Genomic DNA, 43,204 nt, shown 5'->3' with positions numbered 1-43,204 from the left:
AAGCTAATTCACAGATTGCGAAAATAATTGATTTACTTTGTTTATTATTTACTTAATTTCTACAATTATTTATGTCATTTTGAAATCTTTCTTAGTTTTTATTAGTAAATAAGATGCGTTTGCCCTGAGTAAGGGATACCTCAGATCGTGCAACATTCTCAGGAAATCTCAAGCTGAGATTATCGCCATCTACACCTAGCGCTACACTACCAGGTTGGGTCAATCCTCCTAACTCAACTCGTCCACCGAAAGCATTTAACCGCCCACCATTCATGCTGAGATTACCACCCACCAGCAGCAAACTTTTACCATCTGGTACTTGTAAACCTAATGCATTAAAACCTGCTGGATGTTTTCCTGCGGCTGCAATTGAATTATTTTGAATCGCTGCGTTTTGATTTATCTGATTAAACAGCAAAGCTGAAGGATTAATAGTCAACAACGGTGAAGGGATATTTTTCTCAGTAGCGCTAAAAAATCCTCGATTTCCAAATTGCAGAGCATTCGCTGTAGTCCCAACAAAAGAACCACCAATGTTCAATTGGGCACCCTGACCAAAAATAATGCCGTTAGCATTTATTAAAAACAGGTTAGCTGTGCCGTTAGCGCGAATTATCCCATCAATACTAGAAGCTGACCCACCTGTTACTCTACCGATGATATTCTGAATATCCAGAGCATTATTAAAAGAAGCAGTGCCACCAGTATTCACAGAAAACTCACCAAAACTGTGAAACAAATTACCACCAGCTTGAGTTCCTCCACTAATGTTAAACGTGTTACCTTCTCTTGTGACGGTAGTGTTATTAGGTAAAGTGCCATCTGAAGTAATTTGAGCGCTTGCATGATCAATGGTACAAAAGCTGACACCGAAAGCGATAGTAATTGAAGCACCCCAATGAGTAAAACCCAAACCTGACATTACTTGCCTCCACTAATAGTAGCAGCCAACTTTAGTTAAGCATAAATCAAGTTACTAGCTGTTAATTAGCGCAACTTTCACGTCACGCGTCTCGGCTTAATACCAAATATGAGTATCGATAGTGGCTAGACCCCCATCATTGAAGACGTTGACTAAATTATCTTTCCCATCTGCGTTAAAATCACCGACTAGCCATTTTTGAGTATCCCCAAACCCGCCTTGACCAGTTGCCCATCGCTGAATAGCAAAACTCTCACCATTAGATAAGTGAGTATCGATAGTGGCTAGACCCCCATCATTGAAGACGTTGACTAAATCATCTTTCCCATCTGCGTTAAAATCACCGACTAGCCATTTTTGAGTATCCCCAAACCCGCCTTGACCAGTTGCCCATCGCTGAATAGCAAAACTCTCACCATTAGATAAGTGAGTATCGATAGTGGCTAGACCCCCATCATTGAAGACGTTGACTAAATCATCTTTCCCATCTGCGTTAAAATCGCCAACTAGCCATTTTTGAGTATCTCCAAACCCGCCTTGACCAGTTGCCCATCGCTGAATAGCAAAACTCTCACCATTAGATAAGTGAGTATCGATAGTGGCTAGACCCCCATCATTGAAGACGTTGACTAAATCATCTTTCCCATCTGCGTTAAAATCGCCAACTAGCCATTTTTGAGTATCCCAAAAGCCACCTTGCCCAGTTGCCCATCGCTGGATAGCAAAACTCTCACCATTAGATAAGTGAGTATCGATACTAGCTAGACCCCCATCATTGAAGACGTTGACTAAATCATCTTTCCCATCTGCGTTAAAATCGCCAACTAGCCATTTTTGAGTATCCCAAAAGCCACCTTGTCCAGTTGCCCATCGCTGGATAGCAAAACTCTCACCATTAGATAAGTGAGTATCGATACTAGCTAGACCCCCATCATTGAAGACGTTGACTAAATCATCTTTCCCATCTGCGTTAAAATCGCCGACTAACCATTTTTGAGTATCCCAAAACCCGCCTTGACCAGTTGCCCATCGCTGGATATTAGGAAAGGTTACAGTACCATCGATAAAGTACTGCCCCAAACTGCCGTAATCCGTGTAGCCATTTGAAAGAGGATTTTCTTTTCCTATACCATTAATTTTGAGGTAATAATTTCCAGCAACGACATTTGTTGTAATACTTGCAGATAGTAAATCTGTTGGATTGGACGATGCAATTAAGGTACCAGTAGAATTGTATAGCTCTGCCAAAATGTCTAAGTTTGGCCCTCGATTAAAAGGATTCACTATCAAGCTAATCAGACCAGTACCTGTGACAAAACTATAAAAATCTAGATCTGTATTGCGCTCAATGATGCCACTACCACTGATAGATGTACTAGAAATAGTTAGTGGTTTTGCTGTCGCAATTGTATCACCAGAATCATCATCTCGGTAGGTGAACCCATTTTGGGTCGTAATAATTTGCAAATCATCCTCAGTATTGTTAGCAGAAGCATACTCGCCTTTACTCCACTGGGCTAGGCTCTGGTAATACGCTGTTCCCACAATCGATGCCCAGCCAGTCTCTCCACTGCCATGTCCTTGGTAGTATTCTTCAGCGGGGGTTATTCGTCCATCATGCTCGAGTCCCAGCGTATGACCTACTTCATGAGAGATAAGATCAGCCGTATACTTCTCATTACCTATCGTATCTTTAGCAAAAACAAAGGCAGGAGTATCACTATTCCAGTTGAAAGAACCAAATAAGGCGGTTCCTCCGGCTTCTTTACCATACCAATCGTCATAGCTACCGCCGATCACAACACGCACTCCCCAGCGAGTATCATCACTGGCGCTTTTAATCAGATCGTTAATATCTGCTGGAGCCTGCGTTGTGACGTTAACATTAAATGGGCTAAAATCCTCAACGACGCGCTGCCAGATATACTGAATTGTTTCGAGTTCAGCCGAGCTAAAGGATGCTGTATCGCCATCGATGTCGAAGGCAGGGGTAATAATGTTAGCCGGACGTTCACTTGTGTTCCAGGAAGTACCAGAGGTGATATTGCCGTCGAAATCTAAATAAATTGTCTGATTAGCTCCTAGTAAGCTGTTGAGGAAAAAAGTTTTAGACAGGTCTAAAGAAGCCAATATTGACATATAATTTTATCCTTAGGGACTTCCAAATAAAAAATTATTCGTATCTCTCCAATACTTCGGGGTAGTCAATGATCGTGGTTCCCACGACTAACCGAAGGGATTAAGAGAAGATTTATCGCCAATAATAGTTGCAAGAGAGAGAATGATGAATGATTCCAGTCTCAGAAATCGGTCACGCACATATTCAAAAAAGCTGATTACCAACTTACGGGTAGTTGTAACTAGAGACATAAAAGTATCCCAAGCTTTAATGCCCTCAGTAGTCTGAGTGGCATAGCATAACTGATATTACGTCGTTGTACCCATAGTCCTGGCTGCTAACTCAACAGGATTATTATGAAATGGTAATTCAGGATGTTCTAAAACCTTGAGTAACTCCGATATTTTGCAGCAGTTAGTTGCCATCAAGCTGCTAAGGCATCATGTAAGAATAAGTTGTACGAATTTAATCTGGAATAGTCTGTTAGCTTTACTTCCCAGTAAAAAGTGTTCAAGTTATTTTTGCAAGACTCCTAATCGCATTAACCAAACCGTTTTTCTCTCCAGCAATATCAACAGCACCAGTAACATTAACATTGACATTCCCTGCATTCCCCCGTCCTACCGTCTGAGTGTTGACAAATTGCTGTTATCAATTGGCGTAGGCGCTCATCGGGGTCATCCATAAAAGCTTTTACCAAAGAGTAATACAGTAGACACAACATAGCAGTACAGTTATAAGCTCTGCTTTATAAGACCTTACTCTTATATCAGGTAAGAATTAAAAAACTATGAAAACATTAGAATGGTACTGAGTATTCCTTTATATCTGGATAGGAGTAGATAAGAGAAATTATTTAAGACAAGTTGGTTAAAATATTGCAATTTTCATAGTTCTTCAATTTTTTACTGATATAGGATTAGAGGCTTGAACTTAAAAGAGATTTTGAAAACTTGCTACCAAATAGGCTTGAGCGACAGTTTTCATAACTTTTTAATTTTGTCCTGATTTAGAAGTAAGAGGTTGATTAAAGCGATAGTACAAATTAGGTTGAGCCATGTGCGGGTATTCTTACACTGTTAAAGCTAGTTGTTGAAGCAAAACATCTATTTCCTCAAATGAGGTTTGATTCATTTAGCACTCCAAAAGTTTGCTTTCCCTCTCTATTTATTTCTGGCAACAGAGGGCGAATTTTATGCAAAAGAGCTTTTACTGTTACAAAAGTTTACGTTTGGCTAGCTTGAAGTTTTGCCACAAAATCCAAATTTTGCATAAAAACCCACTTAAAAAAGCTGATAGATAAGTAGAAGTACTTTAATACTTGTCTAGTACTTCACGATACTCAAAACGGCTTGGATGTGGACTTCTCAATAATTGCTAAAACCTTTATCAGGTAACGTTCACAGATGTTAATACAAAAGTCCAGCTATTATCCGTTCGGAGTAGAACTACTTTGCTGCTGCCTTTCCTTCCCTATGGGACGCTCCGCTCCCGGGTAAGCTTTACTTCCCCTAGCAATCTAACCCGTGCCCAATATAAATCTCTCAGTAACATGATTCCAGAACCAAAACCCGGTGGTCGGAAGCTTGAAGTCGATATGTGGCAAGTTCTCAACGCGATCTTCTTTTATGTTCTTGTAGAGGGAGTGCGATGGCGAGCTTTACCCGGTGACTTTCCCGTATAGCAGACGGTATACACCTATTTTCTACTGCAAACGGCTAATAGCTAGACTTTTATTAAAGCGGCTGGAAGCTTTGCTTAATAATACTTTTAACGATTCTTGAAAAGTCAAGTTTCAAGCCATTTTTAGTATCGTAACTGGCGCAAAGACGGAACATGGGTGAAAATTATTGATGCCTTTTGAAATCAATTCCTAAAAGTTGAAAGGAAAAAACACATGGATATTATTGGTACAAATGAGGACGATTTTCTTGCTGGCACTATTGGCAATGATCGCATAGATGCTTTTGATGATAACGATACGATTGTAGCCTTAACCGGTGACGACGTAATTTTTGGTAACGATGATGAAGACTTGATCGTTGCTGGAGCAGGAAACGACACAATTGATGGTGGGGATGGCGACGATTTAGTATTTGGAGATGCTGGGAACGACTCTATTGATGGCGACAATGGGGTTGACGTGCTCAATGGAGGGGACGGCAATGACCGCATCATTGGTAACAATGACAATGACCGCATCTTCGGTGATGCAGGGAATGACACCATTAATGGGAATGATGGAGATGACATTCTCAATGGCTCTGATGGTGCCGACGTAATTTCTGGCGACGCTGGAAATGATCGAGTTTTTGCGGGTACTGGCAATGACACGGTATCAGGTGGCGGGAGTTTTGACCAACTCAATGGTGATGCAGGCAATGATCTTGTTCAGGGTGAGGCTGGTAACGACACCGTATTTGGTGGGACTGGAGTTGGAAATGACACCCTTACTGGTGAAACTGGCACAGACTTATTGATTGGTGGAGCTGGAAACGACTCTTTATCGGGTGGTGATGGGAGCGATCGCCTGATCGGCGTTGAACCTTTTGCCCCAGGATTTGCATCAATTGTTAACGAGATTGATATTTTAACTGGCGGGGCTAATGGCGATACCTTTGTTTTGGGAGCAGGTAATGAAATTTTCTATGATAATGGCAATAATAGTGACTACGCCTTGATTACTGACTTCAATATCAGCCAGGACTCTATTGAACTACCTGAATCTATTTTTAGCTTGGGTATTATCTCTATTAATAATGCCGTAGGGACAGGAATATCTTTTAACAACGACTTAATTGCAGTTGTTGAAGGAGTTTCAATTTCAGATTTTAGCAGTGGCTTTGATTTCGTCTAAACACATTATCACTATAGGACTAGTATTTGATTTCTGAAAAAACTCTTTACATCTAAAGAGACAAAAAATCAAACGTGATGTCCTACTGAGAGTAAAGTCTTCTTGTTGACATTATGCGTTTGCCCTGGACTTCAGCGTAGTCAAGAAAATACCACTATTGACTTGCTTTATCACGCAAAGAACATAAAAAGTGGGCGGCTTTTGCTCCTGGAAGATTAAGCCATTGAGCAACACTTGATATTCCCGCATTTCTCACAAGCTTCCCTGCTTTGATGGAGCAGAGGGGCGAAGGGTCAGAGGGGAAAGAACCTAGTATTTGAACTCTCCCCTGCTCCCTTACTCAAGAGCACAAGCACAGGCACAGGCTTTGAGAGGTGGGTGAGAAATCCGGGATATTGCATCCATTGATTTAAAAATAGAAATAAGCCATGTTAACAAACTTTTGGTATGCCTGTGAATTCAGTTCAACTATTACAAACAAGCCTAAGCAGTTAACTATGCTTAACCTTGAGTTTGTCCTATACCGCAACTCTCAAGGAAAAGTGTTTGCTTTGTTAGATAGATGTCCTCATCGTGGGGCATCTCTATCTAATGGCTGGGTGGAAGGTGACTGTATTCGTTGTCCGTATCATGGGTGGAAATATCAAGCAGACGGTACTTGTATTGAAATTCCTGCTAATCAACCAAGTGTGCCTATTCCTAAGAAAGCACGTTTAAATACTTATCCAGTTCAAGAGAAATACGGTTTTATCTGGTTGTTCTGGGGAGACCTTCCTGAAAAAGAACGTCCCCCAATTCCATCACTTCCTGAATTTGATACTCTTGGTTGGCGTAGTGTTTATGGCGAATTGCAATGGAACGCTCACTATACTCGTGTATTAGAAAACGCGATTGATATCTCTCATGTGCCTTTTATTCATCATAATTCTATCGGCAGTGGTATCACTCAGCAGCCGAGTATTGAAGAGTATGATGTGCGCCTAGGAGAGTGGAGTGCAAGTGCTACTATCACAGCAAATCAGCCCAAAAAAATTAGAGGTTTTTGGAAAACTATACTCAACAAACAAAACTCACGCCCTCTGAAAGTAACGCTCTCCTTGTTTATGCCTAGTATTAGCCGATTGGAATTTGACTTTCCTATTGGTGATTTCAGAATAATTCTCTTTATTGCTCATATCCCGATTGACGATAACACAACGCTCACTAAGTGGATCGTTCTTCGTAATTTTATAACATTACCGTTTGCGGATCAGGATGCGCGAAAGCGGGCTTTGAAAACCATGTTAGAAGATAAGCCAATTATTGAGTCTCAAATTCCCAAAGTTGTGCCTAATCATTTAGCTGATGAACTCCATGTTCCCTCAGATAACTTATCCATAGCCTATCGCAAGCTTCGGAAGAAATGTCTAGATATGGGCTGGGGTAAGGAATCTGATGTTCCTACACAAGATTATGCAGATGGTCAAACATCAACAGATTTTCTATATCAGCAAATTCATGAGATTGCTACGTTAGGGAACAGCTAATGTTTTTTAGCAAAAAATACTATTAGCTAAATTCACAAAGAAGGCTAAAAATATTTGCTGCCATACCTGATTTTCAAGATATATAGACATTGTGATAATAATATGAAAAATGCAGAGATGGCGGCTTTTTTGCATCCAGCTTATACATTTGCTAATTTTGGGTTAGCAATTTGGAGCTTTAGCTTATTTAGACACCCGTACAACATTAATACAACATTGTTAGCTCTGGTGTTAACTGGAATGACTTATGACAATTTTATAATTTCTATCGGTCGTTTCATTGAGCAAGGTGCTTTGTTGGAATCGCTTAATCGCTTGCGCTTTCTGTTACATAATTTATTTGTACCGCTATTAGTGGTAGTCGCTGTCAAGCTAGCAAGCAATGCTGGTGTTGTATGGGTAAATAACCCAACTGTGTACTATGGATGCTGGGTGATCGCTCTGGGACTGATTACGTTTGGGTTGGTAAACGACTTTGTTAGTTTAGAACTAGTACCGATAACTTTTGCAGGTAGCTTGCGTTATAAACCTAAAAGCTGTGGCTTACCGATGCTACCAATCTTGACTGCCTTATTGGTAGCTGTGATGGGATTCTTTATCTGGCGTGAAATTAATTGGCCGTGGATGTTAGTGGGAACACTTGTTATGTTTTCTGGAAATGCTTTGCCTACACGCATTTTTGGTACCCTAGTTAGTTCAGCAGTTGATTTCGTATTTATTTCGGCTCTGTTAGCAACACAGCTAATAATATACTGATTTCAATTTCATCAACCATTTGCTAATAATATCAATACTTTATCCGGTGCTGACCTTTATTCCAGTAGTAGTCTGCCAACCTAAAATTGTTGGCACAGGGTTGGGTAAATTGATAATGCGTGAATTTTAAATTGTTTTGACGTACTAGTAGTAGCTAACACCAATATTAATGGGTAATTTTCTAAATGAGCTGTTATTAAGAAAGAATGATTCTAATAAACAGTCAAGCGATGCCGTAGTGTGGGCATATCGGCATTTAGTTATGTTGATGTTTATGTAACTTATTGAAATGGAAACCACCTTGTCAGTGGTTGGTGACGATATGTCAGATAAACAATTTTCATTGTGATTTGATTGCGTTCTCTGAATGCAGAAGCGGGAGGTAAATGTGTTAAAAAACTTTTGGTATGCATGTGAGTTCAGTTCAGTTATTACCGACAAGCCTAAGCGAGTTCCTCTTTTAAGCCAGCAGTTTGTTCTGTACCGTAACTCACAAAAACAGGTAGTGGCTTTCTTAGATCAGTGTCCCCATCGTGGTGCTGCTTTATCCAATGGCTGGTTAGAAAATGATTGTATTCGTTGTCCCTATCATGGGTGGAAATATCAAGCAGACGGTACTTGTATTGAAATTCCTGCTAATCAACCAGGGGTGCCTATATCTAAGAAAGCGCGTTTAATTACTTACCCAGTTCAAGAAAAATATGGTTTTGTCTGGCTATTCTGGGGAGACCTGCCTCAAAGAGAATGTCCCCCGCTGCCATCTTTTCCTGAAGTAAAAGACCCAACTTTACGATCTGTGCAATTCGAGTTTAAGTGGAATGCTCACTATACCCGCTTAGTTGAAAACTCTATTGATCCGGCTCACTCAGCTTTTGTTCATGCTAATTCTTTTGGTAGTGGCATGACCCAACAACCCCAGCTTCCAGAATATGAAGCTAATCTAGAAGATTGGGGTGGGAGTAGCTTGATTCATCTCAAACAGCACATCCCTAAAGGTATTTTTTGGAAATACACTCATCGTAAAAATCACTCAGAAATTAAGACAATACGTTCTTTCTATATGCCCAACATCATTTACAGTAATTTTGAAAGGTTTATAACTTTTGTTGTTCATGTTCCCATTGATGAACACACTACTATTTCTAAGTTCATTCAATTTCGTAGTTTTTTAACTCAGCCTTCAGGGCGAACGCACGGCATTTCTGAAACCCCTGCTGGATAAGGATCTTGACGAAAAAATAGGCTAAATTTAAAAACGTTGAAACCCTTGCTATTAAAGGATTCTTATACTTTAGATGCGTTTGCCCTGACTCAGCCTTGGGCAGATGCCATTTTTAAAAAGTATAGTTTAAAAATTAACCAGGAAGATAAACTAGTGGTTGAGTCTCAACGCCCTAAAATAATTCCTTACAATTTAACAGATGAAATTCATACTTCCTCTGATGCCTTATCACTTGCCTATCGCAAACTACGCAAAAAATGCCTAGACATGGGCTGGGCGACTGCGCCATGTTGAGCCTTTTAATTCATGAAGGACGCATCCTTTTCTTTAACCAAGTGGCGGTTGCTTTACTCAACCATTTTCCAGACTCTGACATGGGTGCAGTAAAACCTTTATCTCAATACTTGTCGGTTAAGGGGAAAAGGGGAAGGGGAAAGAAAAAACCTTTAACCTTTTCCCCAAACCCAATGCCGAGTTAAAAATGGTTAACCGAGCAGTATTGACCTTTATCGCAGCTTTGAGCGCCTGGGTCTGTTCATAGTGCTGGCGTGATTCTTCAGTGTCACGCTCATAAATCGCAGGCATTCTTGGGCATTTTCTTTGGGAGAAGAGCTAGTGATGGCTACGCCCGCCGCAGGCATCGCAGGTCAATTGCTGTTTCCAGTCAAAACTTACGCATTGACAAAAAAGATAATAAATGCAGTATGGGAAATCGGAAAAGAATAGGCGATAAGCCTGACGGCATGGCTTCGCTTACCGCTAGTCAGCAGGGGACTGGAAAGACGGATAATTTACACTGTCTCTATTAAGGATATGGGCAATCAGAGCGACAACCAAGACATCGACCGCCAAGTGTGATCTGAAAACTCCGATTCTCTCGTAGCAGTTTTTCGGTGGACAGGGTAGTGAAACACACGTTGGAGGACTTTTCAAACACCCTCTTAAACTCTACATTGTTTATTGTTAAATAATTACAACCAATTACCTAGAAGAACATAAGGTGCCCAAAAATATGGACGATTTTCTTTCGCTAGAATTGCAAGTTGAGCGCGTTGTAATGCTTGGGACTTAGTTACCCCGGCATCTAACTGTCGATATAATTCACCCATAAAGTCGCTAGTAGACTCATCATCTACTGTCCACAAAGTAGCTAATGTACTACGTGCGCCTGCTCGTACAGCCACTCCAGCTAATCCTAAAGCAGCTCGTTTATCTCCTGTGGCAGTTTTACAGGCACTAAGAACGAGTAATTCAATTGTTTCTGGTCGGCTTTCACCTCTGGCTCGAAGTAAACTATCTAATTCCCTAACCTTTAGTAGGCTATCCCAGGTAAGAATATAGGTTTGTTCAATATCTGAGCTAAATTGCCCATGAGTAGCCAAGTGTACTACTGAAAAAGGAGTAGATTGAACTTTGTTTTGCAGATTAGTTTTAGTGAACTCTTGATTTAAGAGTTGTTTGCTTGATTTAACTGAAGATTGAATTTGTTTTAATTCCTGTGTAACATTTGAAAGTTCCGAAAAAGATTTACCTTCAATCAAGCGTTCTTGCTCAACCCCAGCAATTAAAACGTTTAGCTGCACGTTATTTAAAGATTTAGGAGCAAGGAGTTGTAGTCCAGGCATCAAAGAGATAGCATACTTTTCTATCAGATATTTCTGCTGTTGTTGATCATAAAGAATCGTCATTGGGATATTCCGCAAAGAACCATCCAGCACAAACACTAGGGAAGTTATACCTTTGTTTGCAAAATCTGATTCAATAGGTTTAATTAACCAGTCATATAACTGTTTTGATATCTGCTTAACATCAGGCTCTCGGCTAGCAACGGGTAAATCTTTCTGTAGTTGTTCTACAGCTTTTTCTAATACATCTTTAGGGACTTTAGTTGTTTTACGGTAGATTGTATCTTGCCCTGGTAAGCGAGTAATAATTTCTAGTCGGTTATCTAAAATAATTGGATAGATAACAGCTGTGGATATTTCTTTTTCCACTAATTGATCAAGGTCAATTCTTGGTACCAAACAGGGTGAACGAAAAAAGTTATCTAATTCTGCTAATTGGAGAGATTCAATTACCTGACGAGCTTGAACGAGATTATCTGGCTTTTGAATTGGATTTTCTTGAAGTTGCAACAGTAAATCAACGTACTGTCGATATACAGGTTCTATACTTTCGCGGAAAGAAAATTGTACGTCAGGATTAATTGCAACTAAATCGTTACGAAGGGATTTGAGAGCGTTGTAAGCTCGACTATAAGCATCTGTTGCTGCCGGGATATTGGATTGCTTTTGCAGTATCCGTCCCATCTGCCAATGCCATTGATAAGCAATGTCTTGGGCATCAATGGACTCAGCTTCTACCAAGGCTTGCTGTGTAAGACTTTTGGCATCAGATAACTGTCCAGTTTGTTCGTACAGTTCGCCAAGAATACCAAGAGCATAAGATTCGGTTCGTTGATCTTTTAAGCTCTTAGCCATTTGTACAGCTTGCGCTAGCATTTTAGCAACATTTTTTGGCTCAACTGAGTTTTGTCTCATTTTGCTCAAACTTTGGGCAAAATTTATCCGGTAGTTAACAGCCGTGCGACTTGGAGGCAAATTGTCTATCTGAGACTGAATTTGCGGCAATAAAGCTTTTGCTGTACTAACTTCCTCTTGCTCTACCAATAGTCTTAATAAATTCAGTTGAGCCTGGAGCCGCACAGTGGGTATTGCAACTCCAATCTGCACTGCTTGTTGATAGTATTGGATTGCCGTTTGAGCATAATCCTTCGCACTGCCTGAGTTCCCTAAACTCAGTTGAGCGTAGATTTGAGCACGGGCTGTATTACCTAAACTAAGTAAAGTATTACTTTGATCGATCGCACTTCCCACTTGGACAGCCATAGAATAACTTTCTTCTAGGATTTTGTGCGAATCACTTAAATAGCCCAAACTTCGCAATACATTCCCCAAACTATACAATCCTCTAGCTTTAACAGGAGAATCTGCTTGTTTTTGCAGATTCTCTCGTAGTGAGGTTAAAGTGTGATCTGCTTGGAGATAATTCCCAAAAGCTTGCATTGCTTGAGCTTGATTAATGTGATTGCGAATTAACGCTGATATATCATCTAAATCCTGATAAATTTTAGCTGCTGATTGCCAAGTACTTAGGGCTACTTCAGTTTGTCCTTGTGCTAACTCCAGCCCACCTCGAACATCTAAAGCTTGGGCAAAGACTTGCGATCGCTCTTGTGAAGAATCTGAATCTTCTAGACTTTGTAATAATTTAATAGTTTGTGAAATGACTTCATTCGCTTGCTGCCATTGTCCTAACTGCTGATACGCTAAGGAAAGGTTAGTCAAAGCTATAGCTTCATTCAATACATTATTAGTAGCTTTAAATTCGTCTGCTGCTTTTTTTAGAACTTGTACTGCTTCTGTAAACACTCCCCTTTCATAAAGTGCTTGACTTTGCTGCATCAAACTAAAAATTTGGGTTTGGTTGAAAGCAGGTTTTGTTCCTACAGCAGGAAAGTATAAAACTTTAGATTTGGCAAAGGCTGCTGTTAAAAAAATAGAAGAATCGAAAATAACAGATGAAAATACACAGAAAAATATAGTCAACAATGATAATAGCAAGTATTTAAAAAACTTCATATAACTTACAAAATTTATTTTGTATTTGTTCATGAGAATTAATTATAAACATCATGTAGTACTAAAGCCCATTGCGAATTGCAAATTAGTATTAGCTCCTTTGTGTAAGTTTAAAACGGATTATATTGTACAAAAAAATACAGCCCATTCTCTTGCAATGTATTACCTTGAGTATCAACAGAAACTAAAGGAATACCCCACTCAATACCAGCAGTAAAGTTATTGCCCTGTAACCAACGCAAACCCAAACCAACAGAAGCTAGAGTGTTAGTGTTAGTATTATTTTCATCTATACTCGACGAATTATTCCAAGCAGTGCCAACGTCAACAAACGGGGTAACTTGCATAACTCCATCCCATTGTGGTATACGCACAATTGGTAGTCGTAACTCAACAGAAGCAAGAGCGCCATTATTTGCTAGCAGTAAATCTTGACGATAGCCCCGTACACTACTTATACCACCTAGACCAAATTGTTCTGAAGCTAAAAGTGTTGTAGAAGCTAGTTGTACATCGCCACGAATTAACAACAAAGTATCAGGAGCTAACAGACGTACCCATTGTGCTTGTCCTCGCCAAGCGAAAAAGCGGCTGTCAGGTTCGGTATTGTTGATTGTGGCATTAAATACACCAATTCCCAGACTAAATTGAGAACGAGCCGCAATTACTTCTTGGCTATTACGAAGAGTCCATTCTTGAAAAAATCGCAACGCAGAAACACGAGTGTTTCCTTCTGCATCAGCCCCCGGTGAAAGTAGAGAAAGGGGAGCATCCTCCTGTTCAAACACAGAGGAGGAAATATCAGTCTCTCTGCGAGAAGCCGTGACTCCTAGAGCGAATTCTTGATTGGGAGTTTGCACTAGCGGCTGGCGCAATGTGAGTTCGTAATATTGGGAAGCTGATTCAATATCTAGTGCATTAAAAGGACGTTCAATAATATCGGCTGATGTATTGCCATAGCTGAAGGTGAGAGTGCCATTGCGGGGATTGAGAGGCAAACTGTAGCTGGCATCTATGGTATTACTACCGTCAGTATTACTGTATGCTAACGAGATACTATCTCCAAATCCTAGTAAGTTGGCTTCGTTAACTTGCAGTTGCCGTCGGAAGCTACCAACACTAGGGGAACGACCATTGTCAAATACTGTTTCTACATTAAATGTATCTGCCTCTGTTACTTTGATAGCCAACAAATTAGAGCCAGGACGTGAGCCAGCAGATAATTCAGCAGATAAGTTTTGAATTAAAGGATTGAGTTGCAATAGTTGCAGGGATTCTAATAGGCGTTTTTGATTTAAAGGAGTGGATGCCGCTAAAGCTATACGGCTGCGGATATAATTTGGGTTGAGTCGCCTAGTTCCAGTTATCTGGATATCCTCTAATTTACCTTCAATTACTTGGATTTGAACAACGCCATCAGTAAGAGTTTGTTCAGTAATATAAGCTCCAGAAGTAACGTACCCCTCTTGAATATAAAGTTCAGTAATTTTAGAGCGAATTTCTAATAAGTCTGTAAATGTAATTGGTCGATTTGTAAAACACTCGGTTTTCTGCCTCAACCTGTATGTCAGATTTTTTTGACTGCATTCTAGTATTTGATTAAATTTTTTTTGGCTGAATACTGTACTGCCAATAACTTCAAATTGTTTAACGGTAAAGGTTTGTGATGTTTCAGGGAGTGGTTCATCTGGTATGGGAACTAGTTGATCAGGTTGAAATAGTTCGAATGGAGGGGGTAGTTGCGGTGGTGGAGAGGGTGTTGTTGGTGTTCTGGGCGAAAGTGGTTGGACATCCTGCGGTGGTGGGAGTTGTGGGAGCGAGGGAGAATTGTTTTGAAGTAGTTGTACGCGATTGACTGTCTGCGCCTTACCAGGTGTAGTTGCCAGGCTACTAAGTAATATAAGCAAGCAGGATGCTGCAAAAGTTGGAGTAATTTTAGCTACCATAACCATTTAATGAAATTCAAAATTCAAAATTCAAAATTCAAAATTAAGAATAAATAAAAAGCCCCCACTGATTTAAAAAATAGTGCTCTACAATCACCTGTAAGGGTTTAGAGCAAACTAGAAGTGCAATTTTGAATTAATAATTTTGAATTTTGAATTGCTTTGACATTGAATTGGGTTCTGTCTGGGAGTATGAGGAGTAGCGGTGGATGAATTAGCACTGAGGACTATTTGTCCTTTGGCGTTTAGCACTGCACCTGTGGCTTCAACAATGCGTTTGGGAGTGGAGGTTGTTGGTTTATTAGTAATAGGTGGTAGGGAACGGTTGTTGTTGCTGAGTTTAAAAGGCACCCAATCTATCTGGGTTGCATCTGGCGTGAGAATGTCTTTGGGACTGGGTGGTAAACCGCCGCGTCCGGTAATCACAAATCGGTTTTGGGCGTAACCTGGACTATAGCAGCCTTGAGCTAGTTGGGTGTCAACTGGTACTGTTGGCAATTCAATTAAGCCACTGTTGGGGTCGATACCAGGTGTACTCAGTTCGACAGAACCACTTAGATCAGAACTGGCTCCCGTGGCAGTAATATCACTTGTGCTATCAGATTCGATATCTCGGAATTGTATACCAAAAATACCACCTTGGGCATTGATTTGCACATTTCCGCCACGGAAGTTAGCAGAATCGGCCCTGATGTCGCTGTTTCCAGAAGCAATAAGGAAATCGGTGTTAATGTTGATGTTGCCGCCAATAACGTCTTTGCCCGTAGCGTTAGTTATGATGTTGCTATTGCGACTCATGATTAAATTTTCTGAGCTAATGTTAATTGTTGCTTGCTCCCTATTCGGGTCAACTTTAGCGCTGCGTGTATTAGCGCTGAGTAAGGCGTTGTTATCTAAACGGATGGAGGGAGAATTTAATGTCATGATACCTGCGATTCCTGTTCCCAAACTCTGCACAGTTATTGCAGCTCCATCTCGTACTAACAAGGTGTTAGTTTTAATAGTCAAATCACCTGCATCCCCTGTTGAGTCTGCTTCCGCAGAACCAGACAAGCCACTGCCAAAGCTACCATCAGCACTTATGCCAATAATTTGCACATCTTGGGCATCAACACTTAAATTTCCTCCCTTGCCTCCACCCCTTGTACCAGCACTTACCTGCGCCCCATCTTTTAGTAGCAGAGTATTAGTTTTAATAGTCAAATCACCCGCATCCCCTGTTGAGTTGAAATCTGTGGAAGCAAACAAGGCAGTGGGAAAGCTACCATCAGCACTTATGCCAATAATTTGCACATCTTGAGCATCAACACTTAAATTTCCTCCCTTGCCTTCACCAAATGTACCAGCACTTACCTGCGCCCCATCTTTGAGTAACAGAGTATTAGTTTTAATGGTTAAATTTCCTCCCTTACCCGCACCATTCGTACCAGCACTTACCTGCGCTTCATCTTTGAGTAACAGAGTATTAGTTTTAATAGTCAAATCACCCGCATCCCCTGTTGAGTTGAAATCTGTGGAAGCAAACAAGCCAGTGGGAAAGCTACCATCAGCACTTATGCCAATAATTTGCACATCTTGGGCATCAACGGTTAAATTTCCTCCCTTGCCTCCACCCCTTGTACCAGTACTTACCAGTGCCCCATCTCGCACTAGCAAGGTATTAGTTTTAATAGTCAAATCACCAGCATCCCCTATTGAATTTGGATCTGTGGAAGCAAACAAGCCACTGGAAAACCGACGATCGGCACTACCAATGAGTTGTATATCTTGGGCATCAACAGTTAAATTTCCACCCTTACCCGCACCATTCGTACCAGTAACCACTTGTGCCCCATCTCGCACTAGTAAGGTGTTAGTTTTAATAGTCAAATTACCCGCATTCCCTGTTGAGTTTGGTTCTGCGGAAGTAAACAAGGCACTGACAGTCTGACCATTTCTACCAATGAGTTGTATATCTTGGGCATCAACGGTTAAATTTCCTCCCTTGCCCGCACCAAATGTAGCAGCATTCACCTGTGCCCCATCTTCAATTAGCAAAGTATTAGTTTTAATAGTCAAATTACCCGCATCCCCTGTTGAATTTGGCCCTGCCGCCTGAGCAGACAAGCTAGTGGGAAACCGACGATCAGCACTACCATTGAGTTGTATATCTTGGGCATCAACGGTTAAATTTCCGCCCTTGCCCGCACCAAATGTAGCATTAAATACCAGTGCCCCATCTTCAATTAGCAAAGTATTAGTTTTAATAGTCAAATCACCCGCATCCCCTGTTGAGCCTGGTTCTGTGGAAGCAAACAAGCCACTGGGAAACCGACGATCGGCACTACCAATGAGTTGTATATCTTGGGCATCAACAGTTAAATTTCCACCCTTACCCGCACCAGTCGTACCAGTAACCACTTGTGCCCCATCTCGCACTAGTAAGGTATTAGTTTTAATAGTCAAATTACCCGCATCCCCTGTGGAGTTTTCAGTAACAGCATATAAAGCACTGGGAAACAGACCATCATTGGTTGTACCGATCAGTTGGATATCTTGGGCATCAACGGTCAAATTTCCACCCTTACCCGCACCAAATGTACCAGTAGCCACTAGTCCTCCACCTTTAACTTGTAAAGTTTTAGCACTGATATTGATATCGCCTGCCTGCCCGTTTGCTTCTCGTCCCACCTCATTAGTAATTTGGCTCCCATTATCAAGACTAATTGCTCCAGTTGCATTAACTTCAACATTTCCCGCTTTACTATTATCAGAACCCAGCTCAGTCGCTATGCCTGTAGACAGTCGACTTTTTCCTGTCATCTCCAAGTTCTGGGCATTAACCGCGATACTTCCACCATCGCTAGCAGTCACATCTACTACAACGCCATTATTGAGGGAAACATTACTTCTTTCTACACTATTGGGAAAACTCATGCTCAGATTATTACCATCCCCATTTAATTCAATTGTTCCTGCACTTGCTAATCCACCTAACTCTACTCGCCCGCCAAAAGCAAACAATCCTCCACCATCCATATTGATATCACCGCCTACCAACAGCAGACTCTTGCTATCTGGTACGCGTAAACCTGTTGCTATAAATTCAGAAGTTGGATTTAAACCGGACGGAGCAATTGAGTTATTTTGAATAGATGCGGTTTTGATTTGATTAAACAGTAAGGCAGAAGGATTGACTGTTAGCAGTTCAGGAGTATTTGGATTAGTAGCATTGAAAAAACCTTGACTGCCAAATCCAATAGCATTAGCTGTAGTCCCTACAAAAGAACCTTTAATATCTAGCCTCGCACCCTGTCCAAAAATAATCCCGGAAGGATTTATCAAAAACAAATTAGCTGTGCCGTTAGCACGAATTATTCCGTCAATAATAGAAGCTGACCCACCTGTAACTCGACTGATAATATTTTGAATATTTACAGCATTATTAAAAGAAGCAACACCACCAGTAGGCACAGAAAATTCGCCAAAGCTGTGGAACAAGTTGCCACCTGCTTGCGTTCCTCCAGTAATATTGAGGGTGCTGCCATCGGGTGTAACGATGGAATTATTAGGCAAAGTGCCATCCGGGGTAATTTGAGCAAAAACATGCTCTTGCGAAGAAGCAATCAAAAGGCTGCCCATCGCCAAACTGCTACACCAACACCGCCAATCTTGAGTTATCCCTACCATTGTACTCACCCGATTACTCGTCTGATTTTGTCAGTTTTATAAGTTGTAATGCTGTACAATTGGCTCTTTAGCAATATCTTGTAAGCCAATGGCATTTAATAGGTCAACCCAATCTTTATTAAGAGTTGCATCCTGCGAATTTGCATGGCGCAGTTGACCTAAATTAGTTAGGGCATCGTACCAAATATTATTAGCGTTATAAGCAATGTACTCCCTTGGCTTTGCTGACTTTAACTGACTATCAAGAGCTTGAGTCAGCACTTGCCTTTGCACAAACCCATCTACATAAAAATTGTCAGATGTTTCTTGAGGATCACCACAATAAATATGAAAGTACCAATGATATTTTTGATTTGCTTTTAAAGCATATTGTGATTGTGATGGCAGAGTAATACTAATAATTCCTGGTTTTCCTAACAGAGCTAGAGGCGTTCGGTAGATATTTTGCACATCTTTATCATTCTGTGATAGATGTAATACGAACTCTGCGGAACGTGCGGTTTCAGGTAATTCAGGAACATAAAACCAAAAAGTTGGATTTCCTACAACTGTTGATGTCAAGACTGATTTACCTTCATCACCAGGAACTAATGCAGTAAGACGTGTAAGAGAAGTAGGACAATCAGGATTACGCCCAGCCCCGGCTCTGCGTCGGCCTGTAGGTGCGCCGCTTCTTGGTAATGCTGGTTGCTGGGAGGATTGCAACTGGGAATTGCTAACAGTTTTTTTTATAAAATTAGAAAGTTGTGCCTGCACTGGTTGCAAGTAACTTACCATACTTACAAGTAATATAGGAACTACACAAGCACGTTGGATTGATTGGATAAACAACTTTTTTTTCATCATAATTAGAAATCTGATTGCCTTTTTTTACCAAGATGGGAACGTCTAAACCAAAAAACTATGGCCACTTGGGTAACTAACAATGCTAATGCTGACGGGATAAGTGGCACCCATCCAGATAGCATAAAAATACTGAAACATAATCCAAAAAGTATTAAAACTATTACTGTAACTGCCAATCCAAGATGTAGTGGTTTTGAAAAATACCAAGCAACAATACCCCCTAGCAATGACCATCCCCATATCCATAATGCTTCCATCCATCCAGACCACCACCACAACAAAGGTCTACTATCTAAAACTGCACTTAAAATTTGACTTAGCATTTGTGCCTGTACGAACACTCCTGGTACTTGCTTTTGAAGATGTTTTGCATTATAACTGAATGGTGTTTTCCAATAATCGTTGGTATTGGTAGGAGCAGAAAGACCAATAAAAACAACTCGGTCTTTCAGCAATTGTATTGATTCTAACGGTATTTTTTCATCTAACACATCTCTCAAACTAACTTGCTCGGCAATTTTTTCAACAGAGGGGAGAGAACGATAATTTAACAATATTTGATAACCAGATGCATCAACTTTTTGATAACCGCTATTGTGTTCGTTTAATTTCTTAAACACAACATTACCAATCTGTAAGTAACCTGATTTTGTAACACTTGATGTTTTGCCTTCCTTGTTTAAATAATCAAGTGCTAGTTGTAAATTAAAAGAATATTCTGCGGTACATAAAGATGTTGGAGGAGGAGTCAAATATAAAAGCTGACGACGAGCAATAACTTCATCATCTGCAACAAAATCACTAAAACTTAAGCGTTCCTTTGGAACTCCATCAGGTGACGGAATACCATCACTATCACCATCATCATCAGTTGTAGCAACCTTGCACACAAAAAATAGACGATTATCCTGGCTAAAACGAGTGGCTAAATTTGGATATTTTGGATCTACAGTCCCATCACGGTAAATATCTAAACCGATAGTTCGCGGTTGGTATTTGTTTAATTTATCTAATAGTTGAGTAAGTGCTTGGTCAGATAACGACCATCGCATTTGCATTCCTTTATTAATTTGGTACTGAATATCTGCTTCATCAATAGTAATAATTAAAATCCGTTCGTCAGGTTTTTCTGTGACGAACTGCGATCGCAATTGCATAAAATGGTCAAACGCCTGTAACTCCGATGTTTGTAGATAACCCCAATACCGCACCCCCATAACCAAACTTGTTACCAAAAAGCTTGCCAGCAATATGGTCAAAACACTCTTGGTAGTGATCATCTTTTGGTGTAACTGCCAAGTCATTGGCGCTTCCAAAGGATTTTGACAAATTACTGGTAACCAAGTTGCACAAGGATATTCATCTTCTATTCCTTCAAGTCTTTTTCTCGCCTCGCGCAGCGCAGAATATAAAGGTCGTCCGCTAGAAAATTCTGTTAAAAAATGTTTTAAAAATTCCTGTGCTACCAAGTCTGGAACTGGTTCGCGCATGACAATGACTTGAGGAATGTGTAAATCCTCTAATGCTTCTGCTAACCCTAAGCCATCACAGGAATTGAAAATTGCCAAACGCAACCCACTCTCGATTGCTTTTGTCAGTCCATGTTTTAATCTATCTAGAGTAATTGTCGTAGTTTGATTAATTTGCAGAACTCCTTTTTCTTGACTATAACTATGTCCGGCAAAAAATAAAATATTCCAACCTTGATCCCAAAGTTCATTACTTAATTCCTTTCGTTGTGGTTCCAGGAGAAACTTGATTTTAGCTTGGTTTGATAATTTTTCTAAAAACCGTTTATCCTGACTAATATCAATCCCTTTACTATTGCCAAAAATCGCTAAAATTCTAACTTTTTTTTCTTTAATATATATTTTATTTTGTCGTTTTGGCTCTAAGGAACTTAGCGCTACTTCGGCATTTGGATAATCTTCAAAGAAATTCCACAAATGCCAAGGAAGCCGCCGCAATAATTTATCACTAGTTGCAATCATAAAACGAATTTCTTCATTTGGATTTAATTGCGTGCGTAACTTTTGCTCTATTTTGCGAAACTGCTCAGAGTTGAGCCAGATATTAATTCTAGATGATAATTCCTCACATAAATCGTTAAATTCAACTTCTGAAAAATTTGTAATATCAGTCTCTTCGATTTCCAGGCGTACAGACCAACCATGATAACGGTAGAGAGCCGAGTATAGTATTTGCCAATTTCGATAAAGTTGAGGAATTTCTGGTGCTGCTGGTAAACTACCACGAAATTCCATCGCCCGATGATCATTTGTCAACCCAAGTTGAACTGTGACATCGGGGAAGCCTTTGTAGAGGTCTCCCTTACCCAAATTTAAAACAACTAACTTACTCATTGCACTCCGACAAAAAAATGTCAGATGACAAAAGCCTCTTTGATTGTGAAAGCACCATTAGACACTTGTATATTAAAGCCTTCTCCAGAATACCCTCTAAATCGTTTTAATTGAATAAAATTATCATTACTTCGTGATACAACTTCTTGGATATTTTCTCCTGATTCTGACATTAAATTCATTCTCAGGTTAGATTGCAAATAAGTTTGTCCGTTTACTGGATGTAATTGTACAAGTATTTCTACTTTATCTTCAGAATAAGGTGCAATCGCTATTAGCAGCACTACAGATTGATTTCCAACTTGGAATCCCAAATCTATTATTTTTGCTCGTGCTACATTACCTTCATGCTTTGATGAAATACTTCTTAAAGCAAACTTTTTATCATTTATACTGCTGAAAACTTCTTCTAAAGGCATCCAACTATTTTCAAACAGATTCTCAAACCATTGGTTTAAATTTACCCGTATTTGGCTAGGACTGAGTGCAGGGTGAGCAACAGCGTCAGGAATACAGTCGAAGAGGAAATTAAGGGGTTTAAGGCTTGCTAGTGGTATTTGCTCCCAATCATCAGGAATATTAACTCTTCTAACAAATCCCAACAACTGCACTTCATTTAACTGTTCGCTAAACTGGACAGCCACATAACCAATTCTATTTCCCATCACTTCAGGTGGTAGGGAAATGACTGTTTCACCAGGTTGAACTGGACGACATTCTAACTTACCAATGTTGGGAAGAACTAGATCGGCAACATCAAATAAAGCTCGTTTGAGAGGATGCCAACTATCACCTTCTTCTAGAGCAGTATCAATCCATAGCCATTTCAGGTAACTGTAAACAGCATAAACTGCTAGTGTATTCAAATATATTTGTTTCCCTTTTTGAGGCGTGGTTTGTTCAACAGCAAACTGGCGGGCAATGGCATGAGCTTCTTGTCCAAGTGTAATTTTTAAGCAAGGTGTTTCTGTGCTACTCATGGCTGTTAATTAGATTGATATCCGAGTTGAATGGCAACTTCTTGCAGGAGCGGTATTGCTTTTAATTTCCAGTGGGATACTAAAGTTTGGTAATTGATTTGACACTCACGCGCAATATCAGCAAGTGTATCTGGTGGGTTCTTAAAGATGAACAGCAACCTCTGGCTGAGTATTTGGCAGTTACATTCGGGGTGTTTACGAGGATAGCAATTCCGTAGCTGCTTGTCTGGGTCTTGCTCAATGTAATCCGCTAGGCTTGCCACTAGGTACTGTTGTGAGTTCTGTTGCAACTGTTCTAAATAAATTTCTAGCCCACTTAGAACATACGGGTTAGATGGTGTCCCTAATAACCTTCCTCCTTCTGATACTCGTTCTAGCCAACTTGTTATCTCTGCATCTGCATCCGAAATATTTTCATCTAAGGAAAGCTGAAGCCTCCTTGTTTGAGGGGCAGATGAGGAATTTAAATCTTTAATACGCCAGGAAAGGTAGCCTTTAAGCCATTTTACTAAGTCAGTTCGTACTGAAGATGTACGTGGCTGAAAGTTTCTGATATTGTGGCTTAACCACTCCAAACTGTGGTTTAAGGCATCTAAAAAGTGGTCGGGGCAGTCCATGCTTGAGTATTTTCTAAATTCCGGTAGTCCCTGAATTAAAATCAGAAGTCGGCTCATAGCTTTTCGCCATTCCCGGCTGCCATCTGGGTGTTGACAAACTGCTGCTATCAATTGGCGTAGGCGCTCATCCTGATCATCCATAAAAGCTTTTACCAAAGAATAATACAGTAGACACAACACAGCAGCACAGTTATAAGCACTGCTTTATTTGACCTTACTCTTATATCAGGCAAGAATCAAAAAAATATGAAAACTTTAGAATTTTGCTTACTAATCCTTGAGATCCAGTCTAGGAGCAGATAAAAGAAATTATTTAAAGCAAGTTGGTCGGGGTGCAATACTTCTCAGGTTTTGCATTTTTAATCCGGAATCGGGTTTTGGGAAAAGGTTACTGGGGTTGGGTTAAAGGTTTTTTCTTTCCCTTTCCCCCTTCCCCTTCCCCTTTAACCGAAAAGTATTGGGTCGGGGTGTTGCATTTTTCATAATTATCCAAATTTTCACTGATATAGGATTAGAGGCTTGACTTGGAAAAAGATTTTGAAATTTTTTTACCAATTTAGCTTCCGAATAGTTTTCATATTTTTTCATTTTTAGTCTGATTTAGAAGTAATAGCTTGCTGAAAGGAGTAGTTAAAATTAAATTAATCTGCGCTTGTTAAATACTCCTAGCCACGCCACTAGCTTCTATGAATTCGTGCCAACGATGGCAATGGCGGCGATCGTAGCTGGTGCAGATTACCTGATGATTGAAGTTCGCCCGAATGGCATCGCTCGTTCAGCGTAAATCCTTGAGATTCATGGCTTTGGGGTGTGGGGAATTAATTCGATTTTGCTCTGTTTGACGCACTAAAATTCAATTGCCTTAAACACACTCAGCTTACACTCTGCCCAAACTAGGTTTCACGTTTATAAGCATGACATTCCGTTCATATGGTAAGACTTGTAAAAAACTTTTTGGTTTACTAGCAATTAGTGGTGACATATAACGTTATGTCAATCAAAGCCACCATTATTAATTGCAATATTTTCGGAGGAGACGGTGAAAAAAATTCTGGTAATTGAAAATACAGCCTCAACCCGAAATCTTTTTCTAGAAGCCATTAAAGCTAAAGGTTTTTATACTATAGGTGCTGAAAACGGCCTTATCGGTGTCCAACGAGCACAGGAAGATTTGCCCGATTTAATAATCAGCGAAATAGCGATGTCAAAACTCGATGGTTACAGCGTCCTAACGAAGCTGCGTCAAAATCCAGATACAGCGATTATCCCCTTGATTTTTGTAACTACTAAAGTCAGTAAGGCTGACATCCGCAAAGGTATGGAGATGGGCGCGGATGACTATCTCACTAAGCCCTGTAGCGTACAGGAATTATTGAGGGCGATCGCAGCCTGCTTGGAAAAACGAGCCTTTCTCCAACAGTGCTACACTGCACAGTCACAGCCAGTCCCAAAACCATCACTAGCTGACACCACAAGACAGTTTGATTTGGAGTCGATTTTTCCATATGATCCTGGTTTAATGGAGGTTTTCCAGTTCATAGAAGCCAATTATCATCGACCAATTACCCTCAGTAATGTAGCTAATGCAGTTGGTTACTCCTCGGCTTACCTCACAAACTGGGTGCGACGGCAAACTGGGCAAACTGTGCAAAACTGGATTATCCAGCGCCGGATGGCAGCAGCACGTTTCTTGCTTTTGAAAACTAATGAGGGAATAGAAGAAATTGCTATGAAGGTGGGCTATCAAAATTTGGTTCATTTCTTTCGCCAGTTTCGTACAAATCATGGGACAACTCCCCAAGCTTGGAGAAAGTTACAACTATCTCAGGAAAAAGAAGAGCTACAAAAGTGTTAGTCCTGTCAACAAATTGTTTATTGTAGAGCATTGCATATTTTGATAAACTTGTTGTTAATTACAGTGCTCTTGATGTTTGAGATACTACTGTTTTGAGGATGGCTACAAATGATTATAGTCAAAGGCTATAAATGCAATAAGTTTCTAATTTAAGAGGATATTTTAAAAGTTGTTTATTGTAATTTTAAGCACTGTTTAATCTCCCCTAACCCCCTTATAAAAAGGGCAACCGGAATCAAAATCCCCTTAAAAAGGGGATCTAGGGGGATCTAAAACGTTTTGCTACTGACTAAACGACTTTTAAAACATCCTCTGAGATCAAAAAATTGTGCAAAAAGCTTTTTACCAATCTTATTTTTGATAATTAAAAAAATAATTTTAAGCTTGGTAGATGTAACAATACACCTTTTTCAAACTTCATTGGCAAGTAGATTGTAAATATTATTTTTTACTTTGCCTGAAAAGGAACCATGTAATTGAGTAATACTTGTAGCATTTTAAGCAAAGTCCAAATGAAACGGATGACATCATGTGAATCTAAATTACCATGATTTGCAATATTTAAGGAGGATTTTAAATCAATGATTATCGTCATTAAATCCTGTAGCCCAGCAGCAGAAATTGAGCGAATCAGCGAAGAAATTCGCCGATGGAACATAACACCAGAAAAATGTGTAGGTCAGGACAAAGTGGTGATCGGTTTGGTAGGTGATACCGCAGAGATTGATCCCCGACAAATCCAAAATTTAAGCCCTTTTATTGAGCAGGTTATACGGGTGAAGAAGCCTTTCAAACGGGCTTCAAGAGAATTTCGCTATAGCGAACCAACTGATGTAGTTGTACCAACACCCAATGGACCTGTAACCTTTGGTCAAAACCATTCTTTAGTCTTAGTAGCTGGGCCCTGTTCCGTAGAAAACGAAGAGATGATTGTAGAAACAGCACAGCGAGTCAAAGCAGCAGGAGCGCAGTTTTTACGAGGAGGAGCCTACAAACCTCGTACCTCACCTTACGCTTTCCAGGGTCATGGTGAGAGTGCCTTAGAGTTGTTAGCTCAAGCTCGCGTTGTCACCGGGCTGGGGATCATCACAGAAGTCATGGATACAGCTGACATCGATAAGGTTGCATCTATTGCAGATGTGATGCAAATCGGTGCCCGCAATATGCAGAATTTCTCGCTCCTCAAGAAAGTAGGAGCAACAGGTAAACCAGTTCTGCTCAAGCGCGGACTTGCAGCCACGATTGAAGATTGGTTGATGTCAGCCGAGTATATTCTGGCAGCAGGTAATCCCAATGTGATTTTATGCGAACGAGGAATTCGCACTTTTGACCGACAATATACTCGCAACACTTTAGATATATCTGCAATTCCAGTATTGCGAACCCTGACTCACTTACCAATTATGATTGATCCTAGCCATGCTACTGGTAAATCAGAGTTTGTTTCAACTATGTCTATGGCCTCTATTGCTGCCGGTGCAGATTCTTTGATGATTGAGGTACACCCCAATCCCGCTAAAGCACTTTCTGATGGACCACAGTCTTTGACATTGGAAGCATTTGAAGAATTAATGCAAGAATTAGCCAGCATCAGCAAATTCTTTGGTCGTTGGTCTAAAAGCAATAGCACAGTTGCAACGCCAAAGTTCACTACACGAGTTTCTAGCTTCGTTTAACTTTAAATCAGTGGTGTTGCTGGCTTTACACAACATTTTTGCATAAAACCTTACCTCTGGTAAGTATAGAAATGTTTCAGTTAAGGTAAGTAAGTCAATCCAACTTCCGACAGCAACGCCGGATCGCACCGATCAAACAATATATTTCTACGACTAGCTGCAATTTTAGAGCCAAACAACTCCGATGAATACAGTATCCTTAAGCACAGACAAGACTTCTAAATATTCAGCTTCTTTCTCAGGAAAGATAGACAAAACAATTATTGTTGGTGAAAAAAACCTGACAATTGATGAAGTTGTTAGCGTCGCCCGTCATGATGCTTTGGTACGTGTGACTGATAATCAGAAGGTATTACAAGGAATCCAAGCTTCTCGTGACTATATTTCTCATGCCGTTGAAACTGGTCAGTCTATTTATGGTGTGACTAGCGGGTTTGGTGGTATGGCTAATGTTGTCATCTCGCCTGAGTGTGCGCCATTATTGCAGAATAACCTCGTTTGGTTTCTCAAATCAGGTGCAGGGCAGAGATTACCACTGGCTGATATCCGTGCTGCTATGTTGTTACGGCTCAATTCACATTTGTATGGTGCATCTGGTATCCGTCTAGAACTGATTCAGCGTTTAGAAAAGTTTTTGAATGCTGGTGTTACACCCCATGTCTATGAATTTGGTTCCATCGGTGCAAGTGGTGATTTAGTGCCACTATCTTACATTACTGGGGCAATGATTGGTCTAGATCCTAGCTACACCGTTGATTTTAACGGTACAGAAATGGATGCTCCCACAGCCTTGAAAAAGCTCGGTTTAGAGCCATTGCAACTACTTCCGAAAGAAGGGTTGGCAATGATGAATGGTACTTCTGTGATGACTGCGATCGCGGCTAACTGCGTTTACGATACCAAAACCTTATTAACCCTAACAATGGGAGCCCATGCCTTAGCTATTCAAGGTTTGAATGGAACTAATCAATCCTTCCATCCATTTATTCATCAGTTAAAACCGCATCCAGGGCAAAAATGGGCTGCTTCCCAAATGCTCAACTTGCTTGCAGGTTCTTCCTTAGTCCGGGAAGAGTTAGATGGTTCCCACGATTATCGAGGTACGCATTTAATTCAAGACCGTTATTCGCTGCGCTGTCTACCCCAATATATGGGCCCAATTGTTGATGGTATTGAGCAGATTAGCAAACAAATTGAAGTAGAGATTAACTCTGCGACAGATAATCCACTGATTGATGTAGAAAACCAAGCTAGTTATCACGGAGGTAACTTCTTAGGACAGTATGTCAGCATTGGTATGGATCAGCTACGTTATTACATTGGGTTGTTGGCTAAACATTTGGATGTACAAATAGCCTGTCTGGTAGCACCGGAATTTAATAACGGATTGCCAGCATCTCTAGTAGGGAACAGCGAACGTAGTGTGAACATGGGGCTAAAGGGTCTGCAAATAGCCGGAAACTCTATCATGCCGTTATTGACCTTCTACGGCAATTCCATAGCCGATAGATTCCCTACCCATGCCGAACAATTTAATCAAAATATCAACAGTCAAGGTTTTGCTTCTGCAAATTTAGCCAGACACTCTGTAGACATTTTCCAACAGTATATGGCGATCGCGCTCATGTTTGGGGTGCAAGCAGTTGACTTACGCACCTATGCAGTCGCTAAACATTATGACGCTCGTGCTTGCCTATCACCTGCTACAAGAGATTTATATATAGCAATTCGGGATGTAGTAGGACAGTCGCCTGCTGCTGACCGTCCTTACATTTGGAATGACCACCAACAAGGCCTAGACTTACATATTGCCCGGATTGCAGCTGATATCGCCTCTGGTGGACAAATTGTTGCTGCTATTAACAATCTTGTGGTCAACTGAAATTGAGTAGTTTGATTGATGATTTTATTGCCTAGAGCATCATATAGAGGCTAATCGTCACCGCATTCAACAATCCTAATTACTTACAATTATGAACATCGCACATTATGTGGAGCGAGGACATCGCTTATTGCCTAATAAGATTGCCCTGATTTTTGAAGATAAATCTTTTACTTACAAACAGCTTGATGAGTTAGCAGGGCGAGTAGCAAACGGTTTAAAAGGACTGGGAATTAAAAAAGGCGATCGCGTGGCTTTGTTTTTGCCAAATATTCCAGAGTTTGTGATTTCTTATCTTGGCATTCTCAAAATTGGTGCTGTTGCTGTTTCCATCAACGTTATGTTGAAAACTGCTGAAGTTAGTTACATTCTCAACGATTGTGCAGTCAAAGCCATCATTACCACAGAATCCCAAAGCGAGCAGATATCAGAGGCAGACTTACCCGAATTACAACATATTTTCATTGCTGAAGGGAAAGCCAATAAGGGAACAACTTTAGCACAACTGATAGCTAATGCTTCTCCAGAGTCACCTGCACTAGAAATGGAACGCCATGCCCCTGCTTGTATTCTCTATACTTCAGGTACGACAGGCTTTCCTAAAGGTGCTACTCTTTCCCACGGCAATGTCATTGCTAACAGCTACGCAGCGAACCGTTGTTATCGTCTTAGTAAGAGTGATCGCTTACTGCTATATTTGCCACTGTTCCATTGTTTTGGTCAAAACGCCATTTTAAATACTGGTTTTAGTGCCTGTGCAACTATTATTCTATACCGTCGTTTTGACCTAGAAAAACTTATTGAAGACCTTCGTAGATATCAAGCTACAATGCTTTTTGGCGTCCCCACAGTATTTATCAAAATGCTGAACAAAGATATCTATGCGAAGCATCTCAAGAGCATACGTTATTACTTTTCAGCCGCTGCACCAATGCCAATTGAAATCGCCCAAAAATGGCATGATAAATATGGAGATTTTATCCATGAAGGTTATGGTTTAACGGAAACATCACCATTTGCGACTTATAACAATGACTTGAATTACAAACTGGGTTCAATTGGTACTCCAATTGATAATGTAGAAATCCAGATTGTTGATAGTTATGGTCATCAGGTACAACCAGGCGAGTTGGGTGAAATTATAGTTCGAGGGCCAAATGTCATGCTTGGCTATTGGAATCGTCCCTTAGAAACTGCGGCAGTAATTAAAAATGGTTGGTTCCATACTGGTGATATTGGCCGTATGGATGAAGATGGATTCTTCTATATTGTTGACCGCTTGAAAGATATGATCAATTTATCAGGATTTAAAGTTTATCCAACTGAAGTTGAAAATATCATTTATCAACATCCAGCAGTTGCCGAAGTTGCTGTATATGGTGTTCCTGACCCCATTAAAGGTGAGATAGTTAAAGCTAACATTGTGCTTAAAGCTGGTCAAATAATTACAGAAACACAAATTAAGGAATTCTGTTCTCCAAAAATAGCAACTTATAAGATTCCCCAAGCTATCGATTTTGTTTCTGGAATTCCCAAGAATCCAACTGGTAAAGTTTTGAAAAGGCTTTTGAGACAAGGAAGAACACCAAACCTTTCTCCAATAAAAATGCTAACAAATAGTTAATTACATACAGGAGTTATTTGTTATTTGTGCCTCATTTTCCTCTATAAAACATGGAATAAATAAAATATGAGTCTTGATTTAATACAGCAAACTAAAGTTGCTAAAAAGCTCACTTGTAAATTCAAAATTGCAAAATCTCATCTTGAAAATCATCAATGCCAGTCTTTAATATCAGACATATATTATAAAAAGCTGAGAATTAAATTCTCGGAATCACACTATGATATTGAAGCTAAGGTCGAACTATATCCTCATCATTATTTAATGGGATTAGTTAATGGTGAATTAGTAGCATGTATGGGATTATATTTACACAGTACAAATCCTGAAAGATACGCTAAAGTAACTGAAGAGGATATTAAACAGATCTTGATTCCAGTTGGAGTAGCCAACAGATACTCAGGAAAAAATATTAGAGAATTGAGCAAATTTGTTGTCAAAGATGAGTGGCGCAATAAAGGAATTGGGAAATTATTGATGGGAGTAGCGCACTCTAAAGACTTCATTCACATGAACGAAGAAAAACCACATCTTTTAGTTGCTTGTGCAAATGTCTCAATCTTCAAGTATTTTTCAGATGCTCTAAATATCCATACTCGCATCATCAAGCCAGTTCCTTTTTATAAAATTCATGAATTTTACCGAGCCGGTAGCGAACCAATGGAAAGCCGCCTCATAATTCCAGACATTGATATTCCGGCTCAATGGTATCAGCATTCTCCAATTCCTGGAGAGTATGAGATAGAAATATAGCTCTGGCTATAGCTATGAAAAAGCATAAATCTAGCTTTCTCATAATCACAAGTCTTACTGATTAACAAAAAAGTTCATCAGTAATGTTTCAATTGTCCATCAAACTTTAATCAAGGATAGATGTTTATGTTGGAAACACAAGTCAAACGAAATCTGTATGCAATTTATGAATCTCAAATTGAAAGTGCACGATTACAATTCAAGCAAAACTCTGGTTTAGAAAAAATTTTCTGTCCAGATATCGATTCTACAGTTTTGGAGCTGTATTTAATCTACTTCAATGCCCACGGTGTAGCCATGACTGATGCAGTAGAAGATTGGATCAATCGGGCTAGCGATCGCTGCTTACAATTAGGATACACAGAACTTGGTAAATTACTGCGTACCCATGCCGAGCAGGAAGCTGGTCATCATTTGATGATGATTGAAGACACTTACTCTTTAGTTGCTAGCTGGAATACTCGCCATACACAGCAATTAAACGCAGAATGGTTCCTCTCACTCCCAATAGCTGAAAGTACCCATCGTTACCGTCAACTCCATGAAGATGTGATTGCTAGTAATACTCCTTTTGCTCAGGTAGCTATTGAATATGAAATCGAAATGCTATCCGTGCGCTACGGTTCGCAGTTGATTCAGCAATCTCAAAAAGTTCTCGGCTCAAAAATTACTGAAGGCTTGACCTTCATGGAAGAGCATGTAAGCGTAGATATCGGTCATACCCAACTTAATGCCAAACTTCTCAAGAACTTTCTCCAAGAGTACCCTGAGAATGTGAACGTATTGGTTGAGATTGGAGGTAAAGCCCTTGATGCTTATGCTGGTTTCCTGAATCATTGCTTACGCAGCGCCCAAGAACATGCTCGTATCTTAGCTGGAATTACGCAAATGTCATAGACATAGTGAATTGTTAATATTTTAGACTCTTGACTCTTGATCTTTGACAAGAAAGCAGAAGGGCAGAAGGGAAAAAAGATTTTCTGTTCATGTCCCGCCTCTTGTAGGCAGTCTTTTTTCCACTATGCTCCCCACGTTTAGTTAAGGAATTTATTCATTGAGGCAGGCTGTTCTTGAGCAGGGGGGAAAGAACTAATTGTCTATCAAATCTTTCCTGCCTCAAGAGGTTATCCGAACCGTATTACTATGCTCCCCATCCCATCTGCTCCCAGGGCAAACGCATCTAAAGTATAAGAATCCTTTAATAGCAAGGGTTTCGGCGTTTTTAAATTTAGCCTATTTTTTCGTCAATATCCTTACCCAGTAAGGGTTTCAGAAATACCGTGCGTTCGCCCTGCATCTGCTCCTTTTTGACTTTTGACTCTAGCTAAAATATCGTATGTCTTCTTTAACTAGTCTGATAACTACTCTAACACTGCTGTTTTATCTGGTTATAACAATTAATGTCAGTCGAGCCAGAACCAAATACAAAGTTTTACCTCCCCAAACAGCAGGAGATCCCAACTTTGAACGAGTACTACGTGTTCAGCAGAATACTTTAGAGCAGATTGTATTCTTTTTACCTAGCTTATGGTTGTTTTCTTTCTACGTCAGCCCTTTGTGGAGTACCATCTTTGATGCAGTCTAGCTGGCAGGTAGAATTGCTTACGCTCTGGGATATTATCAGGCTGCTGAAAAGCGACTAATTGGTTTTGGACTTAGTTCGCTGAGTAGTACTTTGCTAGTTTTAGGTTCGTTTGTTGGCATTATCCTGTCTTTCTCTAAGTTGCCATCATGAACTGCGTACACCAGAGTAAATGAAAAAACTTCTTATTTCCCTCCTTGCTTGTGGGGATAGGAGTAGGGTGTTATGGCTATTTAGATAATCCACCAATCAAAATTTTCTCAATATTATGAATCAAACTGTTTCTGTTACCATTCCTAAAGCCAGCACAGATGAACGGTTATTGTGGAATATTGTCTTCGCCAGTGCAGGAAATCGAGTACTTCTTGTTGCCCACAATCTCAAATTGTTTCCTCTTTTAGCTTCAAAACCACTTACTCTTACAAATATATGTGAAGCGATCGCTATTCAACAGCGTCCAGCAGAAGTCCTTTTAACAGTACTTACATCGATCGGATTGGTGCAAGTACAAAATGGTTTTTATTCTCTCACTTCTCTTGCACAAGACTATCTCTTAGAAAGCAGCCCTACGTATTTTGGAGGCTTTTTAGAGATGTTATTTGCTAACGATCAGCTGTTTTCGGTTGAAAGCTTAAAAAAAGCTGTCCTTACCAATTCTGCCCAAGTTTACGACAATGGACAACTATTTGTTTCTCATGAAGAACAGGCTGAAAAGGCACGCGCTTTCACCTATGCTATGCACGGTCACAGTATGGGATCTGCTTTAGCTTGGCCAGAACTTATTGATTTGTCAGAACACAAATTGCTGGTTGATATTGGCAGGGCAAACGCATCTAAAGTATAAGAATCCTTTAATAGCAAGGGTTTCAACGTTTTTAACTTTAGCCTATTTTTTCGTCAAGATCCTTATCCAGCAGGGGTTTCAGAAATGCCGTGCGTTCGCCCTGTTGATATTGGCGGAGGTTCGGGCGCTCATGCTATTGGTGCAACCTTAAAATGGTCAAATTTACAAGCTATTGTTCTTGATTTACCTCCAGTATGCGAAGTAGCTCAAGAAATAATCACAAACTATGGCTTGCAGAGTCGCATTAAAACACAAACAGTTAACTGGTGGAACGATGATTTTCCAGTGGCTGATCTCCATTTTTATAGTGATATCTACCATGATTGGTCGCCAGAAAAATGTCGTTTTCTCACTCAAAAAAGCTTCGATAGCCTTAAATTCGGAGGTCGGATTCTTCTCCACGAAATGCTCTACGATGATCAGAAAACTGGCCCTTATCCTACTGCTGCCTATAACATGGCTATGCTTTTGTGGACTGAAGGTCAGCAATACTCAGGTCATGAGTTGTCAGTAATGCTAAAGGAAGCAGGTTTTACTGATATAAAAATTCAACCAAGCAGTGGTTACTGGAGCCTAATTAGTGGTAGGAAACTATAAGGTGAAAGCAACTAGAGACTGGGTAATTAACGGAAAAATTATGGAAGGGGCTTTGAAGAATAAACATATTTTAAGTCTCAAGTCTCCAATTTAAGGCTTTTACAAATATTTTAGTTAACAGCTAAATCAGAGCAACTACTATTACCCAAAAAATGCTTTTTTTGAAATTAAAAATTATGTAAATGTAGCATAATTGAAATTGAAGAGGTTACATTTGATTTGGGTAAAATTCTGGAAATCTGTAGCTTGATTTTATCAAATTCTTCTAATCACGCTGACAGCAACTTCTGCATAGTACAGTTTTCTTTTTTACTTTTGAGGAAAAAATCATGGCACAAACTCTAGCTATAATTGAAGGTACTCCTGAAGGTCCAAAAGTTACACCTACTTTTGGGGACGATCTTCTTTTGGGAACTCGAAATAATGACCGATTTATTGGTAGTCCAGGAAATTACATTATTCAGGGCGAAGAAGGCATAGATATTGTTGACTACACCAATTTAGGACAATCTGTATCTGTAGGGATCGCTGGCGATATTCAAAAAGGTACTCTGGGAACCGACAAAGTTACGAACGTTGAAACTATTATTGGTAGTATTGGCCAATCTAACATCATTGATAGTTCCACAGCTCTTCCAGGGATTTCAATTTCTGCTGATTTGTCTCAAGATAGAGTAGTTGTTTCTGGTATTCCCAATTTACAACCATTAACACTCAATGTTGAGAATTTTATTAATGTTATCGGCACATCTGAAAATGACACAATCATCGGTAATGATTTAGATAATTCCTTGCAAGGAAGGGATGGTAACGACATCATAAGTGGTAATGATGGTAGCGATGTCTTGCTTGGAGGTCTAGGAAATGACTTCATCGATGGTGGTGATGGTATTGATGGTGCTCTTGGCGGAGACGGAGATGATACCTTAATCAGTGGTTTTGGCAATGACGTATTCGACGGAGGAGCCGGAAACGATATTTTAACAGGTGGCGGTAATCTAGATGTGCTAATAGGTGGAGCAGGTTTTGACCGATTTCAATATTTTAGTCCAATCGAGGGGGGTGACTTAATCTTAGATTTCACTTCTGGTGAAGATAGGATTGATATCTCAGCTAGTGGCTTTGGTTCAGAATTAAGTATAGGTTCTTTGGCTACTAGTAGTTTTGTCTTAGGAACTTCTTCATTAGATGAAAATGATCGTTTTATCTATAATGACAGAACTGGTCAATTATTCTTTGACCAAGATGGTAGTGGCAGTTCTTCTCAGCAATTACTAGCGACATTGATTACTGTACCTACTTTGAACGCCTTTAGCATCGCTGTTATTTAGCTATTTTGTCATGCGTAAATAATTTATACCAAGCTTTCCTTGTTCATAGTTATTGGTTTGAAAATTAGTCTAGTAGCAATCTTTATTTCAAACAAGATTAGCTTTGATAAATTGGTATAACGCATGAAATAAATAGGAGAAAAAATTAAACTTTTCTTTTCTCCTATTTTTAATAATACAGGTAAGTAAGTCGGCGGAAAAACTTATAGTTATGTAACAAAAAGTTAAGGAGAATGGTTCGAGTAAAATTTCTTGCGGGGGGACAAAATGGTTTAGAATGCTTATATTGCAATGAGTGTAGCAATTTGTGGTAAAAGAAAAAGAGCCTTCATTCGCAACAAGCTCTATTTAATGATAATGTTACCAGAATTCTACGAAACAAACCTCAAGCGAGAATTGGGACATGCAGAATATTTATTACTAAAAATTCTGATTAATTTATTACAATCAATAAAAAATGTTAGCATTGAAGCACTGGCTACTGCTTTACCTATCCCCATATTTTTTGAAAATAGAAGAAAGAAGATTCAAAGATTTTTGTCTTTAAATTACATAAATATTGAAGAAATTTGGTTCCCAATTATTAAAAGCTGGTTAGAGATATATCTTCCCTTAAATGAAGTTATTTATTTAGTAATTGACCGGACTAATTGGGGGTGTATTAATCTGTTAATGATTAGTGTGGTTTGGGATAAAAGGTCTATTCCAATATACTTTAAGCTATTAGACAAATTAGGTTCAAGCAATTTTGATGAACAAGAAGCAGTATTCAAAAAAGCATTGCCGCTTTTTAATAATTATAAAACTGTAGTGTTAGGAGACCGGGAATTTTGTTCAATAAAACTGGCTAACTGGCTGACAGAGCAGAAAGTATATTTCTGTTTACGCTTAAAAAAAGATGCATTTATAGAAATAGAACCGGAAATTTGGCTGCAATTAAGAGATTTAGGTTTAGCACCCGGACTTTCTTTCTTTTATCAAGGTATTAAATATACAAAAAGTACAGGATTTATTAGCTTTAATCTTACTGCTAAATGGAAGCGTAAACGTTTGGGAGTCGCGCCGGAGGAGGGTTGGTTTATCCTTACCAACTTAGATAATTTAGATTCAGTTATTAGAGCTTATAAACAACGTTTTGATATTGAAGAGATGTTTAGAGATTTTAAGAGCGGTGGCTATAACTTGGAAGATACTAATGTATCAGGTCAAAGACTAATTTCCCTAATATTATTAATCTCACTTGCCTATACAGCTGCAACTATATCTGGTCAAAAAATTAAACGCATAGGTGTTCAAAAATATGTTGGGCGAATTAAAGAATCTGGGCGGACAGTTCGCCGTCATAGCAGCTTTTATATTGGATTATATGGATCTAACTGGGTCAATTTTATGGAAAATTCTTATGAATTGGTGGCTGAGTTAATGACACTAACTCCTAATAAGCGGAAGTATTATCAACAAGGGCAGAGAGCTATGAGGCTTATTTTATCTGCATCCTAGCCCTTTTTGTAGCCCCGCAAGGTCTGAACGTCATGCTTGGTTATTGGAATCGCCCTGATGAAACTGCTCAAGTTCTCAAAAATGGTTGGTTTCATACGGGGGACATTGGTCGGATGGACGAAGAGGGCTACTTCTACATCGTTGACCGCCTCAAAGATATGATAAATCTCTCTGGCTTTAAGGTGTATCCTGCCGAAGTAGAAAATGTGATTTATCAACATCCAGCGGTTGCTGAATGTGCTGTTTACGGTGTTCCAGATCAGGTAAAAGGTGAGATAGTTAAGGCGAATATCGTACTAAAGGCTGGTCACGCAATGACAGAAGAACAAATCATTGAATTCTGTTATGAAAGAATGGCAGCCTACAAGATTCCCCGTGCTATTAATTTTGTCGATTCAATTCCAAAGAATCCGATTGGTAAGGTTCTTAAGCGACTACTACGCGAGGCAAAACTTGCGGTTGTGTCCCATAGAAGTGTAAGTTTGCTAGCCCAGTAAAGGTCAATATGGAATGACTTTCTAAGTATAGGAAAACAAGGAGATTCCACAGTGACAAGCACAGAACACATCTATACCCCAGTTTTACCGACTACTGGGCGATCATTAGCACTCGATAGGTTTGGTCGGTTCGGGGGTAAGTATGTACATGAAAAGTTGAAGATAAGTGATGCAATAGTAAAGGTTCTCATTTCCCTAGATGTGCGCTACGTATTTGGTGTCAGCGGCGCGAATATTGAACACCTGCATGATGCGATTCATCGGCTAGGTGAAGGAAAGCTAAAATCGGTAATGGCTAAGAGCGAAGACGGAGCAGCTTTCATGGCGGACTGCCGAGCAAGGGTTCACCGAAGTTTGGGTGTATGCTGCTCAACATCTGGTGGGGGAATGATGAATCTCATTGCTGGTATCGCCGAGTCCTATGCTGATTCAGTACCTGTTCTGGCTTTAGTTGGACAGCCACCCTCAGCGCTTGAGGGAAAAGGAGCTTTTCAAGATTCCTCCGGAATCGGTCGTACAGTAGATAGCATAAAGCTTTGGAGTGCCGTTGCCAAGTATGTAGCGAAGATTTCCAAATCCGAAGACTTCTGGTATCACCTGACTCATGCTATTAAAGCTGCTGTTTCTGGTCGTCCCGGACCGGCTGTTCTTTTGTTTCCTCGCAACATCTTTGAGCAAGAGGTCGAACCTTGCCCAGAAATCTGGGCTGATGAACTTAAAACACTTATCCGTCCTCCACAAGTGACATCAGAGATGATTCGTCCTCTTTTCGAGGAGATTTATCGGGCTAATAATCCCGTACTCATTTTGGGAGATGGGGTAAGACGGTGCAGCAATCCGCAAGCAGTAGTCAACTTTGCTCGTTGTGTTGATTTGCCAGTGATGACGACTCTAGGGGGACGTGGTAACTTTCCCAATGATGATCCTCTGTATTTGGGAATGCTGGGTGTTGCGGGCCATCCTTCTGCTCACGCCTACTTGAAAGAGCAAGCAGATTTGCTGATTGTTGTTGGATGTGATCTCAAGTTCATGACACGACAGCCAATCCAATCTGCACTCCTTGACAAGAAAATTGCGGTAGTGAATGTAGATGTTGATCAGATCAGCCGTACTATTTCTCCAGATCTGGTCGTGGAAGCAGATGCAGGAGTGGTCTTCAAAGGGCTTTTGGAATTGCTCAAGCAAAAGCCTTTCAAGCATAAGCCACCTCAAGGCTATTATTTGAAGATATTCAAGCAGTTTCCTGCCCCACCAATCTCCTCAAACGACCCGATGCCAATAGCTGATAGCCAACTGCTGTTACAAAGTGAGGCTATTGCCATTGTGCAAGAGTTCCTTCCGGAGAATGGACATATCCTCTACGACGCGGGCAATTGCGCTGCCGCCGCACTTCACTTAACAAAAGTACCATTCGGATCTAGTTCTACAATCGCGCTTGGTATGGGAGGGATGGGTTATGCGATCGCAGGAGCAATTGGTGCTCAACTAGGCTCACCAAAAGGTACACGTACAGTAGTTTTTGCAGGTGACGGTGCCTTTTTAATGACCGGATTAGAAATCCATACAGCAGTAGATTTGCAACTCCCGATCCTATTTATTGTGTTCAATAACAATATGCATGGTATGTGCGTAATCCGTCAACAACTCTATTTTGAGTCGCGATTGGAATGCGTGCGTTATGCACCAGTGGATATTGCAATGATTGCTCGGGGTTTTGGTCCTTCCCATCGACTTTGGGCGGGAAGTGCTGGCACTGCTGCCGAATTGCGCCATCAACTTGAGGACTATATGAAGCACACTGACCTTCCGGGAGTTTTGGAACTTCGGCTCTTGCGTGAAGAAATGCCGCCGTTTACACCTTTTCTGAGCGAAGATGCACTGACAATTCCCATGGTTAAAACCAATGACAATGATGTTCAAAGGAGGTAAAACAATGCCTAGCGCACAAATTGTAGACGTTGTTAGTTTTATGCCGGAGCGTATTGTTGATAATACTGAACTCATATTTAGCTCCGAAGATGAATTAGAGAAAAACCCCTTCTTCAAGGGAGTCAAGCAAAGACGCTTCGCCTCACCAGAATATCAGTCCTCCGATTTGGGGACTTATGCTCTAAAAAAACTGCTCGAACAAACCGAGACTAAGCCAGAAGAACTTGACCTGATCTTGTATTCCTGCATATTTAACGATTTTTTCTGCCCTGGTATTGGATCGGCAATTCAATATGGGGTTGGAGCAAATCGAGCAACAGTTTTGAATATCGACACAGGTTGTAGTTCCTATCTGTCGATGCTAAATACTGCCCGTGCCTTCATTGAATCAGGGTTGTACAAAACAATTGCTGTTGTCACTGTCACCAACTACATTTCCCGGCTGCCAGAACTTCAAAATTCCAAGCGGTATTCGGTGCTGGGTGATGGAGCATCAGCAACGTTATTAGTGGATGGTCAATCTAGTTTTGTAGCAAGTTATGAGCGTTCTTATGGAGAACACTACGGGCTTTTAGTTGGACAGCCTGACTTAGTAGATGGTCGCTTTTTAAACTATTGGGAAAGTGGTTCTGGACAGATTACTATCAATTTCTCACAAGAGATGTTAAATACTTTACGATCAAATGCTTTGAGACTTGTTCCCGAAGCGGTCAGTAAGTGCCTTTATCAGGCTGGTCTATCTTCTGATGATATATCGCTACTGATTACTCATCAGCCCAATGTCTTATTTATCAAGGAGTGGCGTGAGCGAATCGGTATCGGTGAGCCACGCGTTCATGACACTATCGAGTGTTACGGAAACCTTTTTCAAGGTTCAATACCTGTAACCCTTGCTGATGCCATAGAGAAGAATAAAGTGCAATCTGGCGATTTGCTGGCACTGGGGACTTTCTCGAATGGAGGAGATTTTGTCAGTTCGACAGTCATACGTTGGCGATAGCACTGTGCTATGCATTCAGTCTTGCACTATAGTTTAGCTTTTTAGATTCGGATAATGTCAGGAGGAACTATGCAATTACGCGACAATTTAGAATTGTGGACTAAGGACAGCCTTCTCCCCAAGGGAATTAAGTCAAAAGAAATTCCAGGCGTGTATGTCTGTGAAGATCATGGTATTCCAGAGGCTATGGCAAAGCTTAACGAGATTACCAAGGAAACTTATTCACACGAGGAGATATATGGTACCTACTGTACTGTCTCCGAGTACATTCAATGTCCGGTAGACATGGCTTTTAAGTATGCTGCCAACATCTATAGTTTGGAAGAGTGGACATTCAGCACACGCGACTTACAACACGTTGGTGGTGGTCTTTATAAAGGTGTAGATTATCTAGCTGAGAATACCTCTATCTACATTCGTGCTGAAGCTTACCCCGATTCTAAAGTGGTTGACTATCCCTGTGCCTGGGATCAGGGAGAAGAACTTTGGATGCGATATCATTTCCGTTTTATTGACGCAATGCCAACGCTTCGTAAGCCTGGAACTGTTATGTTCTGGTCTAACTGCAAACATCCGTATTACGAGCGCAATGTTACTGATGTTCCAGATTATATATCCAAGAATCGCGAACGTAGCGATCGCATCTGGGTAGGCGATTTTTGGCAACATTTTTATGCAGGTCACTTGCTTGAAGCAAGGAACATGAAAGCTATTTTAGAGTATCGCTTTGCTAATGGCTAGCTGTAGCTGCAAGTTCTTGAGAATTGTCAATCTTACACAATCTTATTTAAGAGTTTGTTTCTGTCCTAATCCTCTTCTGTCACTTTTTGTTTTCGGAGAGTGACAGAAGCTGTTCATGAGCGATCGCCCACTATGGATGAAAGAAACCATTCTGTTTTCTTAAGAGAGGGCTAAGAGCCGACACTCGAGCGAACTCGGCATTGTTGAAATGGCACAGTCAAAGCCAGCAGAAGAAGGTTCAGCTAGTTCACAGATTTATTTAGGAGGATAAAGATATGCAAGTACAGAATAAACAGTTTGATGACTACGATTACAACTCGAATGCTGATAAATGGTGGAACGAAGGTGCAAATCTCCACGCCCTATTCTATTTTAATAAGCCCAGATTTGAATTTTTTGACCGTCATGTCCCGAATTGGCAGGGTTTAAAGGCATTGGATGTTGGGTGTGGCGGCGGCTTTACCTGTGAATTTATGGCAAAGAGAGGTGTAATTGTATCAGGCATAGATCCAGTTATAAATTCCATTCAAGTAGCTCAAGAACATGCTAGCAAAAGTGGACTAAAAATTGACTACAGACATGGTTTTGCTGAGAATTTACCCTTTGATGACAATTCATTTGACATCGTTGCATGCGTTGATGTTTTGGAGCATGTAGCCGACTTGAACAAAGTTATTTCAGAAATCAATCGGGTTCTAAAACCAAACGGACTGTTTTTATTTGATACCATAAATAGGAATTTTAAGTCTAAAATTATAATGATTTGGATTTTAGAAAATATTACGAAGGATATTGACCGTGGCGTTCACAACTGGCAAAAGTTTATTAAGCCCAAAGAGCTACTTCATTTATTAAAAGACAATGGCTTTGCTGATACCCTTATTAAAGGCTTTCACTTTAAGGGTAGAGATAAAAAAACGGGAGAAATTAGAGTTATCCTAGACGAGGATACATCTGTGATGTACATCGGTAAAGCGGTTAAAACGCCTCATTATTGATGTATTAGAGCAAAGCTGACACCAATTGTTCGCCTTGCAAAAGTCCTGTACTAAAGCTAGTAAGATTCAGATTTGTCATGACTTTTTAAAAGTCCATTTGTCTATGGCTACTGTAAAAAACTTATCTATGGTTATCACTGGAGTGGTGTTTTCCATTTTAGTGAGTAGCTCTAGAGTAAAAGCTCATGTTGTTGATTTCCCACATACTGATTCCCCACCTATTGGTTCCCCAAAGGTGACATCGTCCTCAACTGGAGAAGCTTTTGATTTCCCCGATGTAATAACGAATCCAAACCCGCCGCAGGTATTGTTTGGCGGGGGCGAAGTCCTTACTTTTCTAAAATCAACTGAAGATACCAACGGACAGTACGTTCTAATCGGTGGTACAGGTCAACCGGGGAACATTACACCGCCGCACATTCACCTTGATTCAGGCGAGTGGTTCTACATCCTTGATGAAGGAGTTAGGCTGTACCTAGGGGATCAGATTTATCCTAAAGGTGTAACCCCTGGAATCAATGCTCCAAAAGGAAACCTCTACGCCATAGATACAAAACCCGGAGATTTGTTCTTTTCTCCGAGGGGGCAGATCCACGCACATCAAATCATTGGAACAAAGCCAGCGAGAGAGTTGATAGTTGCCTCACCCCCTAGAGATCTTGATAAGTGGTTCCAGCTAGGAGGTGTACTAATTACCAGGGCAAACGCATCTAAAGTATAAGAATCCTTTAATAGCAAGGGTTTCGGCGTTTTTAAATTTAGCCTATTTTTTCGTCAATATCCTTACCCAGTAAGGGTTTCAGACAATACTGCTCGGTTAAGGAGAAATAGAGGGTAAAACAAAGAAAATAGTGTTCGCGAATTGTTTACGCGAACAAGATGATTGGACTTACTTTTTCTCTTTGAGGCTATCGTACAAGTCCACCCAATT

At 40.3% G+C, this 43,204-nt stretch carries 33 protein-coding genes and 1 pseudogene; 24 read left to right on the top strand and 10 right to left on the bottom strand.

Annotated elements, in window-relative coordinates; translation table 11 throughout:
* Positions 1–91: 91 nt before the first annotated feature.
* The 3 genes from LC608_RS31110 to LC608_RS31100 all read right to left on the bottom strand — a co-directional run bounded on the left by LC608_RS31110 (position 92) and on the right by LC608_RS31100 (position 3,292).
* Positions 92–922, bottom strand: a complete 831-nt coding sequence (locus LC608_RS31110) for a filamentous hemagglutinin N-terminal domain-containing protein (RefSeq protein WP_229557250.1) — start codon at positions 920–922, stop codon at positions 92–94.
* 96 nt (positions 923–1,018) lie between these two features.
* A complete protein-coding gene (locus tag LC608_RS31105; protein ID WP_229557249.1) occupies positions 1,019–3,061 on the bottom strand; it encodes a zinc-dependent metalloprotease family protein in 2,043 nt (680 codons plus the stop codon).
* A gap of 87 nt (positions 3,062–3,148) precedes the next feature.
* A complete protein-coding gene (locus LC608_RS31100; RefSeq protein ID WP_229557248.1) occupies positions 3,149–3,292 on the bottom strand; it encodes a hypothetical protein in 144 nt (47 codons plus the stop codon).
* A 1,208-nt stretch (positions 3,293–4,500) separates the two neighbouring features.
* On the opposite strand from LC608_RS31100, the pseudogene LC608_RS37025 reads away from it, so the two are divergent.
* From LC608_RS37025 to LC608_RS31070, 6 genes and pseudogenes are all read left to right on the top strand, one after another.
* Positions 4,501–4,722, top strand: a pseudogene (locus LC608_RS37025) (transposase); the annotation flags it as partial.
* 216 nt (positions 4,723–4,938) lie between these two features.
* Complete coding sequence (locus LC608_RS31090; RefSeq protein ID WP_229557247.1) at positions 4,939–5,898, top strand: calcium-binding protein; 960 nt, start codon at positions 4,939–4,941, stop codon at positions 5,896–5,898.
* Between the two features lie 428 nt (positions 5,899–6,326).
* A complete protein-coding gene (locus tag LC608_RS31085) occupies positions 6,327–7,424 on the top strand; it encodes an aromatic ring-hydroxylating dioxygenase subunit alpha (protein WP_267871270.1) in 1,098 nt (365 codons plus the stop codon).
* Positions 7,425–7,526: 102 nt separating this feature from the next.
* On the top strand, positions 7,527–8,180 hold the full coding sequence (locus LC608_RS31080) for a hypothetical protein (protein ID WP_229557245.1): 654 nt from the start codon (positions 7,527–7,529) through the stop codon (positions 8,178–8,180).
* 388 nt (positions 8,181–8,568) lie between these two features.
* Positions 8,569–9,402: an aromatic ring-hydroxylating dioxygenase subunit alpha gene (locus LC608_RS31075; RefSeq protein WP_229557244.1), complete on the top strand. Its 834-nt coding sequence runs from the start codon at positions 8,569–8,571 to the stop codon at positions 9,400–9,402.
* 45 nt (positions 9,403–9,447) lie between these two features.
* Positions 9,448–9,696: a hypothetical protein gene (locus tag LC608_RS31070; protein ID WP_229557243.1), complete on the top strand. Its 249-nt coding sequence runs from the start codon at positions 9,448–9,450 to the stop codon at positions 9,694–9,696.
* 677 nt (positions 9,697–10,373) lie between these two features.
* Here the strand turns inward: LC608_RS31070 and LC608_RS31065 are convergent.
* From LC608_RS31065 to LC608_RS31035, 7 genes are all read right to left on the bottom strand, one after another.
* Positions 10,374–13,043 (bottom strand): CHAT domain-containing protein, encoded by a 2,670-nt coding sequence (locus LC608_RS31065; protein WP_229557242.1) that lies wholly within the window; start codon positions 13,041–13,043, stop codon positions 10,374–10,376.
* 110 nt (positions 13,044–13,153) lie between these two features.
* A complete protein-coding gene (locus LC608_RS31060; protein ID WP_229557241.1) occupies positions 13,154–14,995 on the bottom strand; it encodes a ShlB/FhaC/HecB family hemolysin secretion/activation protein in 1,842 nt (613 codons plus the stop codon).
* 111 nt (positions 14,996–15,106) lie between these two features.
* Positions 15,107–18,658 (bottom strand): filamentous hemagglutinin N-terminal domain-containing protein, encoded by a 3,552-nt coding sequence (locus LC608_RS31055; protein ID WP_229557240.1) that lies wholly within the window; start codon positions 18,656–18,658, stop codon positions 15,107–15,109.
* A gap of 36 nt (positions 18,659–18,694) precedes the next feature.
* Entirely contained in the window at positions 18,695–19,504 is an 810-nt protein-coding gene (locus LC608_RS31050; protein WP_229557239.1) for a DUF928 domain-containing protein, read from the bottom strand.
* A gap of 2 nt (positions 19,505–19,506) precedes the next feature.
* Positions 19,507–21,867 (bottom strand): CHASE2 domain-containing protein, encoded by a 2,361-nt coding sequence (locus tag LC608_RS31045; protein ID WP_229557238.1) that lies wholly within the window; start codon positions 21,865–21,867, stop codon positions 19,507–19,509.
* Positions 21,868–21,887: 20 nt separating this feature from the next.
* The gene (locus LC608_RS31040) at positions 21,888–22,847 is read right to left on the bottom strand and encodes a DUF1822 family protein (protein ID WP_229557237.1); all 960 of its coding nucleotides are present in this window, start codon (positions 22,845–22,847) and stop codon (positions 21,888–21,890) included.
* 5 nt (positions 22,848–22,852) lie between these two features.
* On the bottom strand, positions 22,853–23,605 hold the full coding sequence (locus tag LC608_RS31035) for a hypothetical protein (protein WP_229557236.1): 753 nt from the start codon (positions 23,603–23,605) through the stop codon (positions 22,853–22,855).
* Between the two features lie 511 nt (positions 23,606–24,116).
* Here LC608_RS31035 and LC608_RS31030 point away from each other — a divergent pair.
* The 18 genes from LC608_RS31030 (at position 24,117) to LC608_RS30945 (ending at position 42,994) form a co-directional block, all read left to right on the top strand.
* Positions 24,117–24,248 carry a hypothetical protein gene (locus LC608_RS31030; protein WP_374108473.1) on the top strand — a complete coding sequence of 44 codons (132 nt, stop codon included), beginning with the start codon at positions 24,117–24,119 and terminating at the stop codon, positions 24,246–24,248.
* 255 nt (positions 24,249–24,503) lie between these two features.
* Positions 24,504–25,319, top strand: coding sequence for a DNA-binding response regulator (locus LC608_RS31025; protein WP_229557235.1), 816 nt, complete (start codon positions 24,504–24,506; stop codon positions 25,317–25,319).
* A 581-nt stretch (positions 25,320–25,900) separates the two neighbouring features.
* On the top strand, positions 25,901–26,995 hold the full coding sequence (aroF, locus tag LC608_RS31020; RefSeq protein WP_229557234.1) for a 3-deoxy-7-phosphoheptulonate synthase: 1,095 nt from the start codon (positions 25,901–25,903) through the stop codon (positions 26,993–26,995).
* A gap of 184 nt (positions 26,996–27,179) precedes the next feature.
* Positions 27,180–28,877 carry a histidine ammonia-lyase gene (hutH, locus tag LC608_RS31015; protein WP_229557233.1) on the top strand — a complete coding sequence of 566 codons (1,698 nt, stop codon included), beginning with the start codon at positions 27,180–27,182 and terminating at the stop codon, positions 28,875–28,877.
* 91 nt (positions 28,878–28,968) lie between these two features.
* Complete coding sequence (locus LC608_RS31010; protein WP_229557231.1) at positions 28,969–30,501, top strand: class I adenylate-forming enzyme family protein; 1,533 nt, start codon at positions 28,969–28,971, stop codon at positions 30,499–30,501.
* Positions 30,502–30,567: 66 nt separating this feature from the next.
* Entirely contained in the window at positions 30,568–31,254 is a 687-nt protein-coding gene (locus tag LC608_RS31005) for a GNAT family N-acetyltransferase (protein ID WP_229557230.1), read from the top strand.
* Positions 31,255–31,380: 126 nt separating this feature from the next.
* Positions 31,381–32,151 (top strand): hypothetical protein, encoded by a 771-nt coding sequence (locus tag LC608_RS31000; protein ID WP_229557229.1) that lies wholly within the window; start codon positions 31,381–31,383, stop codon positions 32,149–32,151.
* Between the two features lie 439 nt (positions 32,152–32,590).
* On the top strand, positions 32,591–32,839 hold the full coding sequence (locus LC608_RS37385) for an MAPEG family protein (RefSeq protein ID WP_308189955.1): 249 nt from the start codon (positions 32,591–32,593) through the stop codon (positions 32,837–32,839).
* A gap of 265 nt (positions 32,840–33,104) precedes the next feature.
* Positions 33,105–33,680: a methyltransferase dimerization domain-containing protein gene (locus LC608_RS30990; protein ID WP_229557227.1), complete on the top strand. Its 576-nt coding sequence runs from the start codon at positions 33,105–33,107 to the stop codon at positions 33,678–33,680.
* 84 nt (positions 33,681–33,764) lie between these two features.
* The gene (locus tag LC608_RS30985) at positions 33,765–34,277 is read left to right on the top strand and encodes a methyltransferase (RefSeq protein ID WP_229557226.1); all 513 of its coding nucleotides are present in this window, start codon (positions 33,765–33,767) and stop codon (positions 34,275–34,277) included.
* Between the two features lie 329 nt (positions 34,278–34,606).
* The gene (locus LC608_RS30980) at positions 34,607–35,608 is read left to right on the top strand and encodes a calcium-binding protein (protein WP_229557225.1); all 1,002 of its coding nucleotides are present in this window, start codon (positions 34,607–34,609) and stop codon (positions 35,606–35,608) included.
* A 357-nt stretch (positions 35,609–35,965) separates the two neighbouring features.
* Positions 35,966–37,108 carry an IS4 family transposase gene (locus LC608_RS30975; RefSeq protein WP_229557251.1) on the top strand — a complete coding sequence of 381 codons (1,143 nt, stop codon included), beginning with the start codon at positions 35,966–35,968 and terminating at the stop codon, positions 37,106–37,108.
* A 32-nt stretch (positions 37,109–37,140) separates the two neighbouring features.
* Positions 37,141–37,605, top strand: a complete 465-nt coding sequence (locus tag LC608_RS30970) for an AMP-binding protein (protein WP_229557224.1) — start codon at positions 37,141–37,143, stop codon at positions 37,603–37,605.
* Positions 37,606–37,656: 51 nt separating this feature from the next.
* A complete protein-coding gene (locus tag LC608_RS30965) occupies positions 37,657–39,534 on the top strand; it encodes a thiamine pyrophosphate-binding protein (RefSeq protein WP_229557223.1) in 1,878 nt (625 codons plus the stop codon).
* A 4-nt stretch (positions 39,535–39,538) separates the two neighbouring features.
* A complete protein-coding gene (locus LC608_RS30960; protein WP_229557222.1) occupies positions 39,539–40,534 on the top strand; it encodes a 3-oxoacyl-ACP synthase III family protein in 996 nt (331 codons plus the stop codon).
* 69 nt (positions 40,535–40,603) lie between these two features.
* Positions 40,604–41,275 carry a hypothetical protein gene (locus LC608_RS30955; protein ID WP_229557221.1) on the top strand — a complete coding sequence of 224 codons (672 nt, stop codon included), beginning with the start codon at positions 40,604–40,606 and terminating at the stop codon, positions 41,273–41,275.
* A 275-nt stretch (positions 41,276–41,550) separates the two neighbouring features.
* The gene (gene ubiG, locus LC608_RS30950; protein ID WP_229557220.1) at positions 41,551–42,273 is read left to right on the top strand and encodes a bifunctional 2-polyprenyl-6-hydroxyphenol methylase/3-demethylubiquinol 3-O-methyltransferase UbiG; all 723 of its coding nucleotides are present in this window, start codon (positions 41,551–41,553) and stop codon (positions 42,271–42,273) included.
* 103 nt (positions 42,274–42,376) lie between these two features.
* Entirely contained in the window at positions 42,377–42,994 is a 618-nt protein-coding gene (locus LC608_RS30945; protein ID WP_229557219.1) for a hypothetical protein, read from the top strand.
* Positions 42,995–43,204 lie beyond the last annotated feature (210 nt).

The organism is Nostoc sp. XA010 (genome assembly GCF_020829625.1).
In the GTDB taxonomy this organism is placed as follows: domain Bacteria; phylum Cyanobacteriota; class Cyanobacteriia; order Cyanobacteriales; family Nostocaceae; genus Nostoc.
This window is presented reverse-complemented; position numbering and strand designations above follow the sequence as displayed.

Coding starts and splice junctions, on each gene's coding strand:
- LC608_RS31105 (WP_229557249.1), bottom strand. CDS start 3,061: ATGTCAATATTGGCTTCTTTAGACCTGTCTAAAACTTTTTTCCTCAAC.
- LC608_RS31055 (WP_229557240.1), bottom strand. CDS start 18,658: ATGGTAGGGATAACTCAAGATTGGCGGTGTTGGTGTAGCAGTTTGGCG.
- ubiG (WP_229557220.1), top strand. CDS start 41,551: ATGCAAGTACAGAATAAACAGTTTGATGACTACGATTACAACTCGAAT.
- LC608_RS31010 (WP_229557231.1), top strand. CDS start 28,969: ATGAACATCGCACATTATGTGGAGCGAGGACATCGCTTATTGCCTAAT.
- LC608_RS30960 (WP_229557222.1), top strand. CDS start 39,539: ATGCCTAGCGCACAAATTGTAGACGTTGTTAGTTTTATGCCGGAGCGT.
- LC608_RS31080 (WP_229557245.1), top strand. CDS start 7,527: ATGAAAAATGCAGAGATGGCGGCTTTTTTGCATCCAGCTTATACATTT.
- LC608_RS31000 (WP_229557229.1), top strand. CDS start 31,381: ATGTTGGAAACACAAGTCAAACGAAATCTGTATGCAATTTATGAATCT.
- LC608_RS30980 (WP_229557225.1), top strand. CDS start 34,607: ATGGCACAAACTCTAGCTATAATTGAAGGTACTCCTGAAGGTCCAAAA.
- LC608_RS31090 (WP_229557247.1), top strand. CDS start 4,939: ATGGATATTATTGGTACAAATGAGGACGATTTTCTTGCTGGCACTATT.
- LC608_RS30955 (WP_229557221.1), top strand. CDS start 40,604: ATGCAATTACGCGACAATTTAGAATTGTGGACTAAGGACAGCCTTCTC.
- LC608_RS31040 (WP_229557237.1), bottom strand. CDS start 22,847: ATGAGTAGCACAGAAACACCTTGCTTAAAAATTACACTTGGACAAGAA.
- LC608_RS30970 (WP_229557224.1), top strand. CDS start 37,141: ATGCTTGGTTATTGGAATCGCCCTGATGAAACTGCTCAAGTTCTCAAA.
- LC608_RS30945 (WP_229557219.1), top strand. CDS start 42,377: ATGGCTACTGTAAAAAACTTATCTATGGTTATCACTGGAGTGGTGTTT.
- LC608_RS30985 (WP_229557226.1), top strand. CDS start 33,765: ATGCCGTGCGTTCGCCCTGTTGATATTGGCGGAGGTTCGGGCGCTCAT.
- LC608_RS30990 (WP_229557227.1), top strand. CDS start 33,105: ATGAATCAAACTGTTTCTGTTACCATTCCTAAAGCCAGCACAGATGAA.
- LC608_RS31045 (WP_229557238.1), bottom strand. CDS start 21,867: ATGAGTAAGTTAGTTGTTTTAAATTTGGGTAAGGGAGACCTCTACAAA.
- LC608_RS31005 (WP_229557230.1), top strand. CDS start 30,568: ATGAGTCTTGATTTAATACAGCAAACTAAAGTTGCTAAAAAGCTCACT.
- LC608_RS31085 (WP_267871270.1), top strand. CDS start 6,327: ATGTTAACAAACTTTTGGTATGCCTGTGAATTCAGTTCAACTATTACA.
- LC608_RS31035 (WP_229557236.1), bottom strand. CDS start 23,605: ATGGATGATCAGGATGAGCGCCTACGCCAATTGATAGCAGCAGTTTGT.
- LC608_RS31060 (WP_229557241.1), bottom strand. CDS start 14,995: ATGGTTATGGTAGCTAAAATTACTCCAACTTTTGCAGCATCCTGCTTG.
- LC608_RS31110 (WP_229557250.1), bottom strand. CDS start 922: ATGTCAGGTTTGGGTTTTACTCATTGGGGTGCTTCAATTACTATCGCT.
- hutH (WP_229557233.1), top strand. CDS start 27,180: ATGAATACAGTATCCTTAAGCACAGACAAGACTTCTAAATATTCAGCT.
- LC608_RS30975 (WP_229557251.1), top strand. CDS start 35,966: ATGTTACCAGAATTCTACGAAACAAACCTCAAGCGAGAATTGGGACAT.
- LC608_RS31065 (WP_229557242.1), bottom strand. CDS start 13,043: ATGAAGTTTTTTAAATACTTGCTATTATCATTGTTGACTATATTTTTC.
- aroF (WP_229557234.1), top strand. CDS start 25,901: ATGATTATCGTCATTAAATCCTGTAGCCCAGCAGCAGAAATTGAGCGA.
- LC608_RS31050 (WP_229557239.1), bottom strand. CDS start 19,504: ATGATGAAAAAAAAGTTGTTTATCCAATCAATCCAACGTGCTTGTGTA.
- LC608_RS37385 (WP_308189955.1), top strand. CDS start 32,591: ATGTCTTCTTTAACTAGTCTGATAACTACTCTAACACTGCTGTTTTAT.
- LC608_RS31100 (WP_229557248.1), bottom strand. CDS start 3,292: ATGTCTCTAGTTACAACTACCCGTAAGTTGGTAATCAGCTTTTTTGAA.